Below are 57671 nucleotides of genomic sequence, written 5' to 3'. Positions count from 1 at the left end.
GTGGTGATATTCTGGTAAACCGGAATAGTTGCTTTTCTGAATTTTGTATTTTCAATCGCTGCTGCCAGTCTTACCTGTGCAGGCTCCATCAAAGGTGAGTGGAACGCTCCGTTTACCGGAAGTAATAACGCTCTTTTAGCTCCCGCTTCTTTAAGCTTTACGCAAGCCTCTTCTACTGCAGCTGTTTCTCCTGAAATAACCAATTGGCCAGGACAGTTGTAGTTAGCCGGTACCACGATACCGCTGATCTGTGCACAGATTTCTTCAACTTTTGCGTCTTCAAGACCTAAAATTGCAGCCATAGAGCTTGGATTGGCATCACAGGCTTCCTGCATTGCTTTTGCTCTTTCGGATACTAATTTCAGACCGTCGTCAAAGGATAAAACTCCGTTGGCAACTAAAGCTGAAAATTCTCCTAAAGAATGTCCTGCCACCATTTCTGCTCCAAGACCGTTCACTGCTTTTAATGCAGCTACTGAATGTATAAATATAGAAGGCTGGGTAACCTCTGTTTTCTTAAGATCTCCATCTGTCCCGTTGAACATCAACGAAAGAATATCGAAACCTAAAATTTCATTGGCAGATTCCATTAAGTCCTTAATGTCTTTTCTAGAATCGTACAATTCTTTTCCCATTCCTACGAACTGAGAACCCTGCCCAGGAAATACAAGTGCTTTCATGTAATGAATTAAATATTATGCAAATATAAAGATAATGTTAAAAATATTCCTTTAAAAAGGCATAAATCGGTTAAGGAACTAATCTAATCACGCGGTATCCGGTGTTTACGTAAGCTCCGTTTGCTTTTGATTTTACAAACTCAAACTTGGTCGCAAGCTGGGTCTGCACTTTATTCATCTGCTTAAAAATCTCTCCTTTTCTGTTTTCTCTCGTCAGCATATCATTCACGACATCAAAACCAACGATGGCATATTTAGGAGGTGTTTTGCAGTATTTACTTTTATAAGCTGCTAAGATTTCTTTTTCAAAATTACCGTCTGCATTGATCTTTCTGTCCATCAGATACACAAGGCTTGCCTGGCTCAGCTCATCTACTTTTTTCTCGAAAGTTGGAGAATAGTACATACTGAAGGCCTTCACACCCTGCACTTCTTTGGAAAGCGCAATCATTTTATTGGTGAAAGCTTCACCGGCAGCATCATTGTCACTGGCAAGAATAGCGATTACTGGAGCAGACTGCCCTGTCATCATGTTCTGGTCCAGCTGAATTTCTGCAGGAGAGTTGACGATAATAATGTTTGGATTTTTAACTGCCTTTTCCAGACCTCCTTTGATGTAGCCTGCAAGTTCTTTTTTGCTGTCTGCTACCACATAGATTTTCTGATCTGAATAAATCCCTCTTACTTCTTCAACAATTTTATCGGCATAAGTCTGGTCATTGGTTTCCACAATAATCAGGTTGCTGTAGTTGTACAGTTCCGGAGAGTTAGCGAAAGGCGCCACAACCGGAATTTTCTGATTTTTGGTAAAATCAAGAACATCAATGACGTTTGATTTAAAGAATGGGCCAATGATCAGATCCGTATTTTCAGGATTGATCTGTGCCATTGAGTTTTTAAATGAAGCTTCGTTTCCAGAATCTACAATTTTGATATCAAGCTTCTGTCCGCCTCTTGCATTTCTTTCGATGGCTAATTTAGCTCCGGTAAGGAAATCCAGTGCCATTCCTCTGTATTGAGTTTCGTTGGTACTGTATCCGAAAGGAAGCATTAAAACAACGCTTAGTGCATCACCGCTTTTCTTTACATAAGCCGGATCCTGTTTTTTGATCTTCAAGACCATTCCTGATTTCAGACCTTTTGAAAGATCAGGGTTCAGGGCGATCAGTTCATCAATAGAGATTCCGAATTTATTAACGATAGAGAAAACGGTGTCTCCCTGCTGAACGGTATAGGTTACGTAATCATCATCCGCTGCGACAGAAGTTGCAGTGGATGTCGTAGATTTTTCGTTTCCTGAATCTATTTTGGTTTTCGGATTTACCGGCTCAGTGGCTGAAGTGGTATCCGTTTTTGATTTTTTTACGAGAATGGTTTCGCCCGGCTTCAGACCTTTTTCTTCCAATCCAGGATTTAAGGTATACAATTCCTGCTGGCTGATTCCAAACTGTTTTGTAATTCTGTAATAATTATCTTTGGCCTGAATAACATACATGGATGCGTCTACAGATGCTCCTGCATTCACTCCGCTATGAGGTTCCGTCGGCTTTGGCTCTACAGTAAGAGGAGCCGTCTGCTGGTCTCCGCCATATTTTTTGATGCTGTCGAGCGGCAAAGTAATCTCATCCCCTATTTTCATGTGGGTATCCAATTCAGGATTCAGTTTTCTCAGGTCTGCTTCAGAGATACGGTATTGTTTTGTAATTCCGTAAACCGTCTGTTTAGGCTGAAGGATAATTTTCCCGACCTGCGCATTTGAATGACCTGGTTTTGCTTTTTCAACTCCTGCAGGCTTAGACACCGGAGCAGCCTGTTTTTCAGCTTTCACTGTCACAACATCTCCAATAGCCAGCTTACCGTCTTTGAATTTTGGATTCAGCTTTAACAATTCATCTACAGTTATCCCGTATTTCTTAGCAATATTGTAAGGATTGTCTCCTTTCACAACGGTGTGCGAGTTCTGGGCAGATACTCCCAAAACCATACATAAACTGGACAAAATAAAAAACCTCTTTATCATACTCGGTAATTATAATTTACAAAAATACTTCTTTAAAATTAAATGGCAACAATTATTAATTTGGATTCTTGAACCACCATTTCTTCCCAACAATTTTCAAGCCATGAATAGCCATAATCGGAAAAGAATACACTGAAGTTATAGACTCTTTCCTGCCAGGTTTTGGAAGGGTGAACATCTAAAAACAGTTTCTCCAGTCTTTCGAGCAATTCGCCCTGTTTTATTTTTTCTGCGTGCAACAGGCGTTTTTTCATTCTTTTAAATGATTTCAACTGTCTTACTTCTTCTGCCTTCACCATATTTCCGAAAGAAAGTTCTGTAGTTTCCGCTATAGCTTTCAATTTGGAGAAGCCTTTCTCCAAAAGTATTTCTTTTTCTTCAAGCAATGACAATACACTGCTGTCTTTTAAAATTTTCTGATTGGTAATGGCTGTAAAGTTTCCAAAGAAGTCTTCAATGCTCAGATCCAGTTTTTCAATTTTCCCTACCGTTTTTTCTTTAATGAAAAGCATAGAGTTTCTCGGAATCAAAACAGGGAACGGAATATCGACTGCTGCAAAATAATCTTTAAGCTCCAGCCAGTACATGATCTCTGCATTTCCTCCGATGTAAGCTAAATTGGGAAGTACTTTTTCCTGATACACAGGACGCATCAAAGCATTCGGGCTGAATCTTTCGGGATGACTGTCCAGCTCCTGAAGGATTTCTTCCTGCGTAAATTTTTTGTCTGTATCTACTGCAATATATTGTTCACCATCAAAGTCGATTCTGTCTCTGGTTTCTGAAAGGTAGAAAAGGTTGATGTCTCTTGGATTCACCTGAACTTTTCCATATTTCCTGGTCAGAAAATCTACTTTTTCTTTTGAGTTTTTCTGTAAACTGAAATGAAGCAGTTCGTCTCTGAAAATATCTTTGATCTGGTTTTTCAATTCTTTGGAGTCTCCATCCATGATCAAAAGACCAAATTCAGAGAACAATCTGTTCACTAAGGTTTTGATGGCCTCCGTTAATGTATTTCCTACTTTATACGCTTCCTTCATCATCAGGATCAGCTCTGTCCCGAATACGGAATCTTTAAATTCCTTTTCAAATTCTGAGATGAAAAAAGTATCGCTGATGGTAATTCTTCCCACCGGGCCGCCTGACTTTTCATTGATCTCATAATAATTGTTTTCCGTCTTAAAATGATTGATCTCTGCAAAATCATGATCTTCTGACGCCATCCAGTATACCGGAACGAAATTAAAATCAGGAAAGTTTTCCTTCAGATAAGTACAGGTTTTAATGGTCTGTAAAATTTTATAGACAAAGAAAACAGGTCCGGAGAACAGGTTCAGCTGGTGTCCGGTCGTTATGGTAAAGGTATTGGGTTGTCTCAGGTTTTCCAGGTTTTCTTTCTGCTTTGAGGAAAGCGTAAGGTCTGAAAGTTGCTTTTCCAGCACATCAGATAAGATCTGTCTCTGATCCGGTGTAAAGAAATTCTGTTTGAGATGGATCTGATCTTTAAAGTGATCTAAAGAAAAGGTATTGTTTTCAAAGCCCTCAATCTTTTGGTCCAGAAAATCTTTTACCAGCTGAGGAATGCTTTCTATATTGTTAAATGATATTTTATTTATTGTTTTCAACTTGGTTTGGCTTTTAGTTGAACAAATACCACACAATCCCGATGTTTAATCTAAAATCATAAACCGGATAATGTGGAAATGCATATGCTTTATTATTGGAGATGAATGTTCCTATCTGCTGTCCTTCTACGTAGAAAAACATTTTTTTAACCTTCATATTGATATAAAGATCGGCAATAGGCTGTCCTCCGATAGAGAATGAATCTGCACGAGGCAAGATATATTCATTGAGAATCGGGAAGTAATCTCTTGATGCAAATTTTGAGAAATAATAGACTTTCACTCCCATCTGAACCTCGGCCGCATCTTTAAAGGCTTTGCTCTGGAAGAAGAAGTTGGCTCTTCCGATGAAACTTGGCATGGGAAGAAGTTCTTTATTCGTCAATGCATTCTGGAAATGAAGTCTTGTATTAAGATGGAATTTTCCGAAACTGAATGTAGCATCACCTCCAATCTGAGAAATATTCAGCGAGCTGCTGCTCTGTTGTGGAGCTCCGTCTGCATTGAAATACGTGTAGTTGTCTATTCTAAAATAATTAGCGAAAATTTCGGTTTTGAACCATTTCAGATTTACACTTCCTCCGATTTCCGTTACCGTCTGGTTTTTGGCATTTTCCAGATAATAATTGTATTTATTGTAAACGGATGTATTTAAAAGGTAGTTAAATGAAGGGTAAGCACTCTGGAAATTCACTTTCGCATTAACGAAATAATCTTTTATTGGCTCAAACTTGATATTGTTGGTAGTTCTAAGATAACTTCCGAACTGGCTTCCATTTGAAAATTCTAAGAATGATTTCAGCTGGAACTTGTCCCAAAGTTTAATCTGCAAGTTTCCAACAGCTCCGATTCTGTTTTCTTTAAGTTCACCCGGAAGCGCTGTTCCGTTGACAGTAGCTAGATCTCTCACGCCAAATTTAATCATCTGATAACGCACTCCCCCATCAAGCTTGAATTTTTCATTATTGAAAACCAAACTTACCGTATTGCTGAAGTTATCTGAATATTTTTTTGTGGTCAGCGGGAAACCATTCGTTACTTCCGAAACATTGTCATACCAGTAAGATTCTAAACCTCCCTGGTTATAAAAATATTTGTTCCCCTGATGGGATAAGGTATGTCTGATACTGAAAGGAAATTTTTCTGCATTGAACGGTGTAAACTGATGGCTCAGATAATATCTTCTGTATGAATACTGAGAACTTGATGATGCCAGATTAACCTGGGCATTCTGTCTGTTCTTATAGTTGCTGTCACCACTTTGGAACAGATCATCTTCTGTGATCCCTCCACTTTCCTGGTTGTTGACATTCTGATGTAGATAATGGGCAAACAATTCATAATTGCCACTCTTGGAAGTATAGTGTCCTGAAAACAAAGTATTGTTATTGGACGCTAATGAATTCCTATAAAACCCCTGGGAACGAAGCCCCATATAGTTAATGGCAAAATTGAATCTTTTCCCGATATTCTGTGTATATGTAGAGTTCAAAGCGGCTCCGTTTTTCATCGCGGTATGGTAAACGAAAGTAGCTGTAGGTGTTTTTACATCATAGTATTTCACATCGTCGGCACCGATGATCATGTACGATTTGTTGGAAGGCAGCAGAGACAGGTTCTGCTCCGGATTTACTTCATATACCAGAGGATTAAATCCGGCTCCTATATTGGCCACCTGGGCTTTCCCGAAGTTGTCTCTATTATTATATTGTGAATAGATATGCGTTTTGTCAAAAGTCATCACGGTATCAAAAATCTTCTTTTCGGAAAACTGGGTCTGATACAGATAATCATTAATGGTAGGTTTAAAAATTTTCAGGGAATCTTTTTGCCCGTTATCTACAACAAGAGTGTCTTCTTCTTTCTGCGGACTCTTGATATCTGTTTTATTAACAACTTGAGCCTTCGAGACAAAACCGAAGAAGATTATGATAAAAAGGATGTACTTCATGCGTTTATTTATATTGTTCAAAAGTAACATGAAACCTTAAAGTTCCATTATTGATTTTTGTACAGCAAAAATAAGAAATAAAAGGAAACAAAAACCCCTGCGAATGGCAGGGGTTTATATATGGTGTTTACTTGTTTACAAATTCTACCAGTTTTATCATATCCGGTTCTTTGTTGAAATTGATTTTATTGGATTTCACAAAGGTTTCAAGCTCCTTTTTGTCTATTGAAAAAATCCCTGATGCTTCTGAAACATTCTTTGGAAATTTTGAAAACTTTTTGTCTTTGGCTACCAGATAGAGATCTGTTTCTTTTGCATAATAATCGTTGGCATCCTTTGTATATGAATTGGTGCTTTTTTCACCTTTTAAAAGTTCCATCTTTTCTCTTTTGTACAGAGAAAATTTTGGATTATCTACCAGCAATACCAGGTATCCGGATTTTGATTTACCATCGTAAGTGTAGGTCAGAGATTCATAAGTCTTTTTAAGGTCCGGAAACTGAATTTTGATATTTGTTCCTTTATTGACATAAAAAAGTTCTTCTCCGTTTTTAAATTCCATTTCATCTTCATAGGCATTGTAACGAAGATCCTGAACATCTTTACTAAAGCCTTTAATCATTACTTTATTGAATTTCTCCCCAGTTGTATAAGGGTTTCCATCTATTACATATTCTTTGGTTGTAGGCCTGTTTGCCCGCATAAAAATATTTTCAGTAGAATAGGATACATTCTCACTTCCGGCCTGCGCCTCCACTACAGAAATAGTGAAACCAAATACAATTAAAAAAATCTTTTTCATAGTAACATTTTAACAAAAATAGTAAAATAAAAGCCACTTCATAAAGAAGTGGCTGATATATTTAATAATTATGTAATTAATTATTAGTTGTCATATCCAGGGTTAGATTTAACCGGCGTACCCGCTAAGTCAGTTTCCTGTCTTGGAATCGGGAATGCATTAAGATCCTGGTTTGTACTTGCTGTAGCTGGTCTAGCAATAGCAACACCCCATCTTCTTAAATCCCACTGTCTAAGACCTTCACCAAGAAGTTCTTTCATTCTTTCCAATTTAAGTTTATCAAGGTCAACAGAACCTGCAGCAGGCAATCCTCTATTCTGTACAATCAGATTGTAATATTCAAGAGCTTTTGTAGCACTACCACCGTTCAATTCTGCTTCAACACCATTCAATAATACTTCTTCGTAACGAAGCATTTTGATATTATCTGCACCAACTCCCTGAGTATATTTTCCAACACCATTAGCATTAGAGTTGAATGATAGGAATCTTTGTCCTCCGGTTAATGTAATAAATAATCTTCTTACATCATTGGTATCATAAGCCGCCTGAGTACTTGCATTTACTACAAGATTCGCATACCCATTTGGGTTAAGTCTTTGTCTGTAAGATCCTGTAGATAAAGATGAATTGATTCCTACTGCTAATTCAAAAATAGAGTTAGGAGCAGCACCATTCATTGTAAATCTAAATGTTTCCTGTAGTAATGCAGCAGGTGCAACACTAAACTTACCATAAAGATCACTTGTAAGCGTTCTAACTTTAGCATAATCTCCTTTGTAAAGATAAAATCTTGACATTAAGCCTTTTACAGAAAATACCGTAAGTTCAGTTTTATTAGCATTTAAAGGATTTCCATTAGCTGTCATCAATTCAATTGCCTTTGTAAAGTCAGCATCAATCTGTGCTTCAGTCTGTGCAATAGTAGCTCTTGGCATAACTGCTTTCGGATCATACTTTAATGGCATTACAATCCCTAAAGATTCTCCTCCTGCAATATATTTTTGTCCGTACAGTCTTAAAGCATCAAAAAAAGCAATTGCTCTTAATGCATAAGCCTGCCCTTGTGCATACGTTGAATTTTTACGATCTGCATCTGTTCCCTGGATACCAGCTATGTCTGTATTAATTACAACATTAGCCTTAGCAACCAATTCATAGATCTTGTTATATGTATCTACAGCATATCTATCATTAGAAAGCATGGTATAATTCATTACATTCTGATAATACCCGCCAGCCAGATTACTGATCATTTCATCAGATCTTACTTCTCCATATGCCATAAAGTCCGCTCCGTAATATGCAGTAGCTCTCATAGACTCATATCCACCTCTAACAAAAGCCTGAACTTCGTTGTCAGTTTTAAGTGGAGCCTGCTGTACCTCCTGGAAGAATTCTCTTTCTACAAAGTCATCGGAACATGATATGCTGGTAGCAGCAACACCGATTGACAATAATCCTATTTTTATTATTTTATTCATTTTTTCTCTTTTTTAGAAGCTAACATTAACACCAAATAGATAAGACTTTAATACCGGTAAACTTAAATTAGTTGTTCCTGAAATATTAGTCTCCGGATCAAATTTCAATCTGTCATCAAAGTTATGAGTCCAAGCATTATTAGCCATTACATAAACCTGTACAGAATTAAGTCCAGAACCTTTCAAGAAATCACCTGTAAATGTATATCCGAATCTTGCATTGCTCAATCTGATATAATCCGCATCATATAAATATCTTGTTGAAGCCTGGTTAGAAAGCTTGTTACCTCCATACATTGGCTTCGGATTTGAAGCTCCTGTATTCTGAGGCGTCCAATAATCTCCCATAGCATCTCCGTATCCTGGATAGTTTAGAGAATACTGTCCGTCACTGTAAGTATAGTTAGCCCAGTTATCATAGATCTTACCTCCGAATCCGTAAGTAAACTGAAGATCTAAAGCAAATCCTTTGTATGAAATACTTGTATTAGCCCCACCGAATATTGTGCTCAGGAATGACCCTTGAACAGCTTGCTGTGCTTTGTTGTAATCATTAGTAGTTTCCCCGTCTTTACCATTAAGGTACCATAGTGGATCACCATTAGCTGAATCTACACCAGCCCATTTTCTAAGATAGAAAGAACGAGCTCCTTCTCCAACTCTAAGTGTAGTTGTAGCTGTATTAACAGTTCCTCCATACAATTCTGTAATTTCATTCTTAAGGGTAGATAGATTGGCTCCAACAGACCAGTTCACTTGATTTCTGTCTCCTTTAAAGATTTCAGCATTTACATTGAATTCAAAACCTTTATTAACAAGTGTTCCTACGTTATCAAGCATAACCCCATATCTTAGAGTACCATTATCATTAGTGATTCCTCCTTGTGATGGAGATAATGGAAGGTTATAGATCAGGTCGTTTGTTTTCTTGTTATAGTATTCAGCTGTAACTGTAATTCTGTTTCTTAAGAAACCTAAGTCTAGCCCAACGTTGAATGGGTTAACAGTTTCCCAAGATAAATTAGGGTTGTATACGTTATAGTATCTTGCTGCCGCATTATCATTATAATTGATATCATATAGATAAAGCGCATAAGGGTTAGCTGTGACCTGGTTTCCTAATTTACCATATGATGCTCTGAACTTCGCCATAGAAATAACATTCATGTCTTTCACAAAGTTCAATCTTGCTAAATCTACACCTGCTCCAACAGACCAGAAGTTCCCTGCTTTACTACCAGGAGTAAACTGGGAAAGTACGTCTCTACGGTAAGAAGCATCAACTAAGATTAATTTGTCATAATCATAGTGTCCGGTTGCTGCATATCCATATCTGGATGAAGTTCCTCTTGTACCAGAGAAACCATAAGGCACAATAAAGTTACTTAAAGTTTCAAGTGAAGGAGTACCTACTGTAATTCCTGTAGCCATTAAGAACTTTCTATCAGTCTTATATGCTTCCTGAATTAAGGATGCCCCAACGTTATGTTTTCCAAATTTTTGAGAATAATCTAAGATATTCTGAACGTTAAAGTTGAAATATCTGTTCATAGAAGTTCTCTGGTATCCGCCATATGTATACCCATCACCGTGAAGAGGGTTCCAATAAGTGTCTTCTTCCAAATTCACATATTCAGGAGAGAACACAAATCTATACGTTAAATTCTTTAGAATCTTGTATTCAACATTTAAGTTGGCAAAAGCTCTGAATGTTCCAGCCTGAATGTAGTTATTCTCAAGTAAGTATCCAACGTTAAATTGGTTATTACTCAATCTGCTGTTTGCTGGATTTCCAAGATACCAAGAACCATCAGGGTTTCTTGCCGGATCAGTTGGTCTATTGAAATATTGAGCCAACATTGGATTAGAGAACGCACCTCCATCACTCAAAGTTCTTGTTTTACTGTGAGAAATCTGGAAATCTGTACTAATCTTTAATTTATCTGTTGCCTGGTAGCTTAATTTAGTAGTATATGATAATCTCTTGAAGAATGAGTTCATAATGATACTGTTTTGCTCAAACATATTCGCCGCAGCATAATACGTAAACTTATCATTACCTCCAGATATGCTGAAGTCAGCATTCTGCTGATACCCGTCTTTTCTTACAATATCTAACCAGTTCGTGTCGTATGGAGAAGACATAATCCCAACTGCCTGCGCATTTGCAGAAGCTGAAATTTTACCGCTTAACTGCCCAGCGGCAATTTGTTCAATAGAGTAATTTGAGTTCAATGAGTTATTGAACATATCTCTCAGGTAAGTTTTATACTCACCCGCAGAGTAGTTTCTTGCCATATCTACAGCCTGTTGGTTAAAACCACTGTTAAATGACAAGTTAAATCTAGGTTTTCCTTTTTTTCCAGATTTAGTGGTAATTACGATTACCCCTGCACCTGCATCCGCACCATAAACAGCTGTAGAAACAGCGTCTTTCAATACAGTAATACTTTCAACATCATCAGGACTTAGGTTGGCAAGAATGTTGGTAAGTGAAGATGTTCCATTGGCAGTTCCTAAACTTCCGTTTGCAACTCTAACACCATCAACAATATAGATTGGCGATGTTACTCCATTAATAGAAGATATACCTCTCACTCTTACATTGGCAAAACCTCCAGGCTGACCGGATGCACTACCCGTCTGAACACCTGTAACTCTACCTTGTAACATTTTGTCAACTGAAGCCACAGGAATATCTTCGATAGACTTAGCTGTCATCGTACTTGCTGATCCTGTAATTTCCTGCACCGTTTTCTTCTGTCCGAATCCGACCATCACCACCTCCTCAATCTGAGTAGTAGATGCTGTGTCTTTTTTCGCTTTTTGCGCAAAAGCGGTTTGTCCCAAAAAGAACAATGCTCCAGCACTTAATACACGTAGTTTAACATTCATATTAACAAATTTTAATATATTTTAATTGGCAAATATGTTAATAAATATTAATATGAACAAATCTTACAAGTATGTAAGCAGCAGCATCCTTTTGCTTATCGTTTTTAAGCAATCCGTGAAACAACGCAGATTAAACAATAACCTCCGGCTTTTATTTGTATAAATATTTTTTTTTCACGCTTGTTATTTTTTTTAACTAATTATTATTAGTCTTATGAATATTATTTAGAATTATTACAAATTACATTTTTCTTAAAATGTAATTTGTAATTAAAATATTATTAAAAAAAGTAAAATGTTTACTTATACTATATTAAAACGGCATTTTATACTTAACAATAAAAACAAAGAATACCGAAATATCCTTTGTTTCCATTGTCAAACCTTAGTTTACAATTACCTCCAATAAGGCATTATAATCCTCCGGTTTTTTTAATTTATTTTTCTTAAAAAAAGTGTCTAAATTACTTTCCTTAGAGGGAAGAGCTTTTTTAAGATCTTCAGCCTTTGCAGGAGTCAGCACTTTATTTTCAGTATTATACAAAAAATATTCAGGCTTCAATGGAGTAAATTTCGCAGGAAGATTCTGTCCATATGCATTTTCCGAAACCTTACCTTCTGTAAATTTTACACTTTCTTTTTTTACAATTGTGTAATTACCTTTTTCAGAAGATGACTGTACATAATAGCTTCCGTTTATCAATCTGATAACATATTTACCGTTTATGTATAAATAATCTATTCCATCTTTCGGAACCTTGAAATATTTATCGCCATCTTTTAAAATAATCTCATCATTATAAATATTATACCTTAAAAGGTAAGTCCCATTTTCGCCTTTGATGGTAGATGGTAAAAACTGAGACTCAAGAAACGGAGATCCCACAAATTCTTTATCAGCCAACTCAGCCACTCCAATTTTATTAACTGCCTGAGACATTAATCTGTTATTATTCAGATTATGCAAAACAGTACTCTGGGAAAAATAAAAACCCATTGAAAACAGAGATAAAACAAGACTTAACTTTTTCATAAACAATATTTAGATTATTAATTACCAACAATATTATCAATTACCGCTGCAAAACTACCGGCAGCCACAAACGGCTGATAGCTCAGCACAACTTTCCTTGTACAGAAATTAACGGTTGAAGCTGTAGCCGCTACCTGTCTGATACTTACCATTCCATACGTAGGATGCATATATCCTGTCTGCTGAGTAGGAATTGTAATAGCACCAGTAGATGGATTATAAGTTAATTTAATATCATATCCATTTGCATAATAATCTTTTAACAATAAAGTATTAGCATCAGGCCCTGCAGCAATGACAGCATCATATGTCCCGCCAAAAAACGGCATTGTCGCTTTAAAATTACCTGCCAGGAAATATGCCAGTGGACACTTCAGTGCTACAGTCATTGTATGCACCGGTGTAATAACTCCATTCTGAATAGTTGGTGAAGTCAATCTGAACACTGCATTTTTTCCTTCAGGACTAGCACCGGTCTCTAATAATTTGATTGATATTTTGCCATCAAAATTACCGGATGGATTACTTGGTCCCATGAACTGAAAATCAACGCCTTCTTTTAATTGAGATGTAGGATCAACTACCAGGCTCACTTCTGCACTCGGAACCTTCACAAGCGTTCCATACTGCAGTTCTACAATTTTCGAGCCACTTCCCTGATCAACCAATTCCTGAGAACTGGCCGTGATAAAATTTAAGTAAGGATCATCCTCATAATGAATCTCCTCATTGGTACAGGAAAATGCTGTGGCTGAGAATAGTGCTATAAATAAATATTTAAATGTTTTCATTTTCTAATTTTTAAAAAAAATTAATACCCTGGATTTTGTTGAATAGTAGGATTCCCCTGAGTCTCAGCTCTAGGAATAGGTAAAGACTTCATACGGTAATCGTCAATTGGAATGGTAACAGGAATTGATTTAAGATCATCTGTAGGATCTCTATCAATAGCTACTCCAGCAATAGCTCCAAGTCTTTTTAAATCCAAATATCTGTGTCCTTCCAGATAAAGATCTTTTCTTCTTTCAAGTAGGATATCCGTATACGCAGCCGGCTTACCTGCATAAACAGGCATAGGAACCGGAGCCACATAATTCCTTGCATCTCTTACATTTTTAACATAGCCTGCAGCAACACCGTAATTACCTTCTTCAACTGCACATTCAGCCAGAATGAAATACATTTCAGACAACCTGAATACAGGAAGATCATTTCTTAACGGAGCCTGGGAGGCTATTTTTTCTCTGTAGATATCTGCAGTGGTAGGATCCGGTAAAAGCTTAGGTCTTCCCGGGTATTTATCTATAACCAGGACATCAGCATCTCTATAGGTAGAAATGGTAGCGTATCCTGCGTCAATCTTTGCAGTAGGATCAATATAAGCGTATCTTCTGATATCTCCATTCACCTGAGCTAATAAATTAAATGTTCTTCGTCCCATATCATACAGGATAGAACCGCTCAAACTGGAAGTATTCGAAGCAAGTGAGGCACCAATATTCCCCCACGCTCCAACAATAGGTCTGTTCAATGCAAAAATCATCTCTCCCTGACTGGTATTATTAAGCATTTTTGCATACGGATTTCTTGTGAGATAACCATTCAATGCTATGTGTGCCGCATTATTTTGCGCCAGACTTCCCGGAGCAGAACCAGGGATACTAGCGTTCACCAAAGGAGTCAGCACTAAACCGGAAGAAGTCAATACGGCCTGCGCCGCAGTTTTAGCCTGAGGATACATTCCTCTATACAGATAATATCTTGCTTTAAAGGCGTTTAAAAAGTTGGCGCCAATTCGGTAATAATCACCGTTATTAGCTGCTAAATTTGTTTGAGCATAAGCAATATCAGCATCGATAAACGCAAAGATCTCTGAATTATTCACCCTTGGCGCAGTTTCTGACTGGCCCGGAACGCGATCGATCAACATAACCCCTAAAGCAGCAGGATCTTTCATATTCGTGGAAAAATAAGATTCCAGCGTAAAGTAAGAGAAAGCTCTTATCAATCTTGCCTGGGCTATGATATTATTATATTTTGCCTGATCTGCAGCTGCCGGAGTTATTTTAGCAGCTCCTTCCAAAAGTCTGTTTACTCTGTTGATTGTTGTATAATTTCCCAACCATATATTCGCTACAAATCCATTGGTTACATCCAAATAAAACTGATGCGCACTTAAAGCCAATTCGCTATTCTGTGGCCCCATGCCTAATTCATCGGTCATTTGTCCTGAGAAAAACAAACCATTTGTAATATCCAGTCCCGAATAAACAGTTCCGTTAAGATACTTGTTCATATCTTCGGTATCTACAAATGTATTCTCTGCATTCAATTCTCCATCCTGAATAATATCCAAAGCATCATTACACGAAGACAATCCCATGGAAACAAATGCGGATAAAATTGCTATTTTAAATATATTTTTCATATTGAAATTCATTAGTAGTAAAATTAAAATTCTAAGTTAACCCCTAGCGAGTAGGTTCTCGGGTTAGGATAAACACTTAAAGGAAACGTTCCCAGTCCCTCAGGATCATAACCTCTCCATTTTGTCCATGTTGCAATATTCTCACCCTGAACAAAAATTCTGGCAGTTTTAATCACCGAATTTGAATTAAAAAACTTTTTCGGAACATTATATCCTAATGTTACATTTTTAAGCCTTAGGAAAGATGCATCAAACAGCAATCTATCTGTAATACCTGAAACAGGTGCATTTAAAGAAGGAATATCTGTTTCACGATTATCAGGCGTCCATGCATTCAGTAAATCTGATGATACGTTGTACCCAGCTCTCATATAAGCAGGATTTAATGCCCATGATAACTGATTGTCTGATCTCCAGAATTTAGCCTGGAAAGAGAACAAGGCATCAAGGAAGAATCCTTTATATTCAGTATTAAAACCGAAACCTCCTGTGTATTTAGGGAAATAATTTTTACCGGTCTTTCTTCTGTCTTTATCCAAAGCCTGCTCTGAAACAGCGCCATTAGAATCCAGATAAAGTTCATTTCCGGTATTAGGATTTACCCCAAGATAAGGAACAAGATTCCATTCATTAATAGTTCCACCTTCTTCCAGCAATAACGAACCTGTAGTTACAGGAACCTGAAGTTTGGTAATTTTATTTTCATTATAAGAAGCGTTGGCAAAGAAAGTAAGTTTGTAGTCCGGGTTCATTAAAACATTATATCTTAATACAAGTTCTACCCCTTCGTTTTTCAAACTACCGTAATTTCCTCTGTAGTTATATTGTCCTGTAATTGCAGAAGACGGAATATTGTAATACAACATGTCTGTATTTTTTCTGTACACGTCCACATTTCCTTCAAGTTTGTTTTTCAACAACTTAAAATCAACACCAATATTCCCTTGCTTAATTTCCTCCCATTGTACAATAGGGTTCGGGATTGTATTCAGAAAATATCCCGGTGTATTTCCGTATCCATTTCCTACCACATTAATTTCTCTACTGATCCCTGTGGCCAGCAACATTGGGTTGGTATCATCCGCAGCAGCAATAACGTTAGCATTACCCTGTGTTCCGTAAGATGCTCTTAATTTCAGCATATCAAAGAAAGATCCATCCATAAACCCTTCTTTATCAATATTCCAACGGCCTCCTACAGACCAGAATGTACCCCATTTATTACCTGGAGCAAATCTGTAGTTACCATCTCTTCTGATGGTTCCACTGAAGCCATATTTGTCTTTATAATCGTAATCTACCGTAGCAAAATATGAAAGAGCTCCTGCTGTAATTTTATTAGCTCCCACTGCAGGAACATAAATATCTTTGTCCGGATCAAAAGGAATATATCCTGTACCCGCGCCAATAGCGAAGGTTTTAGGATCCAATCCGTTCTGAACCTGAGTACTGTTATAGAAATGGACTTTATTATATTCCATATAAATACCCGCTCCAACAGTATGCTCTCCAAAAACTTTATTATAGTTTGCACTAGTAACCGTAGTGAAGTTTAATTCTCTGGAATTAACAATTGTCTCACTTCCACCATACTCAATTCCTGAGGTAGATGCCACAACAATCGACAGATATCCTTTAGGGTTTCTTCCGGCAAATGAATTTCCGATTTTTAAATCTGCTCCGGTTCTGTTGTTTAAGGTGATGTCGTCTGTTAATTTATAAGAAGTTGTAGCACTTGCAAAAACAGAAGTTTCATTAAACTTACCAAATACAGACTGGTCTCCTCTCAGTACATCTTCCAGAACATACGCGAAGTTACCCGTTGCTGAAGAAGCCGTACCGATGGCATTGAATAAATCTCTACCTGAGCCGTACTGGCCGGACTTTACATAAGGTAGCGCTATAAATGATCCAAGTAAAGGATTCTGCACAACGTTACCGTTGACCCCGGAATTATTCTCCTGGTTTAACTGACTTCTTTTAGAATATCCTAAACCAATAATAGCCGTATAGTTAAATCTTTTATCTTCGGATCTACCGGTAATATTATTTCTAAATGTAAATCTTTGAAACTTTGTATTAGGCACAAGTCCTCCCTGCTCCAAATATCCTAAGGAAGAATATACCGATGTATTTTCACCTCCGAAAGTAGCAGAAATATTATGCTGTTGTGTCACATCAGCCTTGAAGAAAACTTTCTCCCAGTCCGTATCTACAGGATACTCAGCAATCTGCTGATCAGTCAGCGTACTACCAAGCAATGCAGTCCCTCCGTTCTTTTGAATTTTAAGTAACTGATGAGAGTCGGCAATATTGTACTTATTTTTAGGCATTACACTCACCCCTGTCATGGCAGAATAGCTTAACTTAAGTTTAGCATTAAATTTTCCACCTTTAGTTCTTACAAGCAATACCCCGTTTGCTCCTCTGTTCCCATAAATGGAAGTAGCAGCAGCATCTCTAAGGACAGAAATAGACTCTATATCTTCAGCATTTAAATTCCTGAACTGATTAGCTCCTGTAGGCACACCATCAATAATTACCAAAGGCTCAGTATCCGCAGAAAGGGAAGAAATACCTCTGATCACAAGATCTATCTTTGCAGATCCCGGAGAACCGGAATTTGACGCAATAGTCACACCCGGCGCAGATCCCTGTAATGAATTCAGGAAACTCACGTTCGGTCTATTTTCCATAACTTCAGCACTGATGGTCGTGTTTGCACTTACATCTTTAGGCTTTGTCAGGGTTCTATTGTAACCGAGGACCACAACTTCCTCAATATCTTTTGTCTTGGCTGTGTCGGTTTTAGTTTTTTGGGCATTATACATTCCGTTTAAGAAAAACAGAACACCAACACTCAATACACGTATTTTAACATTCATATTAACAAATTTTAATATCCATGTGACAAATATGTTAATAAATCCCAATATTTACAAATAAGCCAACAAAAACACATTGAAATATTTTATCACTACACTAAAAAACACCAACTATTGAATAATTATTAATCAATAAAAACGCAAAATAATTAATTAAAATTTAATTTATAATGCAATTTTAACTGTTTTTACTTAATTCGATAAAATGTTAAATTATTAATTTAGAATCATTATAAATTAATGTAAATAAAAAAGCTATATTAATTCACAATAGTATGATTTTCATGTAATTACAAATTTAAAAGTAAAAAAATCATACAATTTCTATCTCTACTTTCCCGTCATAACAAGGGCTCCCAAAGATTTCACACCCAATTATGTCGTAAAAAAACAGGTCGTTTTTAACACCTTTTGTAACTTCCTTTAATTCAAGCAGTAACCGGGTCAAAATATCAATTTAACGATCAATTTTAACCAAATATCTTCTCAACAGTCATTATTTCAGTTCCAATAATTGTTTTCAGTTCAAAAATTAAACAGGTCCATTTTAACATAATTTAACCTAAGTTTAGGTTAAGAAAATTAAGATTACATCACTGATAGAAACAAGAATGACAGGCATTATTTTCGTTTAGCAGTTAATATAAAATTCAGTGAAGCTATTTTAAGAAATCAATAAATTCATTACAGCTTAGAGCATCCATTTTTTTCTTTACATCATTAAAGACAAATACTGCTTCCCTATTAAATCTAATCCAAAGACTTTCATTAAGACAAACAACAGAACTATTTAAGCTATAAATCGCCAGCTTTAGCACCTTATAGGCATGGATCAGCGAATATTATCTATTTATTCCAAGACCGGCAAAAGATTGAAAATTATAAAACAAAAAAAACCACTTTCCTGGGAAAGTGGTTTTATATTTATAGTTAGAAAACTGTTATTTCAGTTTTTTCTTAACAGCTACTTGTTCGTAAACTTCAAGAATATCTCCGACTTCGATATCGTTGTATCCTTTTAGGTTCAGACCACATTCGTAACCTTTCGTTACTTCTCTTACGTCATCTTTGAAACGCTTCAAGCTTTCAAGTTCTCCGTCGAATTTCACGATACCGTCTCTCAGTACTCTTACTTTCGAGCTTCTCGTTACTTTTCCTGAAAGAACCATACAACCTGCGATTGTTCCTACTTTAGAGATTTTGAATACTTCTCTGATCTCAACGTTACCCATTACCTGTTCTTTGATTTCCGGAGAAAGCATACCTTCCATGGCTTCTTTCACCTCATCAATTGCAGCATAAATTACTGAGTATGTTCTGATCTCGATTTCTTCTTTATCTGCTAATTCTTTAGCATTGGCTCCGGCTCTTACGTTAAATCCGATGATAATAGCATCAGAAGCAGTTGCTAAGTTAACGTCAGATTCAGTGATCTGTCCAACTCCTTTGTGAAGGATATTTACATTGATCTCTGCTGTAGATAATCTTTGTAACTGGTCAGATAATGCTTCAACTGAACCATCCACGTCACCTTTAAGGATAATATTCAATTCCTTGAATTCTCCTAAGGCAATTCTTCTTCCAAGTTCTTCAAGCGTAGTATGCTTCTTAGTTCTGATAGAAAGTTCTCTCTGTAACTGCTCTCTCTTGTTGGCAATGGTTTTAGCCTCACTTTCATCTGCATATACTTTGAACTTATCACCTGCTGTAGGTGCTCCATCTAAACCTAGAATAGTAACAGGAATTGAAGGACCAGCTTCCTTAAGGTTTCTTCCTCTTTCATCAAGCATTGCTTTTACCTTACCGTGGTTTTTACCGGCAACTACATAGTCTCCTACTCTTAAAGTTCCCGTTTGTACCAGCATGGTAGCTACATATCCTCTTCCTTTATCTAATGAAGCTTCAATCACAACACCCTGAGCGGCTCTATCCGGATTAGCTTTAAGATCAAGCATCTCTGCCTGAAGTAATACTTTTTCCAATAGAACATCCATATTGTTACCGAACTTCGCAGAAATTTCCTGCGCCTGAACGTTTCCACCCCACTCTTCTACAAGGATATTCATCCCTGAAAGTTGCTGACGGATATTATCAGGATTAGCACTTGGTCTGTCCACTTTGTTTAATGCAATGATCATTGGTACTCCTGCAGCCTGTGCGTGAGAAATAGCTTCTCTCGTTTGTGGCATTACATCATCATCCGCTGCAATTACAATAATGGCAATATCGGTGATCTGAGCACCTCTGGCTCTCATCGCGGTAAACGCTTCGTGACCCGGTGTATCTAAGAATGTAATTCTTTGTCCGTTTTCTAATTTTACGTTGTATGCTCCAATGTGCTGCGTAATACCTCCTGATTCACCAGCAATAACGTTAGTCTTTCTGATGTAGTCAAGTAGGGACGTTTTACCGTGGTCAACGTGACCCATTACAGTTACAATTGGTGCTCTGGAAGAAAGATCTTCCTCAGTATCCATATCTTCTTCAGATTCTACTTCTTCTAAGTCAGCATCTGAGAATTCAATTTTAAAACCAAATTCATCAGCTACCAATAATAAGGTATCAGCTTCAAGTCTCTGGTTCATGGTTACCATTACCCCAAGGGAGAAACAAGCAGAAATAACTTCTGTAGGAGAAACGTTCATTAAACTTGCCAATTCACCTACTGTGATGAATTCAGTTACTTTTAATGTTCTGTCCTGAGCATCGATCTCCTGCTGACGTTCGTCCTGTTCTCTACGGTACGTTCTCTTATCTTTTCTGTGTTTAGCAGATTTAGACTTACCTCCTTTGTTGGTTAGTTTTTCAAGAGTTTCCTTGATCTGGTTTTTAACCTGCTCGTCGGTAAGCTCAACAGGCATGGTTCTTTGCCCTGGTCTGTTGTTGTTTCCACCGCCTGGACCTTTCTTGAATCCGCCTCCCTGACCTGGTGGACGATTTCCCTGGTTATTTCCAAAACGATTTCCTCCCGGACCTCCTTGTCCTGGTGGACGGTTACCTCCCGGGCCACCTTGTCCTGGCGGACGGTTTCCTCCTGGGCCTCCCTGACCTTGAGGACGGTTGTTACCCTGGCCTCCCTGGTTATTGTTATTATTTCCTGAGTTTTGATTGTTCCCCTGGCCTTGTTGATTCGGGCCTCCCGGTTTTTCAATTCTCTTTCTTTTCTTTTTAGCGCCTGAACCAGGTTTTGGTGCAAATTGCGTTAAGTCTATCTTTTCACCTACGATCTTAGGACCATCAAGTTTCTGATAAACGGTTTCTATTTTCTGAGGTTCCTGAGATTCAGGCTCAGCTGGTTTTTGAGGCTCTGCTTTCTTTTCAGCAGCAGGCTCTGGCTGCTTTGGAGTTTCTTTCACAGGTTCTGCCGGTTTTTCCTCTTCTTTTTTCTCCTCCATTTTGGGTTTATCTTTTTTTACAGGTCTATTTCTAGATTCTATTTGGGACAGATCAATTTTATCCAGAACTTTGAATTCCTGCTTTTCAGGAGCAGCTTTTACTTCCGGTTCAGCCACAACTTCTTCTTTCTTCTTCTCTTCTACCGGTGCTGCCACAGGTACAGGTGCTGCTACGGGTGCAACAGGCACTTCTTCCACTTCAGGGGCTTTAGGTTCAAGATCTATTTTACCTAAAATCTTAGTTTCTGGTTTGTTTGCTTTAGCTCTTATTACTTCAGGGGTTTTCTTTTCCTCAATTTCCAGTTTTTCTTCCGGAACTTTGGTGATCACCACCTCATGGGAAGCTTTTCTTTGTTCACCGTCTTTGGCAAACTCAGCCTCCAATGCAGAATATGCCGCTTCTTCTAATTGAGCGTTAGGATTGTTTTCAACCTCGAAATCCTTTGACTGTAAAAATTCTACTAATCTGGACATCGAAATGTTGAATTCCTTAACCGCTTTATTTAATCTTATTTTTGGCATCTATATTATTTACTATTTTTTTTAATTCTTAAAATTAAAGTATTTCTTTTTTACTGTTTATTAAAATTTATTTAAAAATCTTAATCTTCAAATTCTTCTCTTAGAATACGTTTAACATCTTCAATAGTTTCTTCTTCAAGATCCACCATATTTAAAAGACTCTCTGTATCCTTATCCAATACTGATTTCGCAGTAGTAAGACCTACTTTCTTAAATTCATCCAAAATCCACTGCTCGATATCATCGTTAAATTCTCTCAAATCAACGTCGTCATCCTCGCTAGCTTCTCTATATACATCAATTTCATATCCTGTCAACCAAGAAGCCAGTCTGATATTCTGACCTTGTTTCCCGATTACTTTAGAAATCTCTTCAACTGGTGTATAAACTAAAGCATAGTTTGAATCCTCGTTGATGTCAATTTTGTTGATGGTAACATTTCCTAAAGCTCTCTTTACCAAAATTTCAGCGTTTTTAGACCACTGAATAACATCGATGTTTTCATTTCTCAACTCTCTTACCACTCCGTGAATTCTTGATCCCTTCACACCCACACAGGCTCCTACAGGATCTATTCGGTCATCGTAAGCATCTACTGCAATCTTCGCCTTCTCACCAGGAATTCTTACTACTTTTTTAAGCATAATCGTTCCGTCCTGGATTTCAGGAATTTCCAGCTCTAATAACTTCTCTAAGAATTTAGGTGCAGTTCTGGAAATAATAATCTGTGGTTTTGAACCTTTAAAATCTACTGTTTCAACAATAGCTCTGATATTTTCGCCCTTTTTAAAGAAGTCGGACGGGATCTGGTTTTCTTTTGGCAAAATGAATTCATTCCCTTCATCATCCAATAAAATCACATGCTTGTGACGGATGTGGTGAATTTCTCCAATTACAATCTCCCCGATCTTGTCTCTGAACTGCTCATAAAGCATTGCATTATTATGCTCCTGAAGTTTTGTAGCCAGGATCTGCTTTAAAGTAAGGATATTTCTTCTTCCCAATTGGGCAACAGGAATTTCCATCGTAAAATCTTCACCCACTTCAAAAGTAGGGTCAATTTTTTTAGCTTCAGAAAGTTCGATTTCCAGATCATCATCTTCAGACATCTCGTCCTCTACAATCGTTTTATTTAAAAATATCTGAAAATCTCCTTTATCAGGGTTCACAATTACATCAAAATGATCATCTGAATCAAATCTTTTTCTCAAAAGGGTCTTCAGTGAATCTTCAATAATTGCCATAAGATCAATCTTACTGATCCCTTTTTCGTCTTTAAAATCACCAAAGGATTCAATCAACGCTATATTATCCATCTATTCTTTTTTCTTTTAAAATTTAATTACTACTAACGCTTTTTTTATCTCAGAGTAAGGAATTTCTTTTTCCTCCTCCACATCCACTTTCCCTTTTCCGATCTCTTTCGGTTTTCGGTAGCGTAAAATAAGTGTGATCTTCTCATCGTCTACTTTGGCCAGTTCACCTTCTATTTTGGTAGCATCATTCAGCAATACCTCGATCTCTCTTCCAAAATTCTTCTTGAACTGTCTGGGAGCCGAAAGTGGCTCACTCAGTCCTGCAGACATTACCTGAAGGCTGAAGTCATGCTCTTCACGGTCCATATTAAACTCTATCGCACGGCTTGCATCAAGGCAGTCCTGAAGAGTCACTCCATTATCACCATCCAGGATTACAGTAATGTCATCTCCTGTAGAAAATTTAAGATCCACAAGAAACAAATCCTCTCTGCTATCAAGGAATTCGTTTAATAATTCTTCAATTCTTTTTCTAAACTCCATACATTAAATATCTTGATTTACCAGTACGAAAAAAGGCTTTCTTCCGAAGCCTTCCCATTTTTTCCTGTAAATCCACTGCAAATATACGCATTTTTTCTAAAAAAGCAAAATCTACTTAATTATCAAGTAAATACCTTACAATTTTTCGTTAAAGTTACGGGATACGGACTTGAAAGTTGGAGCGTCAGAGAGTTTTAGGGTTTGAGTGTATGAGGGTCAGAGAGTTTGAGTGTTCTCAATAATCATTGTACTTCCAATATTAATCTTTTACTGAGTCTTAGTGCAAAATCTGATGTCGAAATCTTTATTCCTTGTTCCTTGTTCTTTGTTCTTTGCTCTTTGCTCTTTGCTCTTTATTCTCAGCCCTGCCATTTCCCATTCACTTGCGAAGCAAAATTGACCATTCACCTTTTTCAGTCTCAAACTCAGGTTAAAGTAAATTAAACAAGCAGGTGAAAGTATTTTTATTATTTTTGTCTTAAAATTTAAAAACAGACATTTTGAATATAACAATTGTAGGAACGGGTTATGTAGGGCTGGTTACAGGTACTACCCTGGCAGAACTTGGCAATTCAGTATACTGTGTTGACATTGATGAAAAAAAAGTAGAAGGCATGAAAAACGGCGTAGTTCCCATCTATGAGCCGAACCTTGAAGAAATGTTCTTAAGAAACATCCAATCTGAGAGATTATTTTTCACCACTAACCTGAAAGAAGCTTTAGACAAAAGCGAAGTGATTTATCTGGCACTGCCTACACCTCCGGGTGAAGACGGTTCTGCAGATCTTTCCTATGTCATTCAGGTAGCCAACAATATTGGAGAAATGATGACCGAATATAAAGTCATCGTCAATAAAAGTACCGTTCCCGTAGGTACTGCTGACAAAGTAAGAGAAGTGATTGCTTCCAAAACAAACATTCCTTTTGATGTGGTTTCCAACCCGGAATTCTTAAGAGAAGGTTTTGCGGTGGAAGATTCCATGAATCCTTCAAGAGTGGTGGTAGGAGCCAGCTCCGAAAAAGCAAAAAGCGTCATGGCTAAAATTTATCAGCCATTTACCAATACCGGAATTCCAATCATATTTATGGATGAGAAATCATCGGAACTTACAAAGTATGCAGCCAATTCATTCCTTGCCGTAAAAATTACGTTTATGAATGAGATCGCCAATTACTGTGAAAAAGTAGGTGCAGACGTAGACAAAGTAAGACTTGGAATGGGTAGCGATGACAGGATCGGACACAGATTTTTATTCCCCGGAATCGGATATGGTGGAAGCTGTTTCCCGAAAGATGTAAAAGCGCTTATCAAATCCGGAATTCAGGAAGATTTCAATTTCCAGATCCTGGAAGCGACAGAAAAAGTAAATACCACTCAGAAAGTAATCCTGGTTTCAGAGATTGAGAAATACTTCGGAGGAGATATCAAAGGCAAGAAGATTGCGATGTGGGGCCTTGCTTTTAAAGCCAACACAGATGACATCCGTGAAGCATCATCTTTAGACAATATCGCCTTGTTATTAGAGAAAGGCGCAGAAATTGCTGCCTATGACGCGGTAGCAGAAAGTAATGTACAGAAACTTCTGGGTGACAAAATACAGTACGCCAAAGGAATGTATGATGCCCTTGAAGGTGCAGATGCTTTATTCATCGCTACAGAATGGCCGGAGTTTAAAAATCCTAATTTTGAACTGATGGCCAAGAAAATGAAAAACAAAGTCATTTTTGACGGAAGAAATATGTATCCACTGGAAATCCCTGAACAGAATGGATTCCATTATAAGAGTATAGGTAGAAAGACCATAGAAAATAAATAGATGAAAAATATAATTATTACCGGGGGAGCCGGATTTATAGGCTCTCATGTCGTTAGAGAATTCGTGAAAAACAATCCGGATGCTACGATCATTAATCTTGACGCCCTTACTTACGCAGGAAATCTGGAAAACCTGAAGGACATTGAAAATGAGCCTAATTATGTTTTCGAAAAAGCAGATATTACAAAACCGGAAGAACTGAGAAAGATCTTCGAAAAATACAATCCTGATGCTATTGTGCATCTGGCAGCAGAAAGCCATGTGGACAGAAGTATTACTGATCCTATGGCATTCATCAATACCAACGTTAACGGAACTGCCAATCTTCTTAATTTATGTAAAGAATTCTGGACACTGAATCCTGATCACACCCACGGAAGGTTCCCGGACGAAAAAAGAACTCATTTATTCTACCACGTTTCTACAGACGAAGTGTACGGAAGTCTTGGCGAAACCGGATTCTTCCTGGAAACAACAGCTTATGATCCGCAATCTCCATATTCTGCTTCAAAAGCCGCTTCTGATCACCTGGTGAGAGCATATGGAAACACCTACGGAATGCCATTCATCGTATCTAACTGTTCCAACAACTACGGACCGAATCATTTCCCTGAGAAACTGATCCCACTTTGCATTTCGAATATCATCAACGAAAGACCATTACCCATTTACGGTGACGGGAAATATACCAGAGACTGGCTGTATGTGATAGATCACGCCAGAGCAATCCACCAGATTTTCAACGAAGCTAAAACCGGAGAAACATACAATATCGGAGGTTTCAACGAGTGGCAGAATATTGATCTTGTGAAAGAACTGATCAAACAGATGGATGCTAAACTGGGTAAACCGGAAGGCTATTCTGAAAAACTGATCACCTTCGTAAAAGACAGACCGGGGCACGATAAACGCTATGCGATCGATGCAGATAAGCTGAATAAAAACTTAGGCTGGAAACCGTCTGTAACTTTCGAGGAAGGCTTAGGTAAAACCATCGACTGGTATCTTGAGAACAAAGAATGGCTTGAGAATGTCACCAGTGGAGACTACCAGAAGTATTACGAAAAACAGTATGATTAAACCCATCATGAAGCCAATTATTCTGCTGTTTTCTCTTGTGATTTCTTCTCTGGCAGGAGCTCAGACTCTCCTTCCACCTCCGGCTATGGCCAATGTAGCCCAAAAACGTCTTATCGACGAATTTATAGAAGTTTCACATTACAGGGAAGCACTGATCAATTATGCCAAAGAATACATTGAACTTAAAATGTTTGATTATGATGTGGATCCACCCAAGGAGCTACTGACTAAAGATCAGGCCAGAAGTATCATTAAGAATTTTGATTTTGACGGCTTTAAAGTTTCAATGTACAGTTCATTTTCTTTAATCCCGGAAGAAAACTTAAAAGAACTGATTCAATTTCATAAAACTATCGGAGGCACTTTGTCCAGAGGAAATTCTGCTCTTTTAATGACTCCGACTATTGATCTTAATATCAAAAATCAAATAGACTACGCCATAGAAAACATAAAAAAATAACCGATGAAAGGAATTATATTGGCCGGAGGATCCGGAACAAGACTTTACCCTCTTACAATCGCCGTGAGCAAGCAGCTAATGCCTGTTTACGACAAACCCATGATCTATTACCCTCTTTCGACACTGCTTCTGGCAGGAATCAAAGACATCCTGATCATCACAACACCCCACGACCAGCCTGGATTTATCAAACTTTTAGGAGATGGTTCACAAATCGGATGCAACATTGAGTATGTGGTACAGCCAAGCCCGGACGGACTGGCACAAGCCTTTATTTTAGGTGATGCCTTTATTGGCAGCGATCCCGTAGCATTAGTCTTAGGAGATAATATTTTCTATGGCTCCGAAATGGGAACACTGCTAAAGAACAAAACCAACCCGGATGGCGGAGTCGTTTTCGCCTACCATGTTTCAGACCCGGAACGATATGGAGTTGTAGAATTTGATGATGATTTTAAAGCCGTTTCCATTGAAGAGAAACCTTTAAAGCCAAAATCAAACTATGCGGTTCCCGGACTTTATTTTTACGATAATGAAGTCGTGAATATCGCTAAGAACATCCAGCCTTCTGCAAGAGGAGAACTTGAAATCACAGATGTGAACAACGTTTATTTAAGCAAAGGAAAACTTGAAGTAGGCGTTCTGGACAGAGGAACAGCATGGCTTGACACCGGAACTTTTGATTCCCTGAATGATGCTTCTGAATTCGTAAGCGTTATCGAAAAAAGACAGGGTTTCAAAATAGGATGCATTGAGGAAATTGCATTCAGAAATAAATTCATCAACGAAGAAAAACTTCTTGAAACTGCAGAAAAATATGGCAAAAGTGGCTATGGTGAATACCTGAAGCAGCTTGTCAAAAAATAACATTACATTATTATAAATCTTAACAACTATTGGCTTTATAGTCGATAGTTGTTTGCTCATAATAACAAATATTAATACATTAGTTGTTGTTTTCAGTTTTATGTGATAATTTATTCATTAATTGGAGATACTGAATAAGAATTAAATATTTTAAATTTGTAAAAAATTACACAAATGAATGAACCACAGCAGAAGTGGACAGAAACAATTGATGCGGACCATTCTTTATTTGATCTAAAACTCAAAGAGGTCTGGAAGTATAAGGATCTCGTGTATATGTTTGTAAAAAGAGACTTTGTTTCCAGTTTCAAGCAGACTATTTTGGGGCCTATATGGTTTTTCATCAATCCTATTTTAACTACGATCGTATATCTGATCGTTTTCGGTGCCATAGCCAAACTTCCGACAGACGGAGCACCACCTATTCTTTTTTATCTTGCGGGTGTTACGCTCTGGAATTATTTTTCAGGTTCACTCCTTGCTACATCCAATACCTTTGCAGGGAATTCCTCAATTTTCGGAAAAGTGTATTTTCCAAGACTCGTTACTCCCCTTTCAATCGTAATATCTAACCTAATGCGGTTTGGAGTACAGTTCCTTCTATTCCTTCTTGCATGGGTTTATTATTACAGTCAGGGAAAAGTTCATGCCAATATATGGGTTCTCGCTACACCGTTTCTGGTGTTTCTGATGGCTCTTTTTGCATTGGGAGTAGGAATGATATTTTCAGCACTTACTACAAAATATAAGGATCTCAGTATGTTGCTTGGATTTGGGGTGAGTTTGTATATGTATGCCACCCCTGTTATCTATCCTGTATCTTCACTTCAGGGTATTTTCAAAAAGTTAGCCTATTATAATCCGCTGACAGGTATTTTCGAATGCTTTAAATATGCATGGCTTGGGGTAGGAGATTTTTCTCCTGCTATGTTGGGCATCAGTACGGGTATTATTCTTATCCTGCTGATGATAGGAGTTGTTGTTTTCAATAAGGTTGAAAAAACCTTCATGGATACTGTATAAGGGCAGCAACCTTTTATTAACTTTAAAATTCAATAAAGAATATGCTAGCTTTAAAAGCAGAAAATATATCAAAACAATACCGTCTTGGACAAGTCGGTACAGGCACACTTTCCCATGACCTTAACCGGTTCTGGCATAAAATGAGAGGCAAGGAAGACCCCTATTTAAAAATCGGGGAAGCCAATGACAGAACAACAAAAGCCAACTCTGAGTACGTATGGTCACTTCAGAATATTAATTTTGAAATCGGACAGGGAAATGCTGTAGGCATCATTGGAAGAAACGGAGCAGGAAAATCTACTCTCTTAAAAGTATTAAGTAAAGTAACCAAGCCTACCACAGGCAAAATCTATACACAGGGCAGAATTGCTTCTCTATTGGAAGTAGGAACAGGTTTTCACCCTGAAATGACGGGACGCGAAAACGTTTTTCTAAACGGCGCTATTCTGGGAATGACCCGTAAGGAAATTAAACGAAAATTTGATGAAATCGTTGATTTCTCAGGTGTTGAAAGATATATTGACACTCCTGTTAAAAGGTATTCTTCCGGAATGTACGTGCGTCTTGCCTTTGCTGTAGCCGCCCACCTTGAATCTGAAATCCTTATTGTAGATGAAGTACTGGCTGTAGGAGATGCCGAGTTTCAGAAAAAATGTCTTGCAAAAATGTCCGACGTCACTAAAGATCAGGGACGAACCATATTATTTGTAAGCCACAATATGACCGCCATCAAGTCATTATGCAACCAGGGAATTGTAATGTCTAACGGAGAAATTATTTACAACGGGCCTACGGAAAAAGCACTCAGCGTCTATAACGGAGACAAACAGGTATTTGGGAACAGTGTAATACTGGGCGATAATAAGGACTTCAAGAATAACCTTTTTGAGCTCAATACAGTTGCATTGGTAGATGAAAATCTTCAGTCTCAGGAAACCGATTTTGTAGAAGATCAGAAGTTTAATTTGCTTACTGACATTACGATAAAGGATACAGCAAATGATTATCACCTTTCTTATGTCGTTAAAAATTTCAACAATGATGTGCTTTTTACGATAACCAATTCGGGGAAAGAAAAATTACTGCCGGGCACTAATAAACTGATCTGCGATATTCCTAAAGACTTTTTCAATGTAGGAGAATACGTTTTAAGTTTATATATTATCCGAAACATCCATGAAAGTGTCCTTCATGAAGAAGATATACTAACGTTCAGGATAGCAGAAAAAGGCAAAGAACTTGGTGAATGGCTTGGAGTAGAACCAGGATTTATAAAAACCAATTTTGGATGGCAGCGGTCTTAAACAGGCTCGCGCCATACATAAAAAGCAATGAATACCTTTCTAACCCGATCAAGAAGGCCCTCTATAACTATTTTTACAGACCAAATTCAAAAATCATAAAAATCTTCGATATAGATAGGTGCAGACAACAGGCTGTTCAGAAGATTTTCGAAAAAAGCAATTTTAAGAATTATCTTCCAAAACGGTTAAATACAGAAGAACGTTGCATTGAAACAGATGTTCCTGAAGTATTCATTTACCAGTTTGAGGATGCTTATATAAGTATTGCTTCTTCTGCAATTTGGGTGAAAGACCATCTGATTACTTATAGAAGCAAAGGAGAAAGGTTTAATGAAGGTTTTGTCACGGCACATAATAATATGGATGCGAAAGTAGTTCTGAAAGAAACAGAAGAGCTTGAAGAAGGCTTTTTTCTGGGTGGCAACGGGTCATGGAACTGGTTTCATTTTATGATTGAAATGATGCCCAAGATGATGTTATTTGACGAGAAGTACACCCGTACTATTTTCGTTAATGAAATAGTCCTGAAAATACCAAGTATGCAAACCATTCTTGAAATATTTACAAAGAACAGATTTACGGTTAAATATTTAAATCAGGATAAAACATACTTTGTCAAAAAGGTGTATTATATGAATGATTTCAACCATATTCAGTTTAACCGTTTCGATGGTCAGATCAAAGCAGATGGAACATTTTATAACGCAGAAACAATACGACGCTTTTCAGATAAGATAATAGAAAATCTGCCGGAAAAAACCGGATTACCTACAAAGCTGTTTTTATATCGGAAAAACACCCACCGGATTGCGTCCAATCAGGATGAAATCATGGACTATCTGAAAGAATTTGGCTTTGTACCAGTCTGCCTGGAAGAGCTTAGCATTGATGAACAGGCTTCCTATTTTAAAAATGCTGAATATATCATCGGAATATCGGGAGCCGCCTGGACGAATATGATTTTCTGCAGAAACCATCCTAGAGCGATCTCTTTTGTAGCTGAAAATGCAGAATCTTTCACTGCTTTTTCCAACCTGGGCCGTATATTTGATGTAGATTTTCATATACAGTTATATAATAATAACGGGCTTCACTCCGATAGTAATTTTATAATTAACTTTGAGGACTTTAAAGAACTATTTAGAAACATTAATGGAATACAATAAACCACAAATCATCACATTCGATAAGATAGGATCATCTCAGCTGGGTTATATCACCATAGCAGAAACCCAGAAAAATGTTCCTTTTGAGATACAGCGTGTCTACTGGACCTACTACACTCCTCATGATGTGACAAGAGGCGGACATGCCCATAAAGAACTGCAGCAGATCATATTTGCTGTCTCAGGAACCATTATCTTTAATACGGAAGATAAAGATGGTAACAAAGAAACTTTCACCCTGGATCATCCTACAAAAGGTTTATATATTCCTAAACTGGTATGGAGAGACATTCAGTTTTCCCACAATGCGGTTTTGCTTTGTCTGGCGTCTGAAATATATGATGAGGAAGACTATTTCAGAGATTTTGAAAGTTTTAAAGAAGCAATCGATAACAAATAAATTTTCGTACCTGAACCTCACTCCGGTGATGAAGGTATTAATATAAATAATAAAAGATGATAATTGAATACAAAGGAATTAAACTGAGATTCGTTGAGACCGATGATGCTTCATTTATAGTATCGATCAGAAATAATGAAAAAAAGTCCAGGTTTATTTCAAAAACTTCTCCTGATGTAGACGCTCAAAAGCAATGGATACAAAGCTATAAAGAACGTGAACAACAACAGAAGGAATATTATTTTATTGCCTTTGATGAAAACAATGAAGACTTTGCCACGTACAGAGTTTACAAAATAGATTCCGGACTTCCTGAAATAGGAAGCTGGGTTTCCAAACCTGAGTATTCGAACGTCAAAAACTCAGTAAAAGTGGATATGGCTGTCAAAGATTTCGTTCTGAACGAATTGAATTTCGACACCATTCAGTTTGAGGTAAGAAAACAGAATACATCCGTAAACAGCTATCACAAAATGTTTAAGCCCGAGCTCATCAGAAGCGACGAGGAAAACAACTATTATCTATTAACAAAAGACACCTTTAATTCGGTACTTCCGGATATTCTCAAAAAATTTAAAATATAAGCTTATGTCAATCAATGAATTTATCAAAAATTTTCAGGGTCAACTTGAAAATACGGACACAGTGGTAGAACCTGAAACTGCATACAGCCAGGAAAGCTACTGGGATTCACTTACCGCTATGGTGATCAAAGTAATGATCGAAGATGAATATGGCGTAGATATTGAGCCGGAGCAGATTACTTCGTTCAAAGATATCAACGAACTTTATTCTTTTATTGTTGAGAAAAAACAGTAAATATTAAACAATGGCTTTTATAAAACATATTTCAACCTACATTCCTGAGAACGTTATTTCCAATGAGGAGATTTCAAAAAAGTTTCCGGACTGGGAAAGTGACAAGATTCTTGAAAAAATAGGGATCAGAAACAGGAACATTACCGGAGAAGATGAGTTTACATCAGATATTGCTGTAAAAGCACTCAATAAACTCGTTGAAGAATACCAGATCGATAAATCTACGATAGATTATCTAATTGTCTGTACCCAAAGTCCTGATTATTTCCTACCTGCAACAGCCTGCCTCGTTCAGTCGCAAGCCGGTTTAAATACCAGTTGCGGGGCTATAGATATCAATCAGGGATGTTCGGGCTATATTTATGGATTATCTCTGGCCAATGCCCTTATTGATTCTAAAATGATGAAGAATGTTGTTTTGATCACCGCGGAAACGTATTCAAAACATATTCACGAAAATGATAAAGGAAATATCAGTCTTTTCGGAGATGCTGCAGCGGCAACGCTGATTTCTGAAGACGGCGATTTTGAAATCCTGAAGTTTTCTGTAGGTACCGACGGAGAAGGCGCGAAAAACCTGATCGTTAAAAACGGTGCTGTAAGAAATAAAAAAACAGACAGCACAGAAGACAAAGACAACTATCTTCATATGAACGGTCCGAAGATTTTTGATTTCACGTCAAAAGCGATTCCCGGACTTGTAGAAGAAAACCTGAAAATAAACGGCTTTGAAAAAAGTGATATCGACACCTATATCTTTCATCAGGCCAACACCTTTATGCTCGATTTCTTAAGAAAAAGAATCAATATTCCGCAGGAAAATTTCGTCATCGATATGTTAGACTATGGGAATACCGTATCCTCTACCATCCCTATTGCCTTTAAAAATTCATTTGCAACAAGAGATTCCAAAAATGTGATGCTTGTTGGTTTTGGCGTAGGCTATTCCTGGGGAGCAGTTTGTTTAAGAAAAAAATAATTGAGCGTTTAAAATAATAGTATTATGATAAAATTTCTTGATCTTCAAAAGGTCAATTTACAGTATCAGGAGGAAATTGAAAACAAACTTGTCAGTGTTTTCCGAAGTGGATGGTATCTGCAGGGCAGTGAGCTTAAAAACTTCGAAACCAACCTCGCATCATACATCGGTTCAGAATATGCTCTGGGCGTAGCCAACGGACTGGATGCACTGCGTCTGATCTTCCGCGCCTATATTGAATTAGGATTCATGAAAGCCGGCGACGAAGTTCTTGTTCCCGCCAATACGTATATCGCTTCCGTTCTGGCTTTATCAGACAACGGACTGGTTCCTGTATTTGTAGAACCGGATGCCAATACCTATAATATTGACATCGCCAAAATTGAAGAAAAAATAAGCCCGAAAACAAAGGCCATCCTGATCGTTCACCTTCAGGGAAGAATTGTTTTTTCCGAAGAGCTTAAAAATATAGCAAAAAAGCACAATCTTAAAATTGTAGAAGACAACGCACAGGCTATCGGAGCAGAATGGAACGGTATCAAATCCGGAAATCTGGGTGATGCTGCAGGTTTCAGTTTTTATCCGGGCAAAAACCTGGGTGCTTTAGGTGATGCAGGAGCTGTAACGACTAATGACAAAGAAGTCTTTGAAGCTATCCGTGCTATAGCCAATTACGGTTCCAACCAGAAATATGTCAACATCTATAAAGGATTAAATTCAAGACTGGATGAAATTCAGGCTGCCGTTTTAGACGTAAAGCTTAAATACATCGGTCACGAAAACGGAACCAGAAGAGAAATCGCTAAAAGGTTTATCTCTGAGATCAACAATCCAAAGATCATCCTTCCTGAAAATCCGGCTGACGAAAATGAGCATGTATGGCACGTTTTTGTAATCCGCACAGAGAAAAGAGATGAACTTCAGGCCTATTTAACAGAGAAAGGAATCAGTACCATCATCCACTATCCTATCCCGCCTCATAAGCAGGAAGCATATAAGGAATACAATGACCTTACTTTCCCTATCACCGAAAAAATGCATGAAGAAGTATTGAGTCTCCCGATCTCTTCAGTTTTGGAAGAAGAAGAAATTCAGGCGATCATCGATGCTGTAAACGGGTTTTAGTTAAAAATACATGGAGCAACCGTTAGTAACAGTCGTTGTCGTTTCCTATAACCATTCAAAGTTTATTAAGGAAAATCTGGACAGCATAAAAAATCAGACCTACAGCAACATCCAGTTGATTGTAGGTGATGATGCCTCTCCCGACAACTCGGCTGACATTATGGATCAATGGCTGACAGAAAACAATTATTCTGCAGAAAAAAACTTCCATGCTCAAAATACAGGGCTGGCTACCATGCTCAATGAATGTGTTGCTCTTGCAAAAGGAAAATATATCAAGCTCATCGCAGCAGACGATTTTCTTCATCCCGAAGCTATTGAAAAGTCTGTTTCTAAGCTGGAAAATCTAGGTGAAGACTATGGAATGATTTTCACTGATACTTTTGCCGTCAATGAATCCTCTGCTGTGGTTCAGGATGTAGCCGATTACAACAAAACAGGAAATGTAGATCCTCTGATTTTCAGACAGGAACTTATCAAAGGAAACCGCATTCCTGCACTTACGGTTATGATGAGAACAGAAGCAGTGCGGGAAACCGGCAAATATGATTCAACATTTATTGTAGAAGATTATTACAGGTGGCTGAAAATAAATGAAAAATATCTGATTGCCTATATTCCTGAGAAACTCGCTTATTATCGAATACATACAGACAATATTTCAAAAACAAGAGCTGAAAGAATAGATCTCGAATTTGCCATGCTCCAAACCATGTTTGATAAAGAAGGAAAGGTCAGGCACAAAATCAACGGATTTATTCAGCAAAAATATTTTTTAAAAAAGGAAATTCCTGCAGAGTTTTTTATCCTCTATAAGAATTATCCGTTTCATATCAAAAGACTTGTATTTTGTATTCAAAATCATATCCCTCCTATGATTTACAAAATAGCATGTAAATTTATCTAATATTTGTTTTCAAAAATAAATAGGTAGATTAAAAGATAAAACAAAATGAAAAAAAAATTAAAAATAGGTATACTTGCGTCCCCTTCTCTCTCGGGGGGGAACAATGTCATATTTGAGCATATCTCTCATATTCACAAAAGAGGTGAGCTGGAAGTCATACTTATTTTCGACAATCCTGTTAAAGATGAAGAGCTTTTTTGGTTTAAGGGAATTCAGGAAGTACCTAGAATAACCCTACAACAAGCCGAACATATCCACTTTGACGTTCTTATTGCTACATTCTGGCGAACCTGCTATGGGCTTGCTTCTCTGAATGCAGATTCTTATTTATATTTTAATCAGTCTGTAGAATCAAAATTTTATCCGGATAGTGATTTTAACAATCAAAATGCGGCAGAAGCGGCCTACTTTTTAGAGCTCAATATCATTACTGAAGCCAGTTGGATTCAGAAATACGTTAAAGAGAATTATAATACAGATTCTGAATTGGTGCTTAACGGGATCAGGAAAGAAAACTATTCTCCCACTGGAGAAGCCTATGCACAAAGGGAAAACGGCAAACTCAGAGTACTGATTGAAGGAAATATTAATAGCAGTTTCAAAAATGTAGCAAAAACTATAGAAATCTGTAAAAAATCCAAAGCAGATGAAATCTGGCTATTAACGAATTCACCCATCCAAAATTATGAGGGAGTAGACAGAGTATTTTCAAATATTCCTACCCATGAAACTCAAAAAATATTCCGTTCTTGTGATGTATTGGTGAAATTAAGCACCGTGGAAGGAATGTTTGGCCCACCGCTGGAAATGTTCCATTGCGGGGGAACAGCAATCACATATAATGTAACAGGGCATGAAGAATATATGAAGCATGAATTCAATTCTCTCATAGCTGATATGAATGATGATACAAAAATTCTGGAATACATTAACCTTCTGAAAGATCACCCGCAAAAACTGGAAACTTTAAAGAAAAATGCGTTGCAGACTGCCGGTCAATGGTATAACTGGGAGGATGCTTCTTTAGCATTTGAAAAAGCGATTTTGAAAAGCATTGAAAAAGAACAGCCTACAAAACAGGTTATTCATAAAAAAATCCAGGTGCTTAACAGATGGTTCACCAAAACCAATGAACTTACTGAAGAAGTCAAACAAACAGACAGAAAGCTAGGTCTAAAAATTCATAAGAAACTAGCTTCCATCTTGAAAAAATTTAAGATATAAAGTTTTTCTTTTAAGGTAAACCAGTTAATCATTGAAATAAAACTCATATACACTTATATGATTATAGGAAGCGGACTTATTGCCAACTCACTAAAAAGTATTGATTCACAGGATCATTTATTTTTTGCATCAGGAGTATCAAACTCCCTCGAAACCAGGAATTCAGAATTCGAAAGAGAATTTTCTCTTTTGAAAACCATGATTGAAGAAAATAAAGAAAGAAAACTGGTCTATTTTTCTACATTGAGCATTCATGACCAATCTAAACAGAACAGCCCGTATGTGCTGCATAAAAAGACGCTCGAAGACTATATAAAAAATACCTGTGATCACTTTCTTATTCTGCGGATAGGCAATATCGTGGGAAAAGGAGGAAACCCCAATACCCTTTTTAATTTCCTCACAGCCCAGATCTCCGGAAACAGTGAATTTACCCTTCATTTAAAAGCAAGAAGACTGCTTTTAGACATTGCTGATATTTCAAAATTTCTGGGCTCACACTGCCTGGATATGGAAAATAAAACCCTTAATCTGGCTTTCCCGTATTATTATGATTTGAAAGAAATCATTAATGCCATTGAAGAAAAGACCCGGATGAAGGCCTGTTTTTCTGAAGTGGAAGAAGGCGATTTTTATAAGGTCGGCTTTGATGAATCTATAGAAACTTTTTTCTCCGGAATACAGCCGGAAGATTATTTGAAAACTTTAACCCAAAAGTATATTTAAGATGAAAATGTCTACTATTCACGTTATCATCGTCACTTACAATGCTATGAAATGGGCGGAAAGATGTTTTACCAGTTTAAGACATTCTTCGGTTCCTGTAAAGTGCATTGTGATCGACAACGGATCTACGGATGGAAGTCAGGAATACATTAAAACCCACTTCCCTGAAATTGATCTTATAGAATCTGCCGAAAATCTGGGTTTTGGAAAAGCCAATAATTTAGGAATAGAAAAAGCATACCGGGAAGGAGCAGATTTCTTCTATCTGATGAACCAGGATGCCTGGATTTTTCCGGACAGCTTTCAAAATATGCTTGATGTTTACAACAATGCTCCAGATAAAAGCAAGATTGGTATTCTAAGTCCAATGCATCTGGATGGCAGCGAGAAAAAATTTGACATTCATTTTGAGAATTATCTGGCCAAAGATGTCAGAAACAACAGAATGTTTTCCGATGTTTATTTCGGGGAAGCCAAACCGTCTTATGAAATCAGTTTTGTGAATGCGGCCCACTGGTTTATTCCCAGAAATATCATTGAAAAAGTAGGCGGATTCAATCCTTATTTCTTTTATGGTGCCGAAGATTATGAGTATGTCAACAGAATTACCTATTTCGGATTAAAGATATTGGTCTGCACAAAAAGTAAAGTCGTGCATGATGCCGTACAGTCTTTCCATAAAAAACAACCGAAAGACAAAGCTGAATTACTGGCGAACACCCGTCTTTCGATGAGAATGCAGCGGGAAACCAAATATCTTGACCCCAATTATGATTATAACGTCAAAAGAGAAAAAACGGCGATCCTTTCCTATATTTTAAAATTAAGTGCTAAAGGAAATATCAACGAATCAAAATTTTATCTGGAACAGTATCAGTACTTTTCAAAAAAATTTAAAGAGATCGAAGCGGCAAGAAAGATTTCAATGACGGGCCAGCATCCTTTTCTCAATCTTTAACGGATATCTATGGAAAAATTACCAATTAGCATCTGCATCCTCTCCTGGAAAACCGGAGAAACGCTGAAAAACACTTTAAAATCCTATAAAAAACACGGGCTTCTTGAGATGACGGATGATATTCTCATTCTTTTTCAGGAAGTAAGTGAACAGGATAAAAAGACGACCGGAAAGTATGGAATCCGATACATAGGACTGAATGAGAATATCGGGATCGGAAAAGGAATGAAATTACTGGCTGAAAATGCTTCATCTGAAAACATTCTCTTCCTGGAACACGACTGGGAGCTTATTGAAGATCAGGCAACCACCCTTTCACAGCTTAAAAGCGGCATAGAACTTCTGGATCAGGGATTTGATGTTATACGCTACCGGAACAGAAAGACTCCCGGATATCCGCTGATCTCCATCAGACATAAAGGCAACGAGCTTGATTATTATGACGACTGGCATGAATGTACCTCACCACACCTTCTGGAATCTCTGCACTGGTTGGATCCTGCCCAAGAATTTCCGGACAAAATACAGAAACAGGGTGACTATTTTGTAACCACTTCCCGCTGGGCCAACTGGACGAATAATCCTTATCTTGTCCGTAAGGATTTTCTGCTGGATACCATCATTCCTTTTTCAGGGGAAACTGCATCACTTGAAAGAAATATTGCCGCGTGGTGGGTGAAGCAGGATTTCAAAATTGCACAGGGTGAAGGTCTTTTCAAACACAATGATCTTACCAAGTACCCGAAGAAAAGCATCATTCGGAAAATACTTAGTAAATTGAAAAATAAATTTAAATAAACCGTACAGAATGAAAATTCTTTTCCATGAGAACGAACTCAACTACAGAGGGACTTCCATCGCATTATATGATTATGCAGATTTCAATGAACGATATCTGGGAAACGAGTCATTGATTGTATATGATAAAACTTCGACAACCAACCATCCGCTGGGTATCGAAAAATTTGCCAAACGCTTTAATGTAATTGGCTATTCTGACTTTAAAGAAGTTGATAACCTCATCAGTAAAAATAATATAGACCTGTTTTACGCCATTAAAAACGGCGATATCGATCATATAGAAACCAAAGAATGTAAAACATGCATCCACAGTGTCTTCAAGCATTTTGAACCACACGGAGATGTATACGCTTACGTTTCTGAATGGCTGAGCCATGAAATGACAGGTTCAAAATATCCTTTTGTGCCGCACATGGTTAATTTTGAAGAAGGAACGAATGAAAATCTTAGAAAAGACCTGAATATTCCTCCGCATGCAAAAGTATTCGGTTACTATGGTGGTCATGCCAGCTTTAACATCCTATTTGCGCAACAGACCATCGAAAAAATAGCTTCAAAATATAAAGATGTTTACTTTATTTTTATGGGTGTAGATTCTTTTGTGAAAAAAAGATGGTGGAAATCTCCTCCTTCCAACATTATTTTCCTGCCTCCAAGCTCGGATATCATCATGAAACAAAAATTCATCAATACCTGTAATGCATTGCTTCATGCCCGTGAAAGAGGAGAAACTTTCGGAATTACAGTGGCGGAATTTGCCATTAAAGGAAAACCGGTGGTCGCTTTTGCAGATCCTCCTGAAAAAGCACATATCAGTCACCTGGGAGATCAGGCCTATTATTACCGTAATGAAAAAGAGCTTAGAGATATTCTATTAGATGCGGATCTGAGTCGGTCTGCAGAAGAATTATTCCGGAAATTCCTGCCGCATCCCGTGATGGATACCTTTAAGGAGGTTTTTATTGATTAATGTATGAAAACGAAAATAATTAACTATTTAATTGGTTTATTATTAGCCATTTATTGTTACGTATATCTGCAAAATACTTATTTGCAGCTGGTCGTTAATAAAAATGACTGGCACCTTGGAGAATGGCTGATCAATTATCAGGATGGAGGATTTAAACGGAGAGGGCTTCTCGGAAGTTTATTTGTCTTCATCAATGAACTCACCGGAGTTCATCTGGCCAATATCGTTTTTATTTTTCTGTTCATCATTTACACCCTTTTCTTTATTCTCTTAATAAAATTTATTTGGCCGAATAAGAATACCCTTTTAACCATAAGTCTCTTGCTACTCCCAGCAGGTTTGGGAATGGTTTTAAAAGATCACACCATCATCCCTAAAAAAGAGATTATATTCTTTCTCTTTTACCTTCTGTATCTTCTATGTCTGCGGTCTAAAATGGTGGTCAAAGATTATGTGATCACGCTGTTTATCCTCATAGCTTTGCTCATCCATGAGGCTGCATTTTTTTATCTGCCTTTCGTGAGCCTTGCCTATTTTATAAAAAACAGTGAACCAACGACTCATAAAATAAAGAAAATATTTCTGTATCAGATACTTCCTGCTACCCTTATGATGCTATTTCTCTACAAATTCGGGATCAGCATCAAAACGGAAAACACGGTGTCATTTTTTAAAGATCATGGCTACCTGTTAAAAGAATTAAACATATACGATTATTATCAATCTGATTTTGATGTATCCAGCATCTATAAAACCTATCTGTATGGCTATGTGACCTACAGCATCAGTATATTTCTGGGTGCCCTAACTGTATTCATCTACTGTAAACTGAATAAGATTAAAATCAGTCCTGTTTTTCTCATCGTACAGGTCATTTTCCTGATTCCATTATTTATTAAGGGCTTCGACTGGGGCAGATGGATTAATATTTTCTTTTCTTTGCTGACCCTTTTTATCATTGGGGAAAAGCAATTGGTGAGCAGTCTGAAAAAAGATGGTATTGCGGTATTATTAATGATCTTTAATTCTTTTTGGACAATGATGGCCTTTTATCAGGGGTTCTCAAGTTTTACACTGCTTGATGTTTTGATAAAAAAGGTGTACTATTTTTTATATTTTAATCTATTTCGCGGATGAAACCAAAACCAGTTACTTATATAATCAGCATCGTACTAGCAATTTATTATTTTGTTAGTATAAAAACCACCTATTCGCTTATTGTAGAGAATAAAGGAGGATGGTATCTTGGAGAATGGCTGATCAACTATCAGGACGGAGGCTTCAAACGAAGAGGCTTTTTCGGCACCCTGTTTATCGCGATTAATGAGATCTCTAAAATCAACCTGGAATACATCATATTCGCCTTTCTGTTCGTCGTGTATACCCTGTTCTTTTATTTATTGGTCAAGCTGTTCTGGAAAGAGAAAAACAATCTTTTGGTTCTTGCCCTTGTCCTGCTGCCGGCAGGTTTCGGAATGATGGTAAAAGACCCTTCCATTGCATCAAAAAAAGAAATTATATTCTTCCTTTTCTATATCATGTATATTCTTTGTCTTCGATCTAAAATCGTTGTGAAGGATTTTGTCATTACGCTGTTCATTCTTATTGCTATTTTAACCCATGAAGCAGCCTACTTTTATATTCCTTTTGTAAGCTTCACTTATTTTGTGAAAAATAGTGGTTCATTAGTGGATAAAATAAAAAAAATAGCCATTTATCAACTGATTCCTGCTACCATTGTCATGCTCATTCTTTATAAGTTCGGGATCAGCATCAATACAGAAAATTCCGTATTATTTTTAAAGAACCATGGATTGATACTGGATGAACTGGGAATTTATGAATATGATCCGAACTACAATGTCTTAGCTTTTTACAAACAAAATTTATACAGTTATCAGACTTATATCATCAGCATATTGATTGGTGCCTTTACCTTTTACCTCTATTGCAGATTGAATAAAGTGAAAATCAGCGCTCTGTTTATAGTGATACAGACAGCCTTTTTAATTCCTTTATTTTATCTGGCCCTGGATTGGGGAAGATGGATCAACATTTTCTTTTCTCTGCTGACTATATTTATTGTCACAGACCAGAAATCCATTCTTACCAGAAAGCAGGAAATCATGACCTTTTTATTGATCCTGTTTAATCTTTCGTGGACGATGATGCTGAAGACGGGAGGCTTCTTAACTTTCCCGGCTCTTGATGCTTTACTCAAAAAAGTATATTATTTTATTTACTACAAAATTCATAATATATTTATCAATTAAAACTTCTATGAAAATTCCTGAAATCCATATCATAATCGTCACCTACAATGCCATGAAATGGGCAGAGCGCTGCTTTACGAGCCTGAGAAAATCTTCGGTTCCTGTGAAGTGCATCGTGGTAGATAACGGATCTGTGGATGGCACGCAGGAATACATCAGAAGTAACTTTCCTGAAGTAGATTTTACCCAATCCGAAACCAATCTGGGTTTTGGAAAAGCCAATAATATAGGCATCGAAAAAGCATATAAAAACGGAGCAGATTTCTTTTATCTGATGAATCAGGATGCGTGGCTGTATGAAGACAGCATGGAAAAAATGCTGGAAGTATTCAACAACCATCCCCGTCAGGAAGAAGTGGGAATCATAAGCCCCATCCATATAGACGGCACAGAAAAATACATGGATATTTTCCTGGATCAGTATATTGCCAAGAACTACGAAAAGACCAGGATGATTTCAGATTTGTATTTTCAGACGCTGAAGCCATGGTATGAGATCAATTTTGTTAATGCCGCACACTGGCTTCTCCCAAGAAAAACAATAGAATCTGTAGGTGGATTCAATCCTTATTTTTTCCATTACGGAGAAGATGACGAATATGTCAACCGCGTGCATTTTCACAACATGAAAGTGATTCTGGTTCCGGGGAGTAAAGTAGTACACGACGGTGTTCAGCTGCTTCATAAAATAGATTTTACAAAATACGAAGATGTAAGAATAGAAATCAACGCGATGAACCCTAATCTTCCGAATGGTCTCCAACTTGAAAAAAAATCTCTTCAGCAGAGTATGTTTAAAAATATCATTACCGGAAACTTTGACCATTATAAAAAGTTGTCAAAAAAGTATAAGAAAATCTGTTCAGACAGTGCAAAATTAAGCAGTTTTAGAAATCAGGTGATGCAGAAAGGTCCGGCTTTTCTTAATCTGTCGTAAATTAGCCTGACCATAAGCGAAAAAATAAATGATGAAAAATACAATATTATGTGTGGAATAGCAGGAATCATAAGCAGCAATGCAAGAAACTATCAGGAGGAAATCCGGAAAATGACGGATTCTATGATACACCGTGGTCCGGATTCTTCGCATTATGAATTTTATGACCATGCAGCTTTGGGCCACCGAAGACTTTCCATTATTGATTTGTCTGAAAATGGAAAACAGCCCATGTTCTCAAGCACCAAAAACGAATGTATTGTTCTTAATGGTGAGATCTACGGCTATCAGGATATTAAGAAAAAATATGGGGAATACCCTTTTCACGGAGGTTCAGACACAGAAGTTATCCTGGCCATGTACCAGAGAAAAAAGGAAAACCTCATCCATGATCTTCCCGGCATGTTTGCTTTTGCGATCTGGGACGATCAGCAACAGCAGCTGTTCTGCGCCAGAGACAGATTCGGAGAAAAACCGTTTTACTATGCGATAGGAAACAACAATGAATTTATTTTCGCATCAGAAATCAAAGCTATTTTAGCCTCCGGATTGATACAGCCTAAAGTAAGTTCCGAAGCCCTCTCCCACTATCTTCAGTACGGATATGTAAGTACTTACCAAAGTATCTACAGTAATATTTTCACCCTTCCACCCGCTCATCAGCTGATCTGGAAAGACGGAAAAATAACAGTTTCCCGCTACTACAGCCTTCCGGCAAAAGACAGAACCTTAAGCCTCTCTGATGCTAAGGAAGAATTTCTGTATCTGCTGAAAAATGCAGTAAAAAAACAGCTTATTGCAGATGTACAGGTAGGAAGTTTCCTTAGCGGAGGTCTGGATTCTTCATCCATAGTTGCTTTGGTAGACGAGTTTCTGCCTCATCAGACGACCATCAGTTTCGGATATGACCATAAAGACAATGAGCTGAAATATGCCAAAGAAATTGCGGATAAATACAATACCAACCATGTAGAAGTTCACGAAAAGAAAGAAGACCTCGTTGCCTCTCTGCTGAAAATCACCCCGTTTTTTGATGAACCTTTCGCCGATGCATCATTTATCCCGCATTATGAAATCTGTAAATACGCCAGACAAAATCTGACCGTTGTATTGTCAGGAGACGTAGGCGATGAGCTTTTTGGAGGATATCATTTCTATACCGTTGAAAATAAATTAAGAAATCATTTCAGCTATAAAAATATCGTTGCTCAATTTGGACTGAAACTTTATCAGAAGATGAGAACAACATCGTATTTGACGCAGAAAAATTTAAAACATTCATCCATCATGGACTTTCACCTGAACGCTGTGAGAAATGATTTCAACAAAAAAGAACGTGATCTGCTGGGTGTTACAGCCAATTACCTTCAGGAGTATAGTTTTACCCCTGATCCCGATTCTCTTAATGACATTATGAGAGTGGATCTGGAAAATTATGTTCCCGCCAATATGATGGTAAAATCAGACAGAATGGCTATGGCCAATTCACTGGAAGTACGAACACCTTTCCTTGATCTTGATTTCGCAGAATTCTGTATCCAGCTTCCGGATCAGCTTAAACTGGACGAGAAAAATGATAAGATCATCCTTCGTGAAGCTATGGGATCTTACTGGACGGAAACTATCAGACAACGTCATAAGCAGGGATTCGGTTTAGGAGTAAAAAACTGGTTTGCAGAAGAAAATCTGATGAATCTATCCAATGATCTGCTTAATAACCCTAATCATAAAGTGTTTAATTTCATTGATTATAAAGCAACCCGCCAATTCCTGAATAAGGATGAAAAACACTGGAACCTTTTGCAGCTTGCCCTTTGGGCGGATAACAACCAGACTCACTTTTAGTATACAATTATTCCCTTACTTTTACTGAAAGATAAACACAAATCATAAAAACTATTTATATGCCTAACTATTTAAAATCCATTCAAAGTATTTTGTTTCAGGAAGGACTCCCAAGTTTCATCAAAAGAAAGTTAAACATTTCCTATCTTGATAATCGTAAGCTTTTCACTATTAATTATAATAACAGAAAGACGAAAATCTATCTCAATAAAAAATTCGGATATGTTGATTTCTATATTTTTAAAAACGGAATTTATGAAAAACATATTATTGATGATATCAGATCTGCTCTTACCAAAGACAAAGTTTTATTAGACATCGGGGCAAATATCGGACAGCATAGCTTACTTCTCTCGCCTTATTGCAAACAGATTTATGCATTTGAGCCCATTCCTGATGTTTATTATGAATTTAACGAAAGTATCAAGCAAAACAATTTCCAGAATATTAAGCTTTTTAACAGCGCTGTAGGTAATTCTTCAGAAGTAAAATCGTTTAATTATGTAGCAGGGCACGCGGGAATGAGTTCATTTATCGCGACGAAAAATCCGGGGCAGAAAATAATCAATGTTCAGATTGAGCCTTTGGAAAAAATGATCAATGATGCAAAATTTGACGTTGTAAAAATGGATGTTGAAGGATATGAAGCTATCGTTATACTGGGTAATAAAGATATTTTCTTAAAAAACAGACCTGTCTTCTTCATGGAATTTTGTCCGTCTGCAATTGATGAGCAGGGAGAGCATTCTTCGCGTGATCTATTACAGTTCTTCTTTGATCATGATTTTAAAGTATATAGCAGAGTTCTTAATAAAGAGTTCCACAACATAGAACCTGAGCTTTTTGTTAATGATAATCTGATAATTACACCAATGTAACAATGACAATATCTGTTATCATACCCGTTTACAATGCCGCTGATTTTCTTGAAAAAGCAGTTTGTTCTGCGGCACAGTTTGACGAAGTAAAAGAAATTATTCTGGCTGAAGATCAGTCTACCGATGATTCCCTGGAAATCTGCAGAAGACTAGCTGCGGAATTCTCCAAGGTAAAACTGTTTCAGCATCCGAATGGCGAAAACCGCGGTGCCGGTGCCTCAAGAAATCTCGGGATAGACCATGCAACCTCCGAATTTATAGCTTTTCTGGATGCCGATGATTATTATCTTCCTAACAGATTTGATGCAGAAAAGGAACTTTTCAAGGATCCAAAAATTGAAGGCGTTTTTGGCGCAATCGGTACAGAATATTTAACCGAAAAAGGAAAGCACGAGTTTCAGTCTAAATTCAAAGAGATGTCTTTAAGTACAGTCGAATATCCGGCAGAAGGAGAAGAGGTGTTCAGGGGACTTTTAAGCTTAACCCCTAAAACTTTCGGTACATCATTTCACCTGAATTCTCTTACGGTGAGAAGGGATTCTATGAAGCGTAACCATATCCGTTTTAATGAAGCGCTCCGTGTTCATCAGGATTCTGAGCTGATCATAAGGCTGGCTTACCATTGTCACCTGAAAACCGGTATTATTGACAAAGCGATTGCCATAAGAGGAATTCATGATGACAACAGAATTACAAAAATTATAAAATACACCCCACAATATAACCAGAGGCAGTTTCTTTTCTGGAAATCTATGAATGACTGGGCTGTTGCTCAGCAGATCGCTCCCGAATACAGAAAGAGAATTTATTTAATGTATACATCATTTGATCTGTCTTTAAAAAGTGGACTGTCCAAATATGGAAGTATTTTTCTGGAAATATTGAAAAATCCTGATATCCTAAAGACAAAATACCGCTTCACTTACTACAACCGATAATCATGGAAGTCTCAGTAATCATTCCTGTATATAACGCAGAAAAGTATATTTCCAAAGCTGTAGAGTCCGCCTTGCAGCTGGAGGAAGTAAGAGAAGTGATCCTGATCGAGGACCATTCTCCGGACAATGCTCTTTCAGTGTGCCGGGAACTTGCTCAGCAATATGAAAGGGTAAAACTTTTCCAGCATCCGGATAAAGACAATCATGGTGCAGGAGCCAGCAGAAACCTGGGTATTGAAAAATCGACAAGTGATTTCATTGCATTCCTGGATGCCGATGATTATTTTCTTCCCAATAGATTTGAAGCGGAAAGGGAACTTTTCAACAATCCCAAAATAGAAGGTGTATTCAACGCCATTGGCACTGAATTTTTAACAGATAAAGGAAGGGAAGAATTTCTATCCAATATCAATGACACCTATCTGCTGACCGTCAATTATCCCGCTGAAGGTCCTGAGGTTTTTAGAGGATTATTGGGACAGACTCCAAAAACATTCGGTACATTTTTTACGCTGGACGCCCTTACCGTAAGAGCATCTGCTCTTGAGAAAAGCAGGCTAACATTCAACGAAGATTTACGGGTTCATCAGGATTCCGATTTTATTATCAAACTGGCGTATCACTGTTATTTAAAAACCGGAATTATAGATGAAGCTGTCGCCATAAGAGGCATCCATGATGACAACAGGATCACCAAGATCAAAAAATATTCTCCGCAGTATAACCAGAGACAGTTCTTTTTTTGGAATTCTTTATATCAATGGTCCAAAAAGAATAGATTAGATCAGGATGTAAAACAACATATCAGTCTGCAAAAAAAAGCTTTTGAACTTTCTGTAAAAAAAGGATTTCCCAAAGCGAAAACCCTTTTTGCTGCTATTTTTAAAGACCCAAACATTCTAAAAACCAAGTACAGATTTACTTACACTCATCATGAAGCTCAATAATCTACAAATATTAAGAGGCATATCTGCTCTTCTGGTGTGCTGTTTTCATTTCAAAGAATACATCAATTTTAAAGACCTTCCTATTGGCAATATTTTGTTTGCAAAAGGAAGTATTGGGGTAAGCGTCTTTTTTGTGATCAGCGGGTTTATCATGGCGTTTACGACTTTAAAAAAGGATTTCAGTATTCATACTTCAAAGGAAATCAAGTTATTCTACAAACGAAGAATCATCAGGATTGTACCTCTTTATTTTCTGCTTTCTGCAGGGTGGATGATCATTGGAGGAACTCTGATGTTTTATTTCCATGGAGAAGGCCTGAGAAGACTTATCCATTCCGTTTTATTTCTTCCCCAAAAAGATACGTTCCCTGTACTCTACCTTGGCTGGTCTCTTAATTACGAAATGTTTTTTTACCTGATATTCGGTTTATCACTCTTCTTCAAAAAAGGAAGATATATTTTTATTTCCGTATTTTTCATCGCCACCTATATGGCAGGTCTTTTATTCCCAACCGAAAATGCTTACCTGAAAATGGTTTCCAGTCACCTCAACCTATATTTTGTAGTGGGTATTCTGTTTGCCCTTTTGTTGGATAAAATTTCTATCCGTAAAATATGGGCTCAGGTATTGTGTACGGCGGGTATCCTTTTATTTTCAGCATTTTTATTCAATTTTATAGTGATATCAAACAGTTTATTGGTATTATTTGTTGTATCTTTATTCGTGTTATCGTTTTTACTGTTGGATTACACTCTTCATTTCAAGGGGAATAGATTGCTTATCTTTTTAGGTGATATTTCCTACTCACTATATCTTTCACACCCCTTTGTAGAGCTGTTTTTCAGACGATTTAAGGTAGAAGGATATCTCAATATCCCATATTTTATATTAAAATTGATTATTGTCATTGGCCTTGCCGCATTTTTATATTATTTTGTAGAGAAAAAAATAACCTACTATTTAAAGCTTAAATTAAAAGCATAGCATCAAGTAGTATTCCTAAAAACACAAATATTATTAACTGTTCCAAATGAAAGTATCAGTAATTATTCCCGTATACAATGCGGAGAAATTTGTGTCTCATGCCGTAGAATCAGCACTTCAGTTTGAAGAGGTCTATGAAGTCATCCTGATCGAGGATCAATCTCCGGACAATGCTCTGCAGGTATGTCAGCAACTTGCTGAAAAACATGGAAGAGTGAAGCTCTTTCAACATCCGGACAAGGGAAATCATGGTGCTTCAGGCAGCAGAAATTTAGGGATAAGACAAGCTACCGGGGATTTTTTAGCATTTTTAGATGCTGATGACTACTACCTTCCCAACCGCTTTGATGCAGAAAAAGAGCTTTTCAACAATCCTGAAGTAGAAGGTGTATATGGTGCACTTGGAGTACATTATTATTCTGAAAACGCTAAAGAGCAATATTACAAGATATTTAAAGACAGGCTTACCACTGTATACAAAAAGCACCGTCCTGAAGATGTTTTTTTTGGGCAGATCCATATGCTGGGAACTTTTGGTTTGTTCAGCATTGATACGCTTACCCTCCGCAGAAAGCCTTTAATGCAAAAAATGGAGGTCTTATTCAAAACTCATTTAAGACTTCACGAAGACACTGAGTTTCTTTTCCGCTTATCATACTATCTTGCCCTGTATCCGGGAAGTATTGATAAAGCCGTTGCTATGCGAGGGGTGCATGAACACAACAGAATCACCAAAGTGGATACCTTTATCATAAATCCTGCATTCTCTCGAGCACTGTTGTGGAACGAAATCTATAATTGGGCTGAGACAGAAGATACAATTCCCGAAAAAGCGAAACTTCACATCAAAAGAATGCGTCGCAGCTTTGAAATAGCCAAAGCTCCCAAGCTGAAAAAATGGGGAATGGTGGTAAAATATCTGTTCACCGATTACAGAAGTATCCGGTCAGGGCTCTACAATATCAATTTTAAACGTTCCTTGATTTCTTAACATAATAAAAATTCCGTAACAGTATGAAATTAAAACACCTATAAAATTTCAGACTTCACTATATTTGCTATTGCTTATTTTAAAAACATGAAAATCTCAGTAATCGTACCTGTTTATAATGCTGAAAGATTTGTTTCTCAAGCCGTGGAATCTGCGCTTCAGTTTGATGAAGTACATGAGGTGATCCTGGTAGAAGACCAATCTCCGGACAACGCACTGCAGGTATGCATACAACTTACCGAAAAATATGATAGGGTTCGTCTTTATCAGCATCCGGACAAAGGTAACCACGGGGCGGGTCCCAGCAGAAATTTAGGGATAGAAAAAGCAACAGGAGATTTCATTGCTTTTCTGGATGCCGATGATTATTTTCTTCCCAACCGTTTTGATGCAGAAAAAGAACTTTTCAAAAACCCGGATGTAGAAGGGGTTTATGGTGCTCTTGGAGTACATTACTACACGGAAAAAGCCAAAGAACAGTATTATTCTTTGTTTGAAGATAAGCTGACTACCGTTTACAAAAAACATAGTCCAAAAGATGTTTTTCCCGGCCAGATCTATATGTTGGGAAGCTTTGGGCTTTTCAGCATTGACGCGCTCACCATCCGCAGGGAAGTCATGATGAAAAAAATGGAGATTTTATTCCGAACCAATTTAAGGCTTCATCAGGACACTGAATTTCTTTTCCGTCTCTCTTTCTATCTTGATCTTTATCCTGGAATTCTGGATGAAGCTGTAGCTGTAAGAGGGGTGCATGAAAACAACCGGATCACGGTGGTAGATTCGAAGAAAATAAACCCGGCAAGCACGAGGGTTCTTTTATGGAAAGAAATTGACAGCTGGGCTGCTGATGAGAAAATGATGCCCGACAACGTAAAGCAGCACATCAGCAGAATGCACCGCAGTTTTCAGATCGCTAATGCGTCTGTACTTCATAAATGGGGAATGATTCTGAAGTATCTGGTGACAGATTATACCAGTATCCGTTCAGGGCTTTATAACGTTAATTTCAGAGATCGCTTATTTTAATTTTCTCAGGTCTGCTTTTACAGAATCTGCAATCTGTGCGGTAAGTACCTTGCTGGATTCTTTGTACATATGATTTCCGTCTGTATAAGCAAAATCATCACAACGTCCGGAAAAGTCATAAAATTTAATATTCTTTTTCTTTGAAAGATCTCTCATCAATCCGCTGAATTCAGGAAATCTTTCGTTTTCAAGATTCATAATATTTCTGGTAGCAGGAATCCGAACCAGATAAACAGTTCCTTTAGGCTGCAAATAGTCTATGATCTCATTAAGGGCTTTCATCCGTACCTCAGACAAATTGTAATTATTCAGCATCAGTTGATATTCCTCCGTTTTCTTGGCTATCCTGGCATTCACAGAATCTTTACTCATATCAACAGTCACTTCCATCCATCCGTCTTTATGAAGGAATGTATTGGACCTTACTACCGCTTCTCTGTCAAGGTATATTCTGAACCAGCTTTTATTTAAATTTTTAAGAAGGTATTCATAATTGGGAGACATGTTATAGAAGTACATGTTTTTAAACGGGGAATTCTCCTCAGGATAGTCCTCTCTTCTCTTTACATCATTTCTCAATGACAGATTCCAGGGATTTACGGTGAGAATAAAAATTCCGTTTTTCGTATCCGGATCCAGTTTTCTTTTCAAAGCATTGAGATAGATCTCGCCATAAGGAGACTGGGCGATGTTCAGTGAAAAATTGTCAAAGGGAGCGGACAGTTTATTTTTCAAAACTTCAGGTACAATTCCCTGCACACTTCTGGAATCTCCTAAAATAATATTCTTGGGTTTCTCCACTGCAAAGTGCATATAATTGTCATCCGTATTACCGTCTGCATAAGAAGCCAGAAGCATCAGCACAGCAATAATCCCGATGATATAGAATGATATTTTAAATAAAAATTTTCCCATATTAAAACTGTTCGTAAATAAAGCTACCGTTGGAAAACACTCCGTAATACATGATAAGGAAGATCAGAAAAACATACATGGCTCTTCTTGCCAAAGGATTCAGCCTTTTGATATCAAGCCCGTGTTCCTGATCTTTATTGATCCAGTCAATTAAAACTACGATGGCTATTAAACCTAAAATTTTAATTTTAATAAATTCCGGGATCGAAAAAAGCGATAAGCTGAAGATCTTTCCGTACATCCCAAAAGCTTCAGTTAAATTTGGAGCCACAAATAAAATTAAGGCGAAACAAACTAAAGCCATAGTATAAAAAATATTCCCTAATTCTTTAAATGTCGGGAAGTTTTTAGACAATTTTTTCTTTTTATTAATCTGATTATTAACGACCAAAGGAATATAATATAATCCTTGCAGTGCGCCATAACAGATAAATGTCCAATTCGCTCCATGCCAGAAACCTATGATGACAAAATTAAGAAATACAGCGAGCAGCAATCCTTTTTTATCATAATCACGAAACGCAATGACCAAAGGGGTAAAAACATATTCTGTAAGCCATGAGGTCAGAGAAATATGCCATTTTCTCCAGTAGTCAGCGATATTCTGGGCAAAAAGAGGAAAGGCGAAGTTCTTGGTTGTTTTGAAGCCTAAAAGTTTAGCAAAACCTATGGCCATATCCGAATAGCCTGAAAAATCCGCATACATCTGAAAAAGGAAAAGTATAGCCCCGAAAGCAACGGTACTTCCTGAAAGATGTTCGTAATTGGCAAAAATATTCTGGGTTATAGGAGCAATACTGTTGGAAACTACTAATTTTTTAAAGGCCCCGAATAAAATCTGTCTTGCCGCATCCGAGCCATTTTCCAACGTGAAAACTCTTTCTTTTTTAAGCTGAGGAAGCAACAATCCACCTTTATCAATAGGTCCGGAAGTCATGCTTGGAAAAAAAGAAATATAATTAAAGAAGGCTAAAGCATCGGTCTCAGCTTTCAGTTTGTTATTCTTGATGTCGATCAGATAGCTGATCATTCTGAACGTATAAAAACTGATCCCAAGCGGGAGAATGATTTTTAAGGTCAGATCATTTTTAATTCCAAACAGGTCGGTAAAAGATTCAATAAAGAAATTGAAATATTTAAAATATAACAATGTTCCGATAGAAAAGATTAAGCCGAGGTTGACCCAAAGCTTTGTCTTCGGCCCCTTTTCAGCAATTTTTAAGCCCAGAAAATAAACGATAGCAGAACTTCCTATCAACAGTGCTAGAAATCTCCAGTCCCAATACGCATAAAAGATATAGCTTGCCAGCAGCAGAAATATATTTTGTGCTTTAAGATTCTTCCCTAAAACCCACCAATACATGGCAAAAAAAACGGAGAAGAAAAGCACAAATATTAATGAGGTAAACTGCATCGTCAGTTACTGTTTAAAAGTTCAACAATTCCATAAGAAAGCATTAAAAAAGCGACCTTCCTGTTATTGAAAAGGATGGCTTCTTTAGGCGGTGAGATCAGCATTCCTCCTTTTTCTGTAAGGTCTTCTATTGTCGCTTCAATATCTTCCACTTCATAACAGATGTGGTAGTATGAAATTCTCTTTTTCAAAAGATTTTCTACCGGTTTTCCGGAAACAAGCTCAATATTAAGACCGTCTTCAACCGTAATCATGCATAATTCGGCTTCCTGTTTCGGGTCAAAAACAACGGGCGTTTCTTCTATGATCGTGTGCAGCTTTCTGATATTCCGGAGTTCTGCCTGTAAATCCTTACAGGCAACTCCTATGTGGTGAAACTTCATTACAGCTTTGCAGCAACAGAGTCTGCCATTTCTCCTACATTATTCCAGGTCTGGATCTCAGAAGAAGTGAAACGAATTCCAAAAGCCCTTTCCACTGCCACGATTAATTGGATATGAGATAGAGAATCCCATTCTTCCACATCATTTGCCGTAGTTTCAGCAGTTAAAGTAATTTCTTCATTATCCAATTCTTCACGGAAAATTTCTGACAGTTTTGATAAAATTTCGTTCTTATTCATAGTGCTTAAATATTTTTTATTTTTAAAAATGATGCATACAATGTAGCAATCTTTCTTTTTTCTGCTTTTTCCAGATCGACATCTTCACTTACAAAATAGCTTTCACTCACGATCTCCAAACCTGCTTCATCAATCAAATCTCTGATCTCCTGAACGGTATTAAAAAGATAAATATGATCCATTGAAGGCGCATTGGTAGGTGTTGTAATAAAGATGGTTCCTTCCGGTTTTATTAAGTTTTTGATTTTCTTTAGTAATGATAAAGGATCTTCCACATGCTCCAGAACCTCACCCATGGTAATAAAATCCTTCTTTTCATCATCCCCGTAATCGAATACATTTTTAAGATGATAAAGAACTTTATCGCTTTTTATAAGGCTCTTGGTAAGCTCCAATGAAGATTCACTGATATCCAGGGCTTCAAAAGTACAGTCGCCCCCAATTTTTTCCATCGCAGCCTCAAAATACAGACCGTGTCCGGCACCGATTTCGAGATACGTTTTTACTGGGGTATACTTTTGAATATTGTTTTTAAAATACTGATAGACAGAATAATGATGTTTCCATAGAAACTGTGAAAGTAATAAGCCGTGCATATGAGAAACCATCACATCAGGATTGTTGTACATCGCCTTGTTCACATCATCGAATGAAGTGTTTCTATACTTTCCGGTTCTCACGAAATCCAGCATTTCCTCATTAAAATCACCAATCATTTTAAGATAATAATTGATAGAGTCATCAAAAGTGAGGTTTTCTTTTTCAAGAATTCCCTTATACTTGTCTATAAAAACAGTATAATCGGATATATAGTTTTCTTCCTCTTTCAGTAAAGAAAAATTCTTTTGAAGCTTTTTACCATGAATGGTATTTTTAGCTGCAATTCCTTCAATTAGTTGTTCTATTTTCATAGGTTGGGATTTATAAAAACCTCTTTAGTGTTATACTCATTTACGTTTAAAATCCATTGATCTTCCTTAGCCGAAAACCCCAGTCTTTCATAATGGTCTTTTACCATCTGGTTTTTAGCCGTCGGGAGATATTCTCCTACTACATATTGATATCCGTTTTTTCTTGCCGTTTCTACGATGGTATTCAGGGTAAAGTCTTCCATTCCTCTTTTCAGGACGCGGCAGCTCATCAGCCATGTATCGATAAACAGGATTTCCGGACTTTTCTTTTCCAAGACGATCACACAGATCAATCCGTTGTCTCCATATTTATCTTTCAGGGTAAATGAGAGCGTGTAATGGTCATCTGAATGGATCAGGTGGTCTACATCCTGTTCCGTATACCTTACTGTTCTCAGATTAAACTGGTTGGAACGTTGGGTCAGCTGTGAAACTCTTGGTTTTGAAAAACTGTCGAATGCTTTTACATCAGAGGTCATATTCATGCTCTTCAGAAAGTCTTCCACATTGGTAAAACTATCCAGATCCACTGCTCTTTGCGCTTCTACCTGGTATTGTTTGGTTCTTTCGGCATCATTTTCTGAGAAACTCGCCGTTTCGAAAAGATTCAGACCATATAAATACTCGAGATATTCTGCCGGATCTTCGGGTAATTCAGGAACGCAAACCTCAGGAAGATTTTCCCTTACAATATTTCTTTCAAACGGGTTATCATCCAGAAAAACCATAGAATCAAATCCTATATTCAGGATGCTCTGGATCTTTCTGATATTATCCGCTTTGTTATCCCAATTGGCCACGAAAACGGCAATATCTTCCATTTTAAGGACCATATCCGGATGTTTTTCGAAAGGCTCTCTGGCTTTATCTTCATCATTCTTACTGCACACCGCAAGGATCACCCCTCTTCTCTGAAGGGCCTTGATCCAGTACTGAAACTCAGTAAATGCTTTTCCAATTCCCAGGCTTCCGATCTGTATTTTTTCCAGTCCGTCATCTCCGATGATTCCTCCCCAGGTCGTATTGTCCAGATCCAGGATCAGACATTTCTTAAATTTTCCTTCGAGAGAAGAAATAATTCCGGTGATGTGATGTGCTACAATGGGCAGTGCATCGAGTGAAAGCACCATCTCAGTGTTCACATAAATACTTGGTGAGAACATAAAATTCCTTCCCCATTTATTCTGGATCGAAAGCAAATCCGCAATAAAGAAATTATTATGACGAATAGCGACCTGAGCAGATAATAAATAGTTGAGTTTATTCAGCTGAAAAACAAAAGAAGACTCTACCTTACCGGCAAAGTTTCCAAAGACCTGATTGTCTATTCCCGGAAAATTACAGTAGATGATCCTGCTTTTGGTTCTGCTCTGAATAGTTCGGTACAGATCCTCAATATAGGAGATCTTCTGCTCCGCAAAAGCCGTCTGTGTATTGTATGATTTATAATATTGGCTTAATAGTTTATGAGTAGATTCAAAGATGATGGTATAATCCGGATTAAACTCATAATATTCTGAGGTAGGATCTAAAATCTGCCTTGAAATCTGTCCAAAATCGGCCTCAAAAATTTCAAAGTCAAAACCATCATTCACAGCGGTGCCTTTCAAAGCAACATTGAGAAACTGGGTAGCGGTGTCGCCGAGTAATGCGATTTTGATCTTCTTAAGCTGAGGGATTTCTCTGCGGAGTTCTTTTTTCAGTTCTGAAAACGTTTTGTACATGAATTCTTTTATTGTATTAAAATATGAATGTACCGGCTCCCAATTTTTTTACTGTATTATTGTTCGTTTTACAGCCCTCCCGAAATCCGGAATTTTTACTGTAAACGTAGATGATGGGAACGTTTGTCATTTTTTTCATTGTGTTGTTTGTTACAAAAATAAAGATTTTATCTGATATTTACTTTTTTAAGAAGATCTCTGAGCGGTTTTTCGATAAATTGATAAAACAGCATCGAAGTAATGATCAGTGCCACCAGATAAATCCAGAATACACTGTTAATATTCAGCTGATAATCCTGCCATTTCAGAACCTCTCTCAGGATATACAGAACGGGAATATGCGTAATATAAACAGCATAACTCGCTTCGCCCAGGTATTCCAGTGGCTTTAATGAAAACAGCCTGCTTACCAAACCATTATTCCACGAAAGTAAAATAATAAGCGGAATAAAGAGTACTGCCATCAGTCCATTGTGATAAAAAAGAGGAACAAAGATCAGAGCCAGCATAATAGCTGCAAAGATCAGGATCACAGGGACATCGTAATTTTTCTGTTTAAAATGATTGACAAAAAATAATCCTGCAAGGTTTCCCACTAAAAATTCACTGATGTGCATCACAGGGAAGTAATACAGAAATTCGTGGCTTTCTGTGTGAGGTCCTTTATAAGATGGTGAAGCAGCATACAGATGGGAAAATACCTGGGTAACAATCCATAAAACAATACCTATTACCCAGATACTTTTATTCTTTTTCGAGTAATAATAATTATAAAGCAGGGGGAAAATAAGATAAAACAGAAATTCCACGGAAATAGACCATCCCGGAAAATTTAAGATCATCGCTTTCCCGGGAATCCAGCTCTGTAGTCCAAACAGATACAGAAAGCCTTTTCCTACACTGAAATTGGAATATCTTGTCACCAGATAAAGCAGCAATCCCAGCACATAGAGCGCATAGATCCTAGCAAATCTGTTTTTATAATATTCAAAATACCCTATTTTCTCTTTCTTATGATAAGCCACGATCATAATAAAACCGGAAAGGATAAAAAAATAGCTCACCCCTACATTCGCTTTCAAAAAGATATCGGCGATATAGTCTGTTTTATAAACAA

General features: G+C 37.4%; 49 protein-coding genes (2 of these 49 cut by a window edge). 28 read left to right on the top strand and 21 right to left on the bottom strand.

Annotation, left to right across the window (positions count from 1 at the left end; genetic code table 11):
- The 14 genes from fabD to rimP form a co-directional block, all read right to left on the bottom strand.
- On the bottom strand, positions 1 to 680 hold the 5' portion of the coding sequence (fabD, locus tag BM143_RS14175) for an ACP S-malonyltransferase (RefSeq protein WP_034723909.1). Its footprint begins 196 nt before the window's first position; the window shows 680 of its 876 coding nt (coding positions 1-680); its start codon is at positions 678 to 680; its stop codon lies beyond the left edge, outside the window.
- 70 nt (positions 681 to 750) lie between these two features.
- Positions 751 to 2700, bottom strand: coding sequence for a LysM peptidoglycan-binding domain-containing protein (locus BM143_RS14170; RefSeq protein WP_090025099.1), 1950 nt, complete (start codon positions 2698 to 2700; stop codon positions 751 to 753).
- 38 nt (positions 2701 to 2738) lie between these two features.
- Positions 2739 to 4325, bottom strand: a complete 1587-nt coding sequence (bshC, locus tag BM143_RS14165; RefSeq protein WP_090025098.1) for a bacillithiol biosynthesis cysteine-adding enzyme BshC — start codon at positions 4323 to 4325, stop codon at positions 2739 to 2741.
- Between the two features lie 13 nt (positions 4326 to 4338).
- Entirely contained in the window at positions 4339 to 6276 is a 1938-nt protein-coding gene (locus tag BM143_RS14160) for a putative porin (RefSeq protein WP_090025097.1), read from the bottom strand.
- A gap of 127 nt (positions 6277 to 6403) precedes the next feature.
- A complete protein-coding gene (locus BM143_RS14155) occupies positions 6404 to 7078 on the bottom strand; it encodes a hypothetical protein (protein ID WP_090025096.1) in 675 nt (224 codons plus the stop codon).
- A gap of 83 nt (positions 7079 to 7161) precedes the next feature.
- Positions 7162 to 8562, bottom strand: coding sequence for a RagB/SusD family nutrient uptake outer membrane protein (locus tag BM143_RS14150; RefSeq protein WP_090025095.1), 1401 nt, complete (start codon positions 8560 to 8562; stop codon positions 7162 to 7164).
- Between the two features lie 12 nt (positions 8563 to 8574).
- On the bottom strand, positions 8575 to 11457 hold the full coding sequence (locus tag BM143_RS14145) for a SusC/RagA family TonB-linked outer membrane protein (protein WP_090025094.1): 2883 nt from the start codon (positions 11455 to 11457) through the stop codon (positions 8575 to 8577).
- Positions 11458 to 11842: 385 nt separating this feature from the next.
- The gene (locus BM143_RS14140; protein WP_139222050.1) at positions 11843 to 12490 is read right to left on the bottom strand and encodes a hypothetical protein; all 648 of its coding nucleotides are present in this window, start codon (positions 12488 to 12490) and stop codon (positions 11843 to 11845) included.
- A gap of 17 nt (positions 12491 to 12507) precedes the next feature.
- Positions 12508 to 13281, bottom strand: a complete 774-nt coding sequence (locus BM143_RS14135) for a hypothetical protein (RefSeq protein ID WP_090025092.1) — start codon at positions 13279 to 13281, stop codon at positions 12508 to 12510.
- A 20-nt stretch (positions 13282 to 13301) separates the two neighbouring features.
- Positions 13302 to 14918 carry a RagB/SusD family nutrient uptake outer membrane protein gene (locus tag BM143_RS14130; RefSeq protein WP_090025397.1) on the bottom strand — a complete coding sequence of 539 codons (1617 nt, stop codon included), beginning with the start codon at positions 14916 to 14918 and terminating at the stop codon, positions 13302 to 13304.
- Positions 14919 to 14941: 23 nt separating this feature from the next.
- Complete coding sequence (locus BM143_RS14125; protein WP_090025091.1) at positions 14942 to 17803, bottom strand: SusC/RagA family TonB-linked outer membrane protein; 2862 nt, start codon at positions 17801 to 17803, stop codon at positions 14942 to 14944.
- 941 nt (positions 17804 to 18744) lie between these two features.
- On the bottom strand, positions 18745 to 21720 hold the full coding sequence (infB, locus tag BM143_RS14120; RefSeq protein ID WP_034723919.1) for a translation initiation factor IF-2: 2976 nt from the start codon (positions 21718 to 21720) through the stop codon (positions 18745 to 18747).
- Between the two features lie 80 nt (positions 21721 to 21800).
- A complete protein-coding gene (nusA, locus tag BM143_RS14115) occupies positions 21801 to 23036 on the bottom strand; it encodes a transcription termination factor NusA (RefSeq protein ID WP_034723922.1) in 1236 nt (411 codons plus the stop codon).
- A 15-nt stretch (positions 23037 to 23051) separates the two neighbouring features.
- A complete protein-coding gene (gene rimP / locus BM143_RS14110; protein ID WP_090025090.1) occupies positions 23052 to 23519 on the bottom strand; it encodes a ribosome assembly cofactor RimP in 468 nt (155 codons plus the stop codon).
- A gap of 500 nt (positions 23520 to 24019) precedes the next feature.
- On the opposite strand from rimP, the gene BM143_RS14105 reads away from it, so the two are divergent.
- From BM143_RS14105 to BM143_RS13970, 28 genes are all read left to right on the top strand, one after another.
- Positions 24020 to 25336 carry a UDP-glucose dehydrogenase family protein gene (locus BM143_RS14105; protein WP_090025089.1) on the top strand — a complete coding sequence of 439 codons (1317 nt, stop codon included), beginning with the start codon at positions 24020 to 24022 and terminating at the stop codon, positions 25334 to 25336.
- Positions 25337 to 26416, top strand: coding sequence for a dTDP-glucose 4,6-dehydratase (rfbB, locus tag BM143_RS14100; protein WP_034723929.1), 1080 nt, complete (start codon positions 25337 to 25339; stop codon positions 26414 to 26416).
- Positions 26409 to 26876, top strand: a complete 468-nt coding sequence (locus BM143_RS14095; protein ID WP_228430840.1) for a hypothetical protein — start codon at positions 26409 to 26411, stop codon at positions 26874 to 26876. Before rfbB ends, BM143_RS14095 begins: the two co-directional genes overlap by 8 nt.
- A 3-nt stretch (positions 26877 to 26879) precedes the next feature.
- Positions 26880 to 27743 carry a glucose-1-phosphate thymidylyltransferase RfbA gene (gene rfbA, locus BM143_RS14090; protein ID WP_034723931.1) on the top strand — a complete coding sequence of 288 codons (864 nt, stop codon included), beginning with the start codon at positions 26880 to 26882 and terminating at the stop codon, positions 27741 to 27743.
- Positions 27744 to 27917: 174 nt separating this feature from the next.
- On the top strand, positions 27918 to 28766 hold the full coding sequence (locus BM143_RS14085) for an ABC transporter permease (RefSeq protein ID WP_090025088.1): 849 nt from the start codon (positions 27918 to 27920) through the stop codon (positions 28764 to 28766).
- Positions 28767 to 28807: 41 nt separating this feature from the next.
- Positions 28808 to 30070, top strand: a complete 1263-nt coding sequence (locus BM143_RS14080; RefSeq protein WP_090025087.1) for an ABC transporter ATP-binding protein — start codon at positions 28808 to 28810, stop codon at positions 30068 to 30070.
- Positions 30055 to 31236 (top strand): glycosyltransferase family 61 protein, encoded by a 1182-nt coding sequence (locus BM143_RS14075; protein ID WP_167375297.1) that lies wholly within the window; start codon positions 30055 to 30057, stop codon positions 31234 to 31236. Before BM143_RS14080 ends, BM143_RS14075 begins: the two co-directional genes overlap by 16 nt.
- On the top strand, positions 31223 to 31636 hold the full coding sequence (locus BM143_RS14070) for a sugar 3,4-ketoisomerase (RefSeq protein WP_090025085.1): 414 nt from the start codon (positions 31223 to 31225) through the stop codon (positions 31634 to 31636). Before BM143_RS14075 ends, BM143_RS14070 begins: the two co-directional genes overlap by 14 nt.
- Before the next feature lie 56 nt (positions 31637 to 31692).
- The gene (locus BM143_RS14065) at positions 31693 to 32220 is read left to right on the top strand and encodes a GNAT family N-acetyltransferase (protein WP_034723934.1); all 528 of its coding nucleotides are present in this window, start codon (positions 31693 to 31695) and stop codon (positions 32218 to 32220) included.
- Positions 32221 to 32224: 4 nt separating this feature from the next.
- The gene (locus tag BM143_RS14060) at positions 32225 to 32455 is read left to right on the top strand and encodes an acyl carrier protein (RefSeq protein WP_034723936.1); all 231 of its coding nucleotides are present in this window, start codon (positions 32225 to 32227) and stop codon (positions 32453 to 32455) included.
- Between the two features lie 10 nt (positions 32456 to 32465).
- Positions 32466 to 33434 (top strand): 3-oxoacyl-ACP synthase III family protein, encoded by a 969-nt coding sequence (locus BM143_RS14055; RefSeq protein ID WP_090025084.1) that lies wholly within the window; start codon positions 32466 to 32468, stop codon positions 33432 to 33434.
- A gap of 24 nt (positions 33435 to 33458) precedes the next feature.
- Positions 33459 to 34559 (top strand): DegT/DnrJ/EryC1/StrS family aminotransferase, encoded by a 1101-nt coding sequence (locus BM143_RS14050; protein WP_090025083.1) that lies wholly within the window; start codon positions 33459 to 33461, stop codon positions 34557 to 34559.
- Positions 34560 to 34569: 10 nt separating this feature from the next.
- Positions 34570 to 35466, top strand: coding sequence for a glycosyltransferase family 2 protein (locus BM143_RS14045; protein ID WP_090025082.1), 897 nt, complete (start codon positions 34570 to 34572; stop codon positions 35464 to 35466).
- A 45-nt stretch (positions 35467 to 35511) separates the two neighbouring features.
- Positions 35512 to 36690: a glycosyltransferase gene (locus BM143_RS14040; RefSeq protein WP_090025081.1), complete on the top strand. Its 1179-nt coding sequence runs from the start codon at positions 35512 to 35514 to the stop codon at positions 36688 to 36690.
- A 57-nt stretch (positions 36691 to 36747) separates the two neighbouring features.
- Positions 36748 to 37416, top strand: a complete 669-nt coding sequence (locus tag BM143_RS14035) for an NAD-dependent epimerase/dehydratase family protein (RefSeq protein WP_090025080.1) — start codon at positions 36748 to 36750, stop codon at positions 37414 to 37416.
- A 1-nt stretch (position 37417) separates the two neighbouring features.
- On the top strand, positions 37418 to 38374 hold the full coding sequence (locus BM143_RS14030; protein ID WP_228430838.1) for a glycosyltransferase family 2 protein: 957 nt from the start codon (positions 37418 to 37420) through the stop codon (positions 38372 to 38374).
- Between the two features lie 9 nt (positions 38375 to 38383).
- Complete coding sequence (locus BM143_RS14025) at positions 38384 to 39172, top strand: glycosyltransferase family 2 protein (protein WP_090025079.1); 789 nt, start codon at positions 38384 to 38386, stop codon at positions 39170 to 39172.
- A 10-nt stretch (positions 39173 to 39182) separates the two neighbouring features.
- Positions 39183 to 40145, top strand: coding sequence for a glycosyltransferase (locus BM143_RS14020; RefSeq protein ID WP_090025078.1), 963 nt, complete (start codon positions 39183 to 39185; stop codon positions 40143 to 40145).
- Positions 40146 to 40148: 3 nt separating this feature from the next.
- Entirely contained in the window at positions 40149 to 41282 is a 1134-nt protein-coding gene (locus tag BM143_RS14015; protein ID WP_090025077.1) for a hypothetical protein, read from the top strand.
- On the top strand, positions 41279 to 42418 hold the full coding sequence (locus tag BM143_RS14010; protein WP_090025076.1) for a hypothetical protein: 1140 nt from the start codon (positions 41279 to 41281) through the stop codon (positions 42416 to 42418). Before BM143_RS14015 ends, BM143_RS14010 begins: the two co-directional genes overlap by 4 nt.
- Positions 42419 to 42425: 7 nt before the next feature.
- Complete coding sequence (locus BM143_RS14005) at positions 42426 to 43355, top strand: glycosyltransferase family 2 protein (protein WP_228430836.1); 930 nt, start codon at positions 42426 to 42428, stop codon at positions 43353 to 43355.
- A 48-nt stretch (positions 43356 to 43403) separates the two neighbouring features.
- A complete protein-coding gene (gene asnB / locus BM143_RS14000; protein WP_090025075.1) occupies positions 43404 to 45200 on the top strand; it encodes an asparagine synthase (glutamine-hydrolyzing) in 1797 nt (598 codons plus the stop codon).
- 59 nt (positions 45201 to 45259) lie between these two features.
- Positions 45260 to 46078, top strand: coding sequence for an FkbM family methyltransferase (locus BM143_RS13995; protein WP_090025074.1), 819 nt, complete (start codon positions 45260 to 45262; stop codon positions 46076 to 46078).
- Between the two features lie 2 nt (positions 46079 to 46080).
- Complete coding sequence (locus BM143_RS13990) at positions 46081 to 47016, top strand: glycosyltransferase family 2 protein (protein ID WP_090025073.1); 936 nt, start codon at positions 46081 to 46083, stop codon at positions 47014 to 47016.
- A 2-nt stretch (positions 47017 to 47018) separates the two neighbouring features.
- Complete coding sequence (locus BM143_RS13985; RefSeq protein WP_228430834.1) at positions 47019 to 47963, top strand: glycosyltransferase family 2 protein; 945 nt, start codon at positions 47019 to 47021, stop codon at positions 47961 to 47963.
- Complete coding sequence (locus tag BM143_RS13980; RefSeq protein WP_090025071.1) at positions 47950 to 48948, top strand: acyltransferase family protein; 999 nt, start codon at positions 47950 to 47952, stop codon at positions 48946 to 48948. Before BM143_RS13985 ends, BM143_RS13980 begins: the two co-directional genes overlap by 14 nt.
- A gap of 46 nt (positions 48949 to 48994) precedes the next feature.
- Positions 48995 to 49939 (top strand): glycosyltransferase family 2 protein, encoded by a 945-nt coding sequence (locus BM143_RS13975; protein ID WP_090025070.1) that lies wholly within the window; start codon positions 48995 to 48997, stop codon positions 49937 to 49939.
- Positions 49940 to 50026: 87 nt separating this feature from the next.
- On the top strand, positions 50027 to 50968 hold the full coding sequence (locus tag BM143_RS13970) for a glycosyltransferase family 2 protein (RefSeq protein ID WP_090025069.1): 942 nt from the start codon (positions 50027 to 50029) through the stop codon (positions 50966 to 50968).
- Here BM143_RS13970 and BM143_RS13965 read toward each other — a convergent pair.
- From BM143_RS13965 to BM143_RS13935, 7 genes are all read right to left on the bottom strand, one after another.
- The gene (locus tag BM143_RS13965; protein ID WP_228430832.1) at positions 50960 to 51883 is read right to left on the bottom strand and encodes a hypothetical protein; all 924 of its coding nucleotides are present in this window, start codon (positions 51881 to 51883) and stop codon (positions 50960 to 50962) included. The two genes, BM143_RS13970 and BM143_RS13965, sit on opposite strands and share 9 nt — an antisense overlap.
- A 1-nt stretch (position 51884) precedes the next feature.
- Positions 51885 to 53297 carry an MBOAT family O-acyltransferase gene (locus BM143_RS13960; protein ID WP_090025068.1) on the bottom strand — a complete coding sequence of 471 codons (1413 nt, stop codon included), beginning with the start codon at positions 53295 to 53297 and terminating at the stop codon, positions 51885 to 51887.
- 2 nt (positions 53298 to 53299) lie between these two features.
- Positions 53300 to 53680: a VOC family protein gene (locus BM143_RS13955; RefSeq protein ID WP_090025067.1), complete on the bottom strand. Its 381-nt coding sequence runs from the start codon at positions 53678 to 53680 to the stop codon at positions 53300 to 53302.
- Entirely contained in the window at positions 53680 to 53919 is a 240-nt protein-coding gene (locus BM143_RS13950) for an acyl carrier protein (RefSeq protein WP_047450687.1), read from the bottom strand. The genes BM143_RS13955 and BM143_RS13950 overlap by 1 nt, the downstream gene beginning before the upstream one ends.
- A 5-nt stretch (positions 53920 to 53924) precedes the next feature.
- Complete coding sequence (locus tag BM143_RS13945) at positions 53925 to 54830, bottom strand: class I SAM-dependent methyltransferase (RefSeq protein ID WP_090025066.1); 906 nt, start codon at positions 54828 to 54830, stop codon at positions 53925 to 53927.
- Positions 54827 to 56554 (bottom strand): HAD-IIIC family phosphatase, encoded by a 1728-nt coding sequence (locus BM143_RS13940; RefSeq protein WP_090025065.1) that lies wholly within the window; start codon positions 56552 to 56554, stop codon positions 54827 to 54829. Before BM143_RS13940 ends, BM143_RS13945 begins: the two co-directional genes overlap by 4 nt.
- Positions 56555 to 56721: 167 nt before the next feature.
- A protein-coding gene (locus tag BM143_RS13935) for an acyltransferase family protein (RefSeq protein ID WP_090025064.1) crosses the window boundary here: on the bottom strand, positions 56722 to 57671 show its 3' portion. It continues 79 nt past the right edge of the window; the window shows 950 of its 1029 coding nt (coding positions 80-1029); its start codon lies off the right edge, out of view — the gene reads right to left on this strand; the stop codon is at positions 56722 to 56724.

The organism is Chryseobacterium oleae, assembly GCF_900115055.1.
Classification (GTDB): Bacteria; Bacteroidota; Bacteroidia; order Flavobacteriales; family Weeksellaceae; genus Chryseobacterium; species Chryseobacterium oleae.
Note: the sequence above shows the minus strand (reverse complement) of the source record. Positions and strands in the feature narration are given on the sequence as shown.

Bases quoted from the DNA above. Each gene is read 5' to 3' on its own strand.
- BM143_RS14170 (WP_090025099.1), bottom strand. From the start codon at position 2,700: ATGATAAAGAGGTTTTTTATTTTGTCCAGTTTATGTATGGTTTTGGGA.
- BM143_RS14160 (WP_090025097.1), bottom strand. From the start codon at position 6,276: ATGAAGTACATCCTTTTTATCATAATCTTCTTCGGTTTTGTCTCGAAG.
- BM143_RS14155 (WP_090025096.1), bottom strand. From the start codon at position 7,078: ATGAAAAAGATTTTTTTAATTGTATTTGGTTTCACTATTTCTGTAGTG.
- BM143_RS14150 (WP_090025095.1), bottom strand. From the start codon at position 8,562: ATGAATAAAATAATAAAAATAGGATTATTGTCAATCGGTGTTGCTGCT.
- BM143_RS14145 (WP_090025094.1), bottom strand. From the start codon at position 11,457: ATGAATGTTAAACTACGTGTATTAAGTGCTGGAGCATTGTTCTTTTTG.
- BM143_RS14140 (WP_139222050.1), bottom strand. From the start codon at position 12,490: ATGAAAAAGTTAAGTCTTGTTTTATCTCTGTTTTCAATGGGTTTTTAT.
- BM143_RS14135 (WP_090025092.1), bottom strand. From the start codon at position 13,281: ATGAAAACATTTAAATATTTATTTATAGCACTATTCTCAGCCACAGCA.
- BM143_RS14130 (WP_090025397.1), bottom strand. From the start codon at position 14,918: ATGAAAAATATATTTAAAATAGCAATTTTATCCGCATTTGTTTCCATG.
- BM143_RS14125 (WP_090025091.1), bottom strand. From the start codon at position 17,803: ATGAATGTTAAAATACGTGTATTGAGTGTTGGTGTTCTGTTTTTCTTA.
- infB (WP_034723919.1), bottom strand. From the start codon at position 21,720: ATGCCAAAAATAAGATTAAATAAAGCGGTTAAGGAATTCAACATTTCG.
- nusA (WP_034723922.1), bottom strand. From the start codon at position 23,036: ATGGATAATATAGCGTTGATTGAATCCTTTGGTGATTTTAAAGACGAA.
- rimP (WP_090025090.1), bottom strand. From the start codon at position 23,519: ATGGAGTTTAGAAAAAGAATTGAAGAATTATTAAACGAATTCCTTGAT.
- rfbB (WP_034723929.1), top strand. From the start codon at position 25,337: ATGAAAAATATAATTATTACCGGGGGAGCCGGATTTATAGGCTCTCAT.
- BM143_RS14095 (WP_228430840.1), top strand. From the start codon at position 26,409: ATGATTAAACCCATCATGAAGCCAATTATTCTGCTGTTTTCTCTTGTG.
- rfbA (WP_034723931.1), top strand. From the start codon at position 26,880: ATGAAAGGAATTATATTGGCCGGAGGATCCGGAACAAGACTTTACCCT.
- BM143_RS14085 (WP_090025088.1), top strand. From the start codon at position 27,918: ATGAATGAACCACAGCAGAAGTGGACAGAAACAATTGATGCGGACCAT.
- BM143_RS14080 (WP_090025087.1), top strand. From the start codon at position 28,808: ATGCTAGCTTTAAAAGCAGAAAATATATCAAAACAATACCGTCTTGGA.
- BM143_RS14075 (WP_167375297.1), top strand. From the start codon at position 30,055: ATGGCAGCGGTCTTAAACAGGCTCGCGCCATACATAAAAAGCAATGAA.
- BM143_RS14070 (WP_090025085.1), top strand. From the start codon at position 31,223: ATGGAATACAATAAACCACAAATCATCACATTCGATAAGATAGGATCA.
- BM143_RS14065 (WP_034723934.1), top strand. From the start codon at position 31,693: ATGATAATTGAATACAAAGGAATTAAACTGAGATTCGTTGAGACCGAT.
- BM143_RS14060 (WP_034723936.1), top strand. From the start codon at position 32,225: ATGTCAATCAATGAATTTATCAAAAATTTTCAGGGTCAACTTGAAAAT.
- BM143_RS14055 (WP_090025084.1), top strand. From the start codon at position 32,466: ATGGCTTTTATAAAACATATTTCAACCTACATTCCTGAGAACGTTATT.
- BM143_RS14050 (WP_090025083.1), top strand. From the start codon at position 33,459: ATGATAAAATTTCTTGATCTTCAAAAGGTCAATTTACAGTATCAGGAG.
- BM143_RS14045 (WP_090025082.1), top strand. From the start codon at position 34,570: ATGGAGCAACCGTTAGTAACAGTCGTTGTCGTTTCCTATAACCATTCA.
- BM143_RS14040 (WP_090025081.1), top strand. From the start codon at position 35,512: ATGAAAAAAAAATTAAAAATAGGTATACTTGCGTCCCCTTCTCTCTCG.
- BM143_RS14035 (WP_090025080.1), top strand. From the start codon at position 36,748: ATGATTATAGGAAGCGGACTTATTGCCAACTCACTAAAAAGTATTGAT.
- BM143_RS14030 (WP_228430838.1), top strand. From the start codon at position 37,418: ATGAAAATGTCTACTATTCACGTTATCATCGTCACTTACAATGCTATG.
- BM143_RS14025 (WP_090025079.1), top strand. From the start codon at position 38,384: ATGGAAAAATTACCAATTAGCATCTGCATCCTCTCCTGGAAAACCGGA.
- BM143_RS14020 (WP_090025078.1), top strand. From the start codon at position 39,183: ATGAAAATTCTTTTCCATGAGAACGAACTCAACTACAGAGGGACTTCC.
- BM143_RS14015 (WP_090025077.1), top strand. From the start codon at position 40,149: ATGAAAACGAAAATAATTAACTATTTAATTGGTTTATTATTAGCCATT.
- BM143_RS14010 (WP_090025076.1), top strand. From the start codon at position 41,279: ATGAAACCAAAACCAGTTACTTATATAATCAGCATCGTACTAGCAATT.
- BM143_RS14005 (WP_228430836.1), top strand. From the start codon at position 42,426: ATGAAAATTCCTGAAATCCATATCATAATCGTCACCTACAATGCCATG.
- asnB (WP_090025075.1), top strand. From the start codon at position 43,404: ATGTGTGGAATAGCAGGAATCATAAGCAGCAATGCAAGAAACTATCAG.
- BM143_RS13995 (WP_090025074.1), top strand. From the start codon at position 45,260: ATGCCTAACTATTTAAAATCCATTCAAAGTATTTTGTTTCAGGAAGGA.
- BM143_RS13990 (WP_090025073.1), top strand. From the start codon at position 46,081: ATGACAATATCTGTTATCATACCCGTTTACAATGCCGCTGATTTTCTT.
- BM143_RS13985 (WP_228430834.1), top strand. From the start codon at position 47,019: ATGGAAGTCTCAGTAATCATTCCTGTATATAACGCAGAAAAGTATATT.
- BM143_RS13980 (WP_090025071.1), top strand. From the start codon at position 47,950: ATGAAGCTCAATAATCTACAAATATTAAGAGGCATATCTGCTCTTCTG.
- BM143_RS13975 (WP_090025070.1), top strand. From the start codon at position 48,995: ATGAAAGTATCAGTAATTATTCCCGTATACAATGCGGAGAAATTTGTG.
- BM143_RS13970 (WP_090025069.1), top strand. From the start codon at position 50,027: ATGAAAATCTCAGTAATCGTACCTGTTTATAATGCTGAAAGATTTGTT.
- BM143_RS13965 (WP_228430832.1), bottom strand. From the start codon at position 51,883: ATGGGAAAATTTTTATTTAAAATATCATTCTATATCATCGGGATTATT.
- BM143_RS13960 (WP_090025068.1), bottom strand. From the start codon at position 53,297: ATGCAGTTTACCTCATTAATATTTGTGCTTTTCTTCTCCGTTTTTTTT.
- BM143_RS13955 (WP_090025067.1), bottom strand. From the start codon at position 53,680: ATGAAGTTTCACCACATAGGAGTTGCCTGTAAGGATTTACAGGCAGAA.
- BM143_RS13950 (WP_047450687.1), bottom strand. From the start codon at position 53,919: ATGAATAAGAACGAAATTTTATCAAAACTGTCAGAAATTTTCCGTGAA.
- BM143_RS13945 (WP_090025066.1), bottom strand. From the start codon at position 54,830: ATGAAAATAGAACAACTAATTGAAGGAATTGCAGCTAAAAATACCATT.
- BM143_RS13940 (WP_090025065.1), bottom strand. From the start codon at position 56,554: ATGTACAAAACGTTTTCAGAACTGAAAAAAGAACTCCGCAGAGAAATC.